44 protein-coding genes, 3 tRNA genes, 1 pseudogene and 1 riboswitch are annotated in these 46,819 nt (G+C 31.8%); of the genes and pseudogenes, 25 read left to right on the top strand and 23 right to left on the bottom strand.

All coding sequences use genetic code 11. The features are described 5' to 3' along the window. Positions 1 to 29: 29 nt before the first annotated feature. Positions 30 to 854 carry an alpha/beta hydrolase gene (locus B3M86_RS04600; protein ID WP_291075964.1) on the bottom strand — a complete coding sequence of 275 codons (825 nt, stop codon included), beginning with the start codon at positions 852 to 854 and terminating at the stop codon, positions 30 to 32. A 111-nt stretch (positions 855 to 965) separates the two neighbouring features. Further along, entirely contained in the window at positions 966 to 1,538 is a 573-nt protein-coding gene (locus B3M86_RS04595; RefSeq protein WP_291075966.1) for a nitroreductase family protein, read from the bottom strand. Between the two features lie 72 nt (positions 1,539 to 1,610). On the opposite strand from B3M86_RS04595, the gene B3M86_RS04590 reads away from it, so the two are divergent. From B3M86_RS04590 to B3M86_RS04570, 5 genes are all read left to right on the top strand, one after another. Then, positions 1,611 to 2,372: a hypothetical protein gene (locus B3M86_RS04590; protein ID WP_291047797.1), complete on the top strand. Its 762-nt coding sequence runs from the start codon at positions 1,611 to 1,613 to the stop codon at positions 2,370 to 2,372. Positions 2,373 to 2,387: 15 nt separating this feature from the next. Further along, positions 2,388 to 3,347 (top strand): aminodeoxychorismate synthase component I, encoded by a 960-nt coding sequence (locus B3M86_RS04585; RefSeq protein WP_219033805.1) that lies wholly within the window; start codon positions 2,388 to 2,390, stop codon positions 3,345 to 3,347. Next, complete coding sequence (locus tag B3M86_RS04580) at positions 3,331 to 3,930, top strand: aminotransferase class IV (protein ID WP_114998715.1); 600 nt, start codon at positions 3,331 to 3,333, stop codon at positions 3,928 to 3,930. The genes B3M86_RS04585 and B3M86_RS04580 overlap by 17 nt, the downstream gene beginning before the upstream one ends. 58 nt (positions 3,931 to 3,988) lie before the next feature. Continuing rightward, positions 3,989 to 4,092: riboswitch (SAM riboswitch) on the top strand. A 53-nt stretch (positions 4,093 to 4,145) separates the two neighbouring features. After that, complete coding sequence (locus B3M86_RS04575) at positions 4,146 to 6,533, top strand: TonB-dependent receptor plug domain-containing protein (RefSeq protein WP_221855632.1); 2,388 nt, start codon at positions 4,146 to 4,148, stop codon at positions 6,531 to 6,533. A 69-nt stretch (positions 6,534 to 6,602) separates the two neighbouring features. Next, positions 6,603 to 7,889, top strand: a complete 1,287-nt coding sequence (locus B3M86_RS04570; RefSeq protein WP_280049357.1) for an APC family permease — start codon at positions 6,603 to 6,605, stop codon at positions 7,887 to 7,889. Between the two features lie 54 nt (positions 7,890 to 7,943). On the opposite strand, the gene B3M86_RS04565 is transcribed toward B3M86_RS04570, so the two are convergent. The 3 genes from B3M86_RS04565 to B3M86_RS04555 form a co-directional block, all read right to left on the bottom strand. Continuing rightward, entirely contained in the window at positions 7,944 to 9,950 is a 2,007-nt protein-coding gene (locus B3M86_RS04565) for a flavohemoglobin expression-modulating QEGLA motif protein (RefSeq protein ID WP_291075970.1), read from the bottom strand. Beyond that, a complete protein-coding gene (gshB, locus tag B3M86_RS04560; protein WP_291075971.1) occupies positions 9,947 to 10,927 on the bottom strand; it encodes a glutathione synthase in 981 nt (326 codons plus the stop codon). The genes B3M86_RS04565 and gshB overlap by 4 nt, the downstream gene beginning before the upstream one ends. 188 nt (positions 10,928 to 11,115) lie before the next feature. Continuing rightward, positions 11,116 to 11,634, bottom strand: coding sequence for a TlpA family protein disulfide reductase (locus tag B3M86_RS04555; protein ID WP_114998723.1), 519 nt, complete (start codon positions 11,632 to 11,634; stop codon positions 11,116 to 11,118). Positions 11,635 to 11,746: 112 nt separating this feature from the next. Here B3M86_RS04555 and pth point away from each other — a divergent pair, with 112 nt between their 5' ends. The 3 genes from pth to B3M86_RS04540 are packed head-to-tail and all read left to right on the top strand — an operon-like array spanning position 11,747 to position 12,946. Then, positions 11,747 to 12,313 carry an aminoacyl-tRNA hydrolase gene (gene pth, locus B3M86_RS04550; protein ID WP_038336392.1) on the top strand — a complete coding sequence of 189 codons (567 nt, stop codon included), beginning with the start codon at positions 11,747 to 11,749 and terminating at the stop codon, positions 12,311 to 12,313. Further along, positions 12,303 to 12,716, top strand: a complete 414-nt coding sequence (locus B3M86_RS04545) for a rhodanese-like domain-containing protein (protein WP_291075972.1) — start codon at positions 12,303 to 12,305, stop codon at positions 12,714 to 12,716. The genes pth and B3M86_RS04545 overlap by 11 nt, the downstream gene beginning before the upstream one ends. After that, entirely contained in the window at positions 12,716 to 12,946 is a 231-nt protein-coding gene (locus tag B3M86_RS04540; RefSeq protein WP_038336390.1) for a DUF3820 family protein, read from the top strand. The genes B3M86_RS04545 and B3M86_RS04540 overlap by 1 nt, the downstream gene beginning before the upstream one ends. Here the strand turns inward: B3M86_RS04540 and B3M86_RS04535 are convergent. The 5 genes from B3M86_RS04535 to B3M86_RS04515 all read right to left on the bottom strand — a co-directional run bounded on the left by B3M86_RS04535 (position 12,943) and on the right by B3M86_RS04515 (position 16,448). Further along, positions 12,943 to 13,383, bottom strand: coding sequence for a GNAT family N-acetyltransferase (locus B3M86_RS04535; RefSeq protein ID WP_286495147.1), 441 nt, complete (start codon positions 13,381 to 13,383; stop codon positions 12,943 to 12,945). The genes B3M86_RS04540 and B3M86_RS04535 overlap by 4 nt on opposite strands. A gap of 541 nt (positions 13,384 to 13,924) precedes the next feature. Then, on the bottom strand, positions 13,925 to 14,491 hold the full coding sequence (gene nadD / locus B3M86_RS04530; protein ID WP_286495146.1) for a nicotinate (nicotinamide) nucleotide adenylyltransferase: 567 nt from the start codon (positions 14,489 to 14,491) through the stop codon (positions 13,925 to 13,927). Between the two features lie 75 nt (positions 14,492 to 14,566). Continuing rightward, entirely contained in the window at positions 14,567 to 15,151 is a 585-nt protein-coding gene (locus B3M86_RS04525; protein ID WP_038336384.1) for a Maf family nucleotide pyrophosphatase, read from the bottom strand. Between the two features lie 11 nt (positions 15,152 to 15,162). Next, entirely contained in the window at positions 15,163 to 15,687 is a 525-nt protein-coding gene (locus tag B3M86_RS04520) for a KdsC family phosphatase (protein WP_291075974.1), read from the bottom strand. Continuing rightward, entirely contained in the window at positions 15,684 to 16,448 is a 765-nt protein-coding gene (locus B3M86_RS04515; RefSeq protein ID WP_291053100.1) for a Rossmann-like and DUF2520 domain-containing protein, read from the bottom strand. The genes B3M86_RS04520 and B3M86_RS04515 overlap by 4 nt, the downstream gene beginning before the upstream one ends. A gap of 297 nt (positions 16,449 to 16,745) precedes the next feature. On the opposite strand from B3M86_RS04515, the gene B3M86_RS04510 reads away from it, so the two are divergent. After that, positions 16,746 to 19,127, top strand: coding sequence for a TonB-dependent receptor domain-containing protein (locus B3M86_RS04510; protein WP_291075976.1), 2,382 nt, complete (start codon positions 16,746 to 16,748; stop codon positions 19,125 to 19,127). A gap of 93 nt (positions 19,128 to 19,220) precedes the next feature. Here the strand turns inward: B3M86_RS04510 and B3M86_RS04505 are convergent, their stop codons facing one another. The 4 genes from B3M86_RS04505 to B3M86_RS04490 all read right to left on the bottom strand — a co-directional run bounded on the left by B3M86_RS04505 (position 19,221) and on the right by B3M86_RS04490 (position 24,850). Then, on the bottom strand, positions 19,221 to 20,390 hold the full coding sequence (locus tag B3M86_RS04505) for a dicarboxylate/amino acid:cation symporter (RefSeq protein WP_286486531.1): 1,170 nt from the start codon (positions 20,388 to 20,390) through the stop codon (positions 19,221 to 19,223). Positions 20,391 to 20,506: 116 nt separating this feature from the next. Further along, positions 20,507 to 22,354, bottom strand: a complete 1,848-nt coding sequence (locus B3M86_RS04500; protein WP_291075979.1) for a LysM peptidoglycan-binding domain-containing protein — start codon at positions 22,352 to 22,354, stop codon at positions 20,507 to 20,509. A 42-nt stretch (positions 22,355 to 22,396) separates the two neighbouring features. Continuing rightward, positions 22,397 to 23,995 carry a bacillithiol biosynthesis cysteine-adding enzyme BshC gene (gene bshC / locus B3M86_RS04495; RefSeq protein ID WP_114998742.1) on the bottom strand — a complete coding sequence of 533 codons (1,599 nt, stop codon included), beginning with the start codon at positions 23,993 to 23,995 and terminating at the stop codon, positions 22,397 to 22,399. After that, complete coding sequence (locus tag B3M86_RS04490; protein WP_260509597.1) at positions 23,996 to 24,850, bottom strand: glycerophosphodiester phosphodiesterase family protein; 855 nt, start codon at positions 24,848 to 24,850, stop codon at positions 23,996 to 23,998. 132 nt (positions 24,851 to 24,982) lie between these two features. Between B3M86_RS04490 and B3M86_RS04485 the strand changes: the two genes are divergently transcribed. Continuing rightward, positions 24,983 to 25,417 carry a hypothetical protein gene (locus B3M86_RS04485; RefSeq protein WP_219033795.1) on the top strand — a complete coding sequence of 145 codons (435 nt, stop codon included), beginning with the start codon at positions 24,983 to 24,985 and terminating at the stop codon, positions 25,415 to 25,417. Positions 25,418 to 25,536: 119 nt separating this feature from the next. Continuing rightward, positions 25,537 to 26,511, top strand: coding sequence for a hypothetical protein (locus B3M86_RS04480; protein WP_280035376.1), 975 nt, complete (start codon positions 25,537 to 25,539; stop codon positions 26,509 to 26,511). Between the two features lie 59 nt (positions 26,512 to 26,570). Here the strand turns inward: B3M86_RS04480 and B3M86_RS04475 are convergent, their stop codons facing one another. Both B3M86_RS04475 and B3M86_RS04470 read right to left on the bottom strand, forming a co-directional pair. Next, positions 26,571 to 27,665 (bottom strand): mannose-1-phosphate guanylyltransferase, encoded by a 1,095-nt coding sequence (locus B3M86_RS04475; protein WP_291075982.1) that lies wholly within the window; start codon positions 27,663 to 27,665, stop codon positions 26,571 to 26,573. Positions 27,666 to 27,674: 9 nt separating this feature from the next. Next, positions 27,675 to 28,265 carry a SprT-like domain-containing protein gene (locus B3M86_RS04470; RefSeq protein ID WP_180905771.1) on the bottom strand — a complete coding sequence of 197 codons (591 nt, stop codon included), beginning with the start codon at positions 28,263 to 28,265 and terminating at the stop codon, positions 27,675 to 27,677. A gap of 53 nt (positions 28,266 to 28,318) precedes the next feature. On the opposite strand from B3M86_RS04470, the gene B3M86_RS04465 reads away from it, so the two are divergent. The 6 genes from B3M86_RS04465 to B3M86_RS04440 all read left to right on the top strand — a co-directional run bounded on the left by B3M86_RS04465 (position 28,319) and on the right by B3M86_RS04440 (position 32,621). Continuing rightward, complete coding sequence (locus B3M86_RS04465) at positions 28,319 to 29,065, top strand: MlaE family ABC transporter permease (RefSeq protein WP_171622564.1); 747 nt, start codon at positions 28,319 to 28,321, stop codon at positions 29,063 to 29,065. Then, a complete protein-coding gene (locus tag B3M86_RS04460) occupies positions 29,065 to 29,835 on the top strand; it encodes an ABC transporter ATP-binding protein (RefSeq protein WP_280045469.1) in 771 nt (256 codons plus the stop codon). Before B3M86_RS04465 ends, B3M86_RS04460 begins: the two co-directional genes overlap by 1 nt. Positions 29,836 to 29,856: 21 nt before the next feature. After that, positions 29,857 to 30,456, top strand: a complete 600-nt coding sequence (locus B3M86_RS04455) for a porin family protein (RefSeq protein WP_286479239.1) — start codon at positions 29,857 to 29,859, stop codon at positions 30,454 to 30,456. A 74-nt stretch (positions 30,457 to 30,530) separates the two neighbouring features. Next, positions 30,531 to 31,238: a tetratricopeptide repeat protein gene (locus B3M86_RS04450; protein WP_221856203.1), complete on the top strand. Its 708-nt coding sequence runs from the start codon at positions 30,531 to 30,533 to the stop codon at positions 31,236 to 31,238. Positions 31,239 to 31,352: 114 nt separating this feature from the next. After that, positions 31,353 to 31,850 (top strand): 6,7-dimethyl-8-ribityllumazine synthase, encoded by a 498-nt coding sequence (gene ribH, locus B3M86_RS04445; RefSeq protein WP_286479237.1) that lies wholly within the window; start codon positions 31,353 to 31,355, stop codon positions 31,848 to 31,850. A gap of 30 nt (positions 31,851 to 31,880) precedes the next feature. Next, positions 31,881 to 32,621: an acyl-[acyl-carrier-protein] thioesterase gene (locus tag B3M86_RS04440; RefSeq protein WP_219033792.1), complete on the top strand. Its 741-nt coding sequence runs from the start codon at positions 31,881 to 31,883 to the stop codon at positions 32,619 to 32,621. Between the two features lie 214 nt (positions 32,622 to 32,835). Here B3M86_RS04440 and B3M86_RS04435 read toward each other — a convergent pair whose 3' ends face one another. Together B3M86_RS04435 and B3M86_RS04430 are read right to left on the bottom strand one after the other, a co-directional pair. Then, on the bottom strand, positions 32,836 to 33,294 hold the full coding sequence (locus B3M86_RS04435) for a copper resistance protein NlpE N-terminal domain-containing protein (RefSeq protein ID WP_180905775.1): 459 nt from the start codon (positions 33,292 to 33,294) through the stop codon (positions 32,836 to 32,838). Between the two features lie 100 nt (positions 33,295 to 33,394). Further along, positions 33,395 to 33,811 carry a nucleoside-diphosphate kinase gene (locus B3M86_RS04430; protein ID WP_038330990.1) on the bottom strand — a complete coding sequence of 139 codons (417 nt, stop codon included), beginning with the start codon at positions 33,809 to 33,811 and terminating at the stop codon, positions 33,395 to 33,397. A gap of 174 nt (positions 33,812 to 33,985) precedes the next feature. On the opposite strand from B3M86_RS04430, the gene B3M86_RS04425 reads away from it, so the two are divergent. After that, entirely contained in the window at positions 33,986 to 34,513 is a 528-nt protein-coding gene (locus B3M86_RS04425; RefSeq protein ID WP_219033790.1) for a hypothetical protein, read from the top strand. A gap of 15 nt (positions 34,514 to 34,528) precedes the next feature. Here the strand turns inward: B3M86_RS04425 and B3M86_RS04420 are convergent, their stop codons facing one another. From B3M86_RS04420 to alaS, 3 genes and pseudogenes are all read right to left on the bottom strand, one after another. Further along, on the bottom strand, positions 34,529 to 34,924 hold the full coding sequence (locus B3M86_RS04420; RefSeq protein WP_244958051.1) for a DUF805 domain-containing protein: 396 nt from the start codon (positions 34,922 to 34,924) through the stop codon (positions 34,529 to 34,531). 80 nt (positions 34,925 to 35,004) lie between these two features. Then, positions 35,005 to 35,916 (bottom strand): annotated as a pseudogene (locus B3M86_RS04415) (DMT family transporter). Positions 35,917 to 36,019: 103 nt separating this feature from the next. After that, positions 36,020 to 38,629 (bottom strand): alanine--tRNA ligase, encoded by a 2,610-nt coding sequence (gene alaS, locus B3M86_RS04410; RefSeq protein ID WP_291047676.1) that lies wholly within the window; start codon positions 38,627 to 38,629, stop codon positions 36,020 to 36,022. A 99-nt stretch (positions 38,630 to 38,728) separates the two neighbouring features. On the opposite strand from alaS, the gene B3M86_RS04405 reads away from it, so the two are divergent. Together B3M86_RS04405 and B3M86_RS04400 are read left to right on the top strand one after the other, a co-directional pair. After that, positions 38,729 to 39,679 carry a M23 family metallopeptidase gene (locus tag B3M86_RS04405; protein ID WP_038330999.1) on the top strand — a complete coding sequence of 317 codons (951 nt, stop codon included), beginning with the start codon at positions 38,729 to 38,731 and terminating at the stop codon, positions 39,677 to 39,679. Positions 39,680 to 39,688: 9 nt separating this feature from the next. After that, the gene (locus tag B3M86_RS04400; protein WP_038331000.1) at positions 39,689 to 40,057 is read left to right on the top strand and encodes a MerR family transcriptional regulator; all 369 of its coding nucleotides are present in this window, start codon (positions 39,689 to 39,691) and stop codon (positions 40,055 to 40,057) included. A 15-nt stretch (positions 40,058 to 40,072) separates the two neighbouring features. Here B3M86_RS04400 and B3M86_RS04395 read toward each other — a convergent pair whose 3' ends face one another. Beyond that, complete coding sequence (locus tag B3M86_RS04395) at positions 40,073 to 40,576, bottom strand: hypothetical protein (protein WP_038331001.1); 504 nt, start codon at positions 40,574 to 40,576, stop codon at positions 40,073 to 40,075. A gap of 270 nt (positions 40,577 to 40,846) precedes the next feature. Further along, positions 40,847 to 41,371, bottom strand: coding sequence for an NADPH-dependent FMN reductase (locus tag B3M86_RS04390; protein WP_115001941.1), 525 nt, complete (start codon positions 41,369 to 41,371; stop codon positions 40,847 to 40,849). Positions 41,372 to 41,473: 102 nt separating this feature from the next. Here B3M86_RS04390 and dnaE point away from each other — a divergent pair, with 102 nt between their 5' ends. The 5 genes from dnaE to B3M86_RS04365 all read left to right on the top strand — a co-directional run bounded on the left by dnaE (position 41,474) and on the right by B3M86_RS04365 (position 46,743). After that, positions 41,474 to 45,874, top strand: coding sequence for a DNA polymerase III subunit alpha (gene dnaE / locus B3M86_RS04385; RefSeq protein ID WP_291047679.1), 4,401 nt, complete (start codon positions 41,474 to 41,476; stop codon positions 45,872 to 45,874). A 111-nt stretch (positions 45,875 to 45,985) separates the two neighbouring features. Next, a complete protein-coding gene (trxA, locus tag B3M86_RS04380) occupies positions 45,986 to 46,303 on the top strand; it encodes a thioredoxin (RefSeq protein WP_038331009.1) in 318 nt (105 codons plus the stop codon). Positions 46,304 to 46,430: 127 nt separating this feature from the next. Beyond that, positions 46,431 to 46,504, top strand: a tRNA-Asp gene (locus tag B3M86_RS04375). 43 nt (positions 46,505 to 46,547) lie between these two features. After that, positions 46,548 to 46,621: transfer RNA gene (locus tag B3M86_RS04370), tRNA-Asp, on the top strand. A 48-nt stretch (positions 46,622 to 46,669) separates the two neighbouring features. Then, positions 46,670 to 46,743: transfer RNA gene (locus tag B3M86_RS04365), tRNA-Asp, on the top strand. Positions 46,744 to 46,819 lie beyond the last annotated feature (76 nt).

Here is a 46,819-nt window from a genome sequence, read left to right as displayed (position 1 = left end):
CATTTTTTCAGGACGTTACAAGATAAATTTTATTTACCAATACTCCAAATCAATGCTTTTTCTTTAGTTGCTCTGTAAATTGTAGCATGTTCTTCTTTAGGTTCTGGAGAATAATTCCATTGTAGATTTGGAAGTTTTTCTTGCGTCAAAATATTCTTCAAATCATCTGTATAAGGTAAAATATCACTTGCTCCAGATCCTGCAAACCATAACTTTTTTGGAGTTGAAGGAAATTTAGCTAAATCATTTTTTGAATTCAATAACATTTTATGATCGTTCCACCAAAGTGAAGGATCAATAGCGATATAATAATCAAACATTTCGGGTTGTTTCAGAAAAGTTTCCATAATAAATAATCCAGCCAACGATTCGCCAATAATTCCTTTTTGGGATTGAGTGCGATACTTTTTCGTGATTTCAGGAAATAATTCATCCTTGATAAAACTTCTAAATTCATTCGAACCTCCCACAACATCGGCTATTTTTTGATCTTCTTCGTTTTCGGTTGGCGGACTCAAATCTTTGCGACGTTGTATATTTTCTATACCAACTAAAATAACTGGTTTTATTTTTTTCGAAATAATCAAACTGTCCAATGTGTTTGCAATATGTGGAAAATCCTCTTTTGTTCCGCCATCAGGCATATACAAAACGGATAATGAATCCTGAGAAGTCGAATATTCTTTTGGAACCCAAACATTAATAATTCGTTTTTCATTTAGAATTTTAGAATTAATTGTGAATGTTTCATGTTTTGGAATTGGATCGTCGTAAACAACGGGATTAGAGTTTTTGCAAGATGTCAAAAAACTAATAGACATTACAATTAATAAGTAGTTAAAAATCGATTTCATATTAAAGTGTTTTATCAAATATACAAAAATCATAAAGAGTTGATTTTCTATTTAATAAAAAAGACCACTAAAAAATTAGTAGTCTTTCTCAAATTATTTTCTAAAGAGTTTTTAATACTCTAAAAATCTCACTTTATCTTCGATTGGTTGACGAACAGCTTCTGGAGAATCTCCTTCAATTTTTCCCATATAGAAAACTCCAACACATTTTTCGCCTTCTTCCATAGTTGTAAATTCATCAACATTGGCGATAATATTTGCTGGAGAAGACCAATATGCACCAATATTTAAAGCGCTTGCCATTAACCACATATTTTGAACTGCCATAGAAGTAGCAGCTAATTCTTCCCATTCAGGATTTTTTTCTGTGTTGATAAAATTGATTAATACAATTTTATTCGACTTATCACATTTCTCAATTAATGCATTTATTTTTCTGTCGCTTAATTGATCTGTTGGCGTTCCTTGCACATAAACACGCTTTACGTATTCGCGGAAACGGTCTTTTGCAGGCCCTTCTAAAACGACAAAACGCCAAGGTTCTGTTTTTTTATGAGATGGCGCCCAATTTGCTGCATCAAAAATTTGATTCAATTCTTCGCGCGTAATTTCTTCTTGATTGTATTGCGGAGGAAATATAGAGCGTCTATTTTTTATGATTGATAATAAATCGTTTGCATTCATGTTGTACCAATTATTAATTTTATTCTACTAATCAAGCAAATTTACATTAATTTCAATTAAACCAACGTTAAGATGAAAACATTAGACTACAACAAAATTGAATATTACAAAAACAATAAATTCCAATTTGATATCGGGAAATATTTCAATCAATCATTAGAACTTTTTCAAAATAATTGGCAGCCATTTGTTATTTATGCTCTTGTTGCAGCTATTATTTATATGTTTACTTCCTTCACTATAATCGGATTGCTTTTTGTGATGTATCCACTTATAATGGGATTTATGATTGGTGCAGAACGTGCCGAAAACAAAATGTCGTTAGAGCTAGGTGACTTTTTTGGAGGTTTCAAAAATATAGGAAGCTATTTCCTTTTAACACTTATCGTAATGGGAGTCGCAATAGTTGTAATGTTACCATACATTATTTTTTCTTTTTTACCACTTATGTTTAATGATCCCGAAAATGTAAACCCAGCATTAATGATTGGTTCATCGCTTTTTGGTATGTTATACATCTTAGTGGCGACAGTATTTTTATTGTTCTTACAAGCGTGTATTTATCTGGCTCCGTATCTTATTCATTATGGAAATATGAGCGCTATTGACGCAATGAAAACTTCTTATGCAATCGTAAAAAAGAATTTTTGGTGGATGGTTCTAATAGCTATTGTTGTTAGTCTGGTTGCTTCAATAGGAGCTATTGCTTGTTATGTAGGTGCGTTAGCAACTTATCCAATTGGCTATATGATGGTTTATTTTATGTTAAAAGATATGATTTTGACAGATGATGAAAAAACAGAAATTGATCTACTTGGTACAAACCAAGAATAATATTAATTTTATCGAATGTTAGCAAAGCATTCGATTTTTACGAAAATGAATGAATTGGGAGCTGCAAAAGTTCCCTTTTTTTTTATGATCGATTTTTTGAAAGAAAATGGAGAAGTAATTCCGTTGAAGGAATTACCTGATGAGATAAAATTTGAAGTAGATTCAACAAAAAAAGAATTTTTTCAGAAAGATTTTAAATTCAATAAATTCCCGATTTCTTTTGACGAATATTTGCCAAAATTCAATTATGTTCACGATAATCTTTTGTTTGGAAATTCATATTTAACGAATTTAACGCTTCCAACAAAAATTGAAACAGATTTGACTTTAGATGAAGTTTTTCAGTTTTCTGAAGCAAAATATAAATTGAAATATAAAAACGAATTTGTTTGTTTTTCTCCCGAACGTTTTGTGAAAATTGAAGATCAAAAAATCTTTTCAAATCCAATGAAAGGAACCATTGATGCCTCGATTCTAAATGCGAAGCAACTTATTTTGAATGATGAAAAAGAAGCTGCCGAACATGCAACAATTGTCGATTTAATCAGAAATGATTTGAGTCTTGTTTCCGAAAATGTTGAGGTGATAAATTATCGCTACATGGATGAGGTGAAGACAAATGATGCAACACTTTTGCAAGTAAGTTCTGAGATAAAAGGCGATTTGAATGATGATTATAGTCAAAATTTAGGAACGATTTTCGATCAACTTTTACCTGCTGGTTCTATTTGCGGTGCGCCCAAAAAGAAAACCGTTGAAATTATTTTAGAAGCCGAGAAGTATCATCGAAATTTTTATACAGGAGTTTTTGGTGTTTTTGATGGCGAAAATCTTGATAGTGCTGTGATGATTCGTTTCATCGAAAATAATCAAGGTGAATTATTTTTCAAGAGTGGAGGAGGAATAACAGCAAAAAGTAAGGCAAAAGCAGAGTACGAAGAATTAATACAAAAAGTGTATGTTCCAATTTATTGAATCGATTTGTTGTGTAAACAAACAACTTCGAAATTTAGAATTTCATCAAGCGAGATTTGATCGAACAAGAAATGATAATTTTACTGAAATCAATCCGATTTTATTGGACGAAATTATTAAGTTTCCGACAGATTTAACGGACGAAAAATATAAAGTTAGAATTGTTTATGATCGTGAAATTCAATCGGTAGAATTTCAATCGTATCAAATCAAACCCATTGAAAGTATTCAACTTTTTGAGATCGAAAATAAAATTGATTATTCCTACAAATATTTAGATCGTTGGTTTTTTGATGAATATTTAAAAGAGTCAAAAACAGATGATTTGGTCTTGGTAAAATCAAATTATATTACAGATTGTATTTATTCGAATATTGTTTTTTTTGACGGTTCTCAATGGATCACGCCACGAACTTTTCTGTTGAAAGGGACAATGCGAGAAGCTTTGTTACAATCAGGCGAAATCATTCAGAAAAATATAAAAGTTTCAGATTTAGTTAATTTTAAATCATTCAAACGAATCAATGCGATGATGAATTTAGACGAAAGCCAAGAATTGGATATTTCGTTGTTAATTCAATAACTCTATGAAATTGATAGAGTATTGTTTGCGTTTTCATTTTTTAACATTACCTTTGCATAACTTATCAAGAAAGGTGGAGGGATTGGCCCTGTGAAACCTTAGCAACCAGATGACTTATAATCTAAGGTGCTAAATCCAACCTATTAGAGGGAAAGATGAGTAAAAGTATTTCACTTTTATTTGTTGGTTTCTTGAAAGTTTTATGATAATTAAAAATGAAAAGAAACAAATTTTTACTTGCTTCATTCGCATTTATTTGCGCATCTACACTTTTTGCTCAAGAAGTTGAAAAGGAGGAAACAAATCTTAACGAAGTTATTTTAATCGGTGGTCGTACATCAGAAAGAACGGTGGTTAATTCGTCAGTTCCTGTCGATATTATCGATGTTGAGAAATTGAAAACGTCTTCTCCTCAATTGAGTGTGAATGATATTTTGAATGTGGTTATTCCTTCTTTTAATTCTGTTCGTCAATCATCTGCCGATGGAACGGAGCATATCGATCCTGTGACATTGCGTGGAATGGGACCAGATCAGGTTTTGGTTTTGATTAATGGAAAACGACGTCACACAACTTCGTTGGTGAATTACCAAAATACAGTTGGAAATGGTTCTGTAGGAACAGATTTAGGCGCAATTCCGATTTCAGCAATTGATAAAATTGAAGTTTTACGTGATGGTGCGGCTGCGCAATATGGTTCTGATGCAATTGCGGGAGTTGTAAATATTGTTTTGAAATCTAAACCAGGTGGTGACGCGTCTTTGACGTATGGTCAGACTTCTCGAAATGATGGAGAAACGTACAATTTTAACGGAAGTTATGGAACGAAACTAGGACAATCGGGTTCGATTGTTTTTTCGGCTGTTGTAAGTGAACGTAAAAAAACAAATCGCTCGAAAGATCATAATTTAGATATTTTTGGAGATAATTTCGCGTACGATTTTGCAGATGATCCAGATGTAGCAAGAGCTGTGGATGACGCTAAAATTGCTGCTTTAGGGCTTTCGAGAAAAGATTTTAGATTTCAAATTGGAGATGCGGCAATCAAGAATCAACAATTTTTTGTAAATGCTGAAACGGCGATTAATGATCGATTAGATTTTTATTCATTTGGAGGAGTTTCGTTGCGCCAAGGTAATGGATTTGGTTTTAGAAGATTGCCAAGTGAATTGTCTGAAGATGCGTTAAAAATTTATCCAAATGGTTTTCAAGCAACGTTAAAATCTAATGTAAATGATTATTCAAATTCTACAGGATTACGTTATTCATATGATGGATGGAAAGTTGACTTGAGCAATACTTTTGGATTAAATTCATTCAAGTATGATTTAGAAAATTCAATTAATCAATCATTAGGCTTAAATTCTCCAACCGATTTTTACGCTGGGAAACATCAATTTTTACAAAATACAGTCAATTTAGATTTTTCGAAACGAATCAATCAAAATGTTAGTTTAGCGTTTGGAGGAGAATATCGTTTTGAACAATATAAAATTGAAGCTGGAGATGAAGCGTCTTATTCAGGTTCTGGATCTGAATCTTTTGTAGGGTTTTCTCCATTGAATGTTGTAAAAGGTGATCGTCACTCAGTTGCGGCTTATGTAGATGGAGAATTGAAATTTGGAGATTTTACGGCTGATTTAGCTGGACGATTTGAAAATTACTCAGATTTTGGAAGTACAATCAACGGAAAATTAGCGATGCGATATGAATACGCAAAAGGATATTCGGTTCGTGGAGCGATTTCGACAGGATTTAGAGCACCTTCTTTACAACAAAAATATTTCAGTAATTCGTATACCGATTTATTCTTGAATGATAATGGTGATCAAGTTTTGGTAACAAAAGGAATTATTCGAAATGAGTCTGAATTGTCGAAAGAAATTGGTTTGGATAAATTAAAAGAAGAAAAATCAATCAATGCAAGTTTAGGTTTAACATTTCGTCCGACTTCAAAATTATTTATCACATTGGATGGATATTTTATAAAAGTTGATGACCGAATTGTCTTAACTTCTGATATCACAGATCCTGCTTTAGAAAAATATAATGTAGCGACAGCGCGTATTTTTACGAATGCAATTGATACAGAAACCAAAGGTTTGGATTTAGTAATTTCCTATGATACTCGTTTAGGTCGAGGAAAATTGAATGCAAGTTTATCAGGAAATATCAACGAAACAAAAATTGTCGGTTATCATTTTCCAACAGCTTTAACAATTCCAACGGAAGAATTTTTTGGTCCTGATCAAGTCAATATTATCGAATCATTAAGTCCAAAAACAAAAGCAACTTTAGGATTGAATTATGCAATTTCTGGATTCAATTTTATGGTGCGTAACACGTATTTCGGAAAAGTGACAAAAGATGGATATCCTTGGGGAAGTATCCAAGAACATACGGGAAAAGCGGTGACGGATGCTTCGATTGGTTATGATATTACAAAGAATTTCAACTTTACAATTGGTGCAAATAATTTGTTTGATGTTTTCCCAGACAAGCAAGTTTATGAGAATTCTTATTATGGAATTTTTCCGTATGCGCCAGTTCAAATGGGGATGACAGGAGCGTATTATTTTGCACGTGCAAGTTTTAAATTTTAATCAATAATAAAATATTCAAAGTGTCAATTTTAATGTAAATTCAAACATTCAATTGGCACTTTTTTGTGTATGGCACATTCAAAAATTGGTTGGAAAACCGCAGCAGCTTTAGTGATTTCGAATATGATCGGAACAGGTGTTTTTACCAGTTTGGGTTATCAAATTTCTGATTTAAAAAATACAACTTCTATCTTATTATTGTGGTCAATAGGAGGATTGTTAGCGTTGATTGGCGCATTTATTTATTCGGAATTAGCTTCAAAATTTAAACAATCAGGAGGAGATTATATTTATTTATCTCGGACATTTCATCCCGTTTTTGGTTATTTATCAAGTTGGATTTCTTTATTCGTTGGTTTCTCAGCGCCAATTTCTTTAGCGGCTTTGGCAATGGGAAAATACTTGAATGTTTTCGGGTTTGATTTAGGAAAAGAATTTGCAATAGCCATGATTTTGATTGTTGCCGTTTTTCAATCATTCAGTCTAAATTTGAGTAGTAACTTTCAGAATATTTTTACTATTCTAAAAGTTGTATTTATTGTTGTTTTAATTGCTTTAGGTTTTTATTTTGCTCCAGCAGTTGAGCCAAATGCGGTAGTTTTTGATTCGACTTGGAAAAATGAATTGTTACTTCCTGCATTTGCGACGTCTTTGGTTTATGTTACTTTTGCTTATACAGGTTGGAATTCGGCTTCATACATCGTAGAAGAAATTGAGCAACCAAAACAAAACTTACCAAAAGCACTATTTATAGGCGTTATTTTTGTCACGATTTCTTATGTTTTGCTAAATTATGTTTTCTTGAAACATGCATCAGCAGCAACTTTGGCTGGACAAGAAAATGTTGCAAATATTTCGTTCGGTAATCTGCTTGGAAATAATGTAAAATGGGTGAGTTGCTTTATTGCTTTACAATTGATTGCGACGATTAGCGGTTATTTGTGGATTGGTTCTCGTTTGACGCAAGCCACAGCGCGCGAAAATAAATTGTGGAATTTTATGGCGAAAGAGAACAAAAATAGAATTCCAGTTCGTGCAATTTGGGTGCATACAGCAATTAGTATTTTGCTAATTTTTTCAGGAGATTTTGAAGTGATTTTTACCTATACATCGTTTGTTTTACAAATATTAGCAACATTAGCAGTTTGTACAGCTTTCTTTATCAAACAAGATCAATTAACTATTATCAAAAGTAAATTCTTTTATGTCTTACCTGCTATATTTTTAGCATTTAGTTTATATATCTGTTATTTCGTTTTGATGCAAAAACCAAAAGAAAGTTTATTTGGTTTAGGTATTATTGCATTAGGAATTGTATTATTCTATTTTGATAAAAGAATTGAGAAAAAAGATTAAATATTAGTTCATAATAACACAAAACCCACTCAAATTTGAGTGGGTTTTTATTTTTTAATCTTTTATTCCGTTAAAAATATATTGTAAAATCGGGTTGATTTCTGGATTTTCAAGATGTTTTTTGAAAATTTTGGTATGATATTTCGGTTTATTAATCATTTTACGCTCAACTAATTCGTCAATTGTATCAATGTATTCAACTGAAGTTTTTCCAATCAATAAATTATCCAAAGAACGCCCTTGATCGACATAATTCAAAATCGTTTTCAAACCTTTCAAGTAAAGTGCATCTTTTGTAAAACCACCACCACGATAAACGCGAGTTGTCAGATAAAATGCGTCTTCTGGTTGCATTTTGTATTCTTCCATCAAAACCATAAACGTTTCATTGAACGATTTTCCGCTTGTTAACATATGAACTGCCATAACGCGTAAACCAAGTTCTCTTAATCGGCTATGATTAATAGAATCAGAATAATATTCACTTAAAATTGCTAAACCTTCTTGAGTTAATGTATTTACAGGTAAACCAATACTAAAGATTTTTAATGGTTGATCCAACGCATTCATGGTTGTCACCATGTGAACTCCAATTTCGTGCTCAATTAAACCATTTGTAAAACGTTTGTCAAACTTAACGCCACGTTTAATCACAACTTTTCTCTTGCTATTGATTACAAGTGCTTTTGATGCGATATCATCCGAAACTTCGATGTCAAATTTGAAACCATAATCATTTGTAGCATTTCTAAAAAGATTAACCACTTCTTCCTCTGTATAATTTCCTTGTTTATCCATTCTAAATTCAGGACAATAAAGGATAAAGTTCGCATTTTCGATATCTTTTTTGGATGGTTCGCCAAAGTAACGCAACGAATTGTATAAGAATTTATCCGTACCAAGATTGGCTAATAAATCGACCTTATCAAAATAAGCGTTAATCGTATTAACATACATATTTTGAATACTAATATCATTGATTTTTTCGACTTTAATATTCGATAATTTTCGTTTAAATTCGAATGGATCAATGTTAAGCGGATTGTATTTAAATTGTGGTTCGTATGTATATTTTGAAGCTAAAAATTTCTTCTTTTCAAATTCTAAATTGATCGGATTGATAACACTTAACAATTCAAAATTCTGAACCAATTGATACAATTGTTTATCAATTTTAACCAAGTCAGATTCTAATTCATTGTGCAAAATATTTACTTGCTTAGAACCTACTTTGTACGTCGTTTCTGTTTTTACAAACTCATAAGCATGGTTAAGAATTGCCGATTTGAAACCTTCTTTTATTTGGTTAATAATCTCCGGAAAAGATTCTCCAGTTAATTCATCACAATAAATTTTCGAAACTTCTGTCGCTAAAACCAACGTATTTTTGAATCGATTTGTAACAAATTCTAACAAATATCCTCGTCCATAAAATACATCGTTAATCGCCGAATAATTGTGAATATTTTCTAACTCAATATTTGCCAATTCATCGCGCCAACTTTCTACATAATTTCCGTAACGTTCGTTATCAACTCGTTCCGCACCAATGTTGAACACAGGAACCGGACGATCCCAGCGTTTCCAATTGTACGAATGAATATCATAAACCAAGCATGACTTAAATTTAGTTTCAAGCTTGTTGATTAAAGCTTCTAAAACTTCATAAAAAGCGTGATGTTTTGCAATACTTTTTTGTTTTTGAGAAACCGACAAAGGTTCTTTCCAAACCTGTTTTCCCCAAGCTTCTTCGTACACAGCAGTTTCTGGACCACGGTTCAAATCGTATTCAAATCGAGAATCGCAACCTTGAATTAAGATTGGAAAAGTCTCAACAAACTCAGCAGTATGTGGATCTTCTTCATACCAACGCTCATAATTACTCAATAAACATTTTTCGCGAATATCGTCACGCATTTGTCCACCATCGTGAATAGCTGCACAAACGTAAGGAATGTATTCGTCAATTTTTATTTTGAATGATTCGTCTTCTGCATAAGCTTCAAATACAATTTCGTTCTCAATATTATCTAAAATTTGCTGTATACTTATGGATTTCATGCTTTAAATTCTTTATATTTCTCCAATAACATCGATATGATTTGTTTCTGAATTTCGTTGTTATTGTTTACATTATTGTGAGGAACAATTCCTCCAGGACTTACTACATTTAGCTCAACCATTTTTCCGTTAATCAAATCGATACCACAAAAATAAATTCCATCTTCATTTAATTGTTTTCCTATTTTACGGCATAAATCTAACTCATGTTCACTCATTTCGTGTCTAATCGCAGAACCACCAGCCGAAATATTAGAACGGTGGTCACCTTCTGCAGGAACACGCATAATTGCACCAATCGGTTCACCATTAATCACAATAGCGCGAACATCACCTTTTTCTGCACCTTCTATATAATTTTGACAAATAATAGGCTGAGAATATCCGGTATGATTGATATAAAAATCGCAAATCGAGCTTAAGTTACCAATATTTTTTCGTTCGAAAAGTATAACACCTTTACCACCCATTCCGTCTAAAGGTTTGATGATAAATTTCTCGAAATTATTTTCTTCTACAAACGATTTTATCAAATCAATATCTTTTGTAATAAGTGTTTGAGGAACAATTGTTTCTAGACCATCATCAAAAGATGCGGCGTATATTTTATTATTTGCTTTACGTAATCCCGAAATTTTATTCACGAAGAAAACTTTATCTTCGATTAATTCTAACATATTCAACAAAAGCGGATCAATTGGTGGATCGGCTCTCATAAAAATTATATCAAATTCGGTCAAATCTTTTATACTACTTTCAAATTTCATGGTGTGATAAAACTCAACACAATCATTTGTTTCTGTAGTTATCATCTTTTTGCAGTTTCCTACAACTTTGCCTTTGGCAATAGAGATATCTTTTTTTGTTAAATAGGATACTTCAAATCCACGATCTACGCATTCTTTAATAATTCGCATAGTGGTGTCTTTTCCTGGTTCAACCTTGTCCCAAGGATACATTACGAAGCATATTTTCATATAAATAAAAAGGGTATTAAAATCAATGCAATAATAACTAAAAGTTTGATACAAAAAATGATCTATAAAAAATTATAGAATATTTATTTTTATTCTATGAAAGATATTGATTTCTAATGATTAATAAAAGAAAATGGTGATTGATTTTTTAATTTCAATCACCATTTGGTTGGTAAACTATAAACTATTTATTTCTTATTTCTTAAACGATCAATTGTTTCTTGAACTTTAGGATCATCAGCTTTTACGCTGTAATAATCTGCAATTTTTCCATTTTGATCAAGAACCAAATATCTTGGTATCCAATTTAAATCAATCCCTGTGCCAAAATTGCCTTTCCAGTTGTTTCCTAAGTAAAAGTGTTGACCTTCAATTTGATATTTTTTAATACCATTTTTCCAAGCTTCCTCATTCTTGTCCATTGAAAGGTAAACAAAGGTTACGTCAGGATTTTTTTCGTGCAAAGATTTCAAAGCAGGCATGTTTTTGATACAATCTCCACACCAAGTTGCCCATAAATCCAACAAGACAATTTTTCCTTTATAGTTTGAAAAAACTTTTTCTATGGTTGCCGAATTTCCTTCTAAATCAACTACGCTATCTTGCAAAGCTGTTGCGGGAAATTCAGTTTTCATCACTGACGGAATTTTTTGCGAAAATGCATTAATTCCAACAAATAATATTAAAACGCTAATTATTTTTCTCATGATAATTTTTTATCGATTTCATGTATTTACAAAATCTATACCAATTCAGTAGACTTTAAAGCAAAGGTAAATATTTATTTCTAATCATTGCAAAAAGATGTAATTTTGTTTCATGCAAAAATATCTGATTATTGGGCTTGGTAATATTGGTGCTCAATACGAAAATACTCGTCATAATATTGGTTTCAAGGTTGTTGAAGAAGTTGCTAAAAAAGTTGATGCTAAATTTTCACCATCAAATTTTGGTGAAGTAGCACAGTTTAAATATAAAGCGCGTCCAGTTACGTTGTTAAAACCAAATACATACATGAATTTGAGTGGAGATGCGGTTCGTTTTTGGATGAAAAAAGAAAATATTTCGTTAGAAAATATTTTTGTCATTACAGATGATTTGAACTTGCCTTTCGGAACAATTCGTATGCGTGGAAAAGGTAGCGATGGTGGACACAATGGTTTGAAGGATATTCAAAATAAAGTTGGCGGACAAAATTATGCGCGATTACGCTTTGGTGTAGGAAACGAATTTTCGGAAGGTAAACAAGTGGATTATGTGTTAGGCGATTGGTCGGCAGAAGAAAATGAAAAAATGAATGAACGATTGAATTTGGCTGCTGATGCAGTTTTGTCGTTTATTTTTCAAGGATTAGGTAATACAATGAATCAATATAATGGTAAATAAAATTTTAGGAGTTGCAATGATTGCAGGAACACTTTTTTTAGGTTCTTGTGCAAGCAATTCGTCAAGTTCAGAAGGAAAAGAAGCGAAAATAGAAGAAATAATTTCGACATTAGATAATGTAAATGAAATTAATTTCAAGAGTAAAAAGAATGTTTTGTTAGACGTTCGTACACCTGAAGAGTTTGCTGAAGGTCATGTTCCTGGAGCGGTAAATATAGATGTGAAAAATCCAAATTTCGAAGAAGAAATTCAGAAATTAGATACAAAAAAGAATTATTTCATTTATTGCAAATCTGGTGTTAGAGCAAAATTAGCAACAGAAAAAATGCAAGAAAAAGGTTTCAAAAATGCGAAGAATTTCAAAGATGGAATGTCAACGTACAAAGGAACTGTAACAAAATAATGGAAGGATTTCGTCCCGAAATATTAAAAGAAATTGTCACAACTAAAATGCCTTTCGGTAAATACGAAGGGCGATTGTTGTGCGATTTACCTGTTTCTTATTTGGAATGGTTTGTTGGTAAAGGTGGTTTTCCGAAAGGGAAATTAGGAATTCTTTTATCCACTGTTTATGAAATAAAATTAAATGGATTAGAAGATATTATCTACGAATTGAAACGTCAATTTGGTTAAACTTCCCATTCATAAAAATTTGCATCATCACGCAATTGAAATCCAGCACTTGGATATAATGAATTTCCAATATCATTCGTAACACTTGTTTCTAACAACATTGCACAAGCATCTGTTTTGCGACACAGATTTTTTGCTTCTTCTATCAATTCTCTTGAAAAACCTTGTCCGCGAAATTCTGGTGAAACAAATAAATCATTCAAAATCCAGAAACGTTTCATTCGAGTAGATGAAAATGAAGGAAATAATTGTACGAAACCAACTGCTTTTTCGTCTTTATTATAGGCTAAAAAGATAACCGATTCGTCATTTACAATTCTTGCTTCTAGAAATTTTTCCGCTGCTTTTACATCAGATTCCTTATCATAAAATTGACGATACGCATCAAATAAATGAACTAATTCTTCTAAATTATTTATAGTAGCTTGTTTTGTCATGGTGTTGAATTAAATTATTGTTGGAGTCAAAAATTATTGCATTTATTTTGAAGACTTTTTTATTTCCAAAATCAAAAATATAGAAGTAAGATCCCATCTCAGCACTAATAAAAGAATCTTGTAAAGATTGCAAATATTCAATATTCCCATTTAAATAATTTTCTAATATGAAGTCAAATTCTTTGAAATTTGTTAATTCAATATTAGAAGTTTCAAATTTTTTTCGATTATATTTTTCTGTTTTAATGTATGTTTTTTCTTTTGTTGAATAATTATAGGTAAGACTTTTAAATCCATTTACCTTTTTTTTAACTACATTATTATAAAATGAACGAATATAAATTATATTTTGATATTTACTTGATGCGTTTTTTTCAAATGAATTTGTATTGAGTTTATAAAAATTATAATATAATTTATCTTGAGTTTGACAAGATGATAAAAATATGAGTAATAAAATCGAAATGAATTTAGACATATAGTTTTATACCAAATTACTAAAATTAATCCAAATCATAATCTTCAAGTTTCCAAATTAAAATCATCCATACAAATTACTTCCATCCAAATATTCCCAAACTTTTGGAGGTAACATAGGTTTTATATTTTTTTCATCTTTTATTGCATTTCGAATAAATGTAGAAGAAATTTCCATCAAAGGCGCTTCAACCATTTCTACATTATCCAAATTTTCTTTTTGCGAATAACCAGGACGCGGATAAACATACAATTGATAATCGCGCATTAAAATCTCAGCGTTTTTCCATTTCGAAATTCCATCCAAATTATCAGAACCCATAATCAACGCAAAGTCATGCTCAGGAAATTTTTCGTTCAGATGAATTAAGGTATCAATCGTGTAAGAAGGTTTCGGTAACGTAAATTCGATGTTAGAAGCACGAAGATTAGGATAATCTTTAATCGCTAATTCTACCATTTCTAATCGATCATATTCATTTGCTAAAGAACTTTTTTTCTTCAATGGATTTTGAGGCGAAACCACAAACCAAACCTGATCTAAATCGGTGAATTGTTGAAAATGATTGGCAATAATTAAATGTCCGACATGAATAGGATTGAATGATCCAAAATATAAACCGACCTTCATAAAATTGATTTTTTAGAAAAACAAAAATACGATAATTGTAGAATAAAAAAATCCAGCCGGAGCTGGATTATATGTTTAGAATTTTACTAATTCTTTATATAGTTTGTGCGTTGGAAGTCCCATTACATTGAAATAACTTCCATTCATATTCTCCACACCAATGTAACCAATCCATTCCTGAACTCCATAAGCGCCCGCTTTATCGAAAGGTTTGTAATTATCAATGTAGAAATAAATTTCTTCATCTGTTAAATCTGCGAAAGTAACTTGCGTTTCGTCTGAAAAAGTAACTTCTTTTTCTAAAGAACGAATTGTAACTGATGTATAAACAGAATGTGTTTTTCCGCTTAATTTTTTAATCATTTCGTACGCTTCTTCTCTATTCGAAGCTTTTTCTAACGAATCATCATCCACCCAAACAGTTGTATCCGACGTAATAATCAAATCATTTGGTTGAATATCTGTATAAGCTTTGGCTTTTTTAGCGGAAAGATATTCGGTGATTTGTTCTTTCTTGAATTCGTTGCGATCAAATGTTTCGTCAATATCCAGTGAAATTGTCGAAAATTGTAATCCCAATCCAGCTAAAAGTTCTTTTCTTCTTGGCGATTGTGATGCCAAAATGATATTGGTATCTTTTAATTTTTCTGTTAATAACATTTCAAATTCTTTTATACAGAAGCAACTTCTTCTGCATTATACCATTTGTTTTGAACTTTCAAGATTTGTTCTAATAAATCGCGAACACAACCTTTTCCACCGTTTTCTGGTGAAATATATTCCGAAGCTTTGCGCACATCCATACACGCATCGTTAGGACAAGCTGATAATCCAACTAAATTCATCACGGCCAAATCTGGATAATCATCGCCCATATAAGCGATTTCATCAGGATCTAATCCATAAGAAAAAAGTAAATCTTCAAAAGCTTCTACTTTATCACGTTTGTTCACGTAAATATCTGTTAAGCCTAAATATTTTAAACGACTCACTACAGCTTCATCTCTTCCGCCTGTAATCACCGCAATTCGTATTCCTTGTTTGATGGCTAATTGCATTGCATAACCATCGCGCGTATTCATTGTTCTCACCATTTCGCCAGTTGGTAATAAAATTAAATTTCCATCTGTCAAAACTCCATCTACATCTAAAATAACGGTTTTAATGTTATTTAGTTTTTCTTTATAACTTATCATTTTTCGTAAACTCGTTTGATTGAATCTGTCAATATTTGGTAAATCTGTAATAATCTCGAATCATCTTGTAAGGCCTCTAAATGACGATCAATAATCACTTGATCTCCACGTTTTGCTGGACCAGTTTGCGCATCTTTTGGACTCATTTCGATTACTTTATTTGCTGTTTCCTGTATAAGAGGCAACAAAACATCGAACGGAACATTGTTTTGCTCACAAATATTTCCTGCGATATAATATAAATGATTGACAAAATTATTTGCCCAAACACCTGTCATATGCACTTGCATTCTACTTGCAAAATTAAGTTCGTGAACTTCGTTTGAAATTCGATTTCCTAAATCATTCAACGTCTTTAAATCCTCAGGATTTTCGGCTTCGATAAAAAACGGAATATTATCATAACGCATTGTTCTTTCTTTCGAAAAAGTTTGCAACGGATAAAAAACGCCTTTTCGGTAATCGCCTTTCAGAACAAACATTGGAGACGAACCAGAAGTATGTACAACCAAAACATCATCATACGGAATATAATGAGAAAACTCTTCGATTCCAGAATCTGCGCTCGCAATAATATAAATGTCTGCTTTTTCTATTTCAGAAATTTTATCGGTATACGAAATTCTATTTGCTTCTCCGATTTCTCTAGCGTGTTCTAATGTTCTATTGAAAATTTGTCGAACATTGCAAGTGTTTTCGATTAATGCACGAGTTAAGTGAAACGCAACATTTCCCGCACCTAATATGACAATTGAACTCAATGTTTTAGCAATTTTTTGATTAATATTAATTGAATGATAAATGTAAGTTTTTCAGTCGAGGAAAAAAATTTTAAAAAAAATTAAAAATTCTTGTAACATTATTGAAGTTGTTGCGTCTTATTAGTAAAATCATCCAACGATTAGGTTTACGTATTATGCAAAACATAGTACTTGAAAAATAAAAAAAGGTTAAATATTTTGTAACAAAACATTTTTTAAAACGTCTAATTAGGAAAAAGTACGGACAACTCTTATTATGTATTATGTAAAACATAGTACTATTAAAAAATATTAACTATGAGATTAAACAAATTTACTTTAGCTATTCTTTTCTCCGTTTGCTCTATTTACGGATTCTCGCAGGAACAACATCCTGTGAAAGGAAAGATTGAAAATGCAAAAAATGAAGCGGTTGGTATGGCTGCTATTCAGATTTATAAAGCAGATTCAAAAGAATTATTCGATGAAGTGTATGCAAATGAAGACGGAACATTTGAGATTCCAGATTTGGAAGACGGAAATTATCGTTTGGTGATTACAGAATTTGGTTATCAACAATCTGTAACAACTGCAGAGGTAAAAGGAGGTGAATTAAATTTAGGTAACATCATTTTACAAGTAGAAAAAGCGGAAACCGTAGAACTGAAAGGTGCATTTGTTCGTGCGCAAACTTCTCAATATCGTAATGAAATTGATAAACGTATTGTTGAAGTTGGGAACGATTTGGTATCTGCTGGATCTGATGCTGCTTCTGTTCTGAATAATATTCCGTCTGTAAATGTGGATCAACAAACAGGAGCATTGTCATTAAGAGGAAACGAGAATGTAAAAGTTTTTGTAGATGGTAAACCTTCTTCTCAGTCAGCAGCGCAATTGTTAAAGCAAATTCCTTCGAATCAAATTCAACGAATTGAAATTATTACCAATCCTTCAGCAAAATATGAAGCGGATGGAAATTCTGGAATCATCAATATTGTTTTGGTAAAAGGAACTAAAAAAGGTTATAATATTGGGTTGATTGCAGGTTATGAACAAGGAAAGAAAAGCCGTTTCAATACATCATTGAATACAAATGTGAATGTAGGAAAGTTCAATTTATTTGGAAATATTAATTACGCTGATCGTCCAGCAAAACAAAATGGTATTGGTCGTAATTATGATGATCAAATTGATCAATTATTTGATATTCAAAATACAAAAAATAGAAATTTATCGTATAAAGCAGGATTCGATTGGTTTATCAATGATAAAAATGCTTTAACGATTTATACAAATCAGTGGGATGGAGATCATGCTGCTTTAATCAATACAAATGTTTTAAAAACTAATTTTAATAAATTAAATAGAAATGATATTTGGTCAGATTCAAGAAGTTCTGATTATAGTTTGAATTACAAATTAGATTTTAATAAAAAAGATCACAATCTTGTTTTAGATGCATTTTATTCGATTAATAAAGAGGATGATGACAGAGATTACTTAAATACATTTCCAAAAGACGAGTTTTATCAAGAATATCGTTACGATAAAACGCAAACAACTCGTATTAATTTAGATTATACCAATCAAATTGAAAATGCAGGAAAATTAGAAGCAGGAATTCAATATCGTAAAGAGTCTAATGATAATGATATGGATTCTACGAAAGAATTAACAAATCCTCTTAATGGAAATATATATAATCCGTCAGTAGATTTTCAGTTCGATCGTTCGTTTTATTCTGCTTATACAAATTACAAACAGAAATTTAATAAGTTTGGAGCGCAAGTTGGATTACGTTTAGAGCGTGTTGAAGATAATGCAGATTGGTTTTATTCACCAAATGAAGCAGGAACTCTGAAAAAAGATTATACAGATTTATTTCCTTCGGCTTTCTTAACGTATGATTTGACTGAAAAAGCACAATTATCATTAAACTATAGCCGACGAATTAATCGACCAGGAATTTATCAATTAACTCCAGTTCCTCAATATTCAACAGCATTAATGTCGAGCGAAGGAAATCCAAATCTTCGTCCAGAATATACAGATTCTTATGAAATTGGTTATTTAAAACAATTAACAAAAGGTTCTATTTCTGCGAATTTATTTTACAGAAGTGTAAAAGACAATATCATTCAATCATTCAAAAAGGATGAAGATATCGAGTCTGCAATTATTCAGTACAATTTGAACTACGATAAAGTAAATAAATTTGGAGTTGAAGCAAGCTGGAATTATAAATTGGCTAAATGGATGAATGTTTATTTGGCAGGTGATTTTACTTCTTCTGAAATGCAAAATGACCACAAGAAAATTACAGCAAATGTATTTTCTGCTCGTATGAATAATACGTATAATTTATCTAAGAAATTAAGTTTACAACAATTTGGATTCTTTAGAGGTAAAACTAAATTTTTACAAGGAGAAATGTTAGAAATGTGGCGAATGGATTTAGGTTTACGTTACACGTTTATGGACGGAAAAGCTTCTTTGTCTGCTCGTGTTAATGATGTTTTCAAAACGATGCGTGCAAGAGTTCATATGGATGATCCATATTATGGATATGCAAACTTCAACTGGGAATCTCAAACAGCTTACTTAGGATTTACTTACAATTTTGGAGGAAAAGTTAAATCAAGAGCCGAAGCTCAGCAAAATAAAACAGAGCAAAACGGTGGTGGAATCGGTATACAATAAAAAAAAACATTCTTCATTTATTTAAATATTCTTAAAACTAAAAAGAGTTCCAATATTTTTGGAACTCTTTTTTTATTTGGGTTAATATTTTTTTTATTGAACTTCTTTTTTGAATAATTTATTCAACGTTACAGCAATAGCTCCATCTCCAGTTACATTTCCTGCTGTTCCAAAACTATCCATTGCGATATAAAGTGCAATCATCAATGCTTGATTTTCTGCATTAAATCCTAACATCGAAGCAATAATACCAATCGCTGCCATAATCGCTCCACCAGGAACTCCAGGTGCTGCAACCATCGCAATTCCAAGCATCATCATAAATCCTAAAAATTGAACAAAATCAATTTCCATACCTTGTATTAACATCAATGCTAAACAACAACAAACGATTTTTAACATCGAACCAGATAAATGAATTGTTGCACACAACGGCACAGCGAAATTGGCAATTTCATCTCGAACTCCAATTTTCTTTACTTGCGCAATTGTTACAGGAATTGTAGCCGCTGAAGATTGTGTTCCTAATGCTGTGAAATAGGCTGGTAACATCAATTTCATCATGCTAAATGGATTCTTTTTCGCAATAATTCCAGCAATTGTAAATTGAAGCACTAATAAGAAAACATGTAGCACGAAAATTACACCAATTATTTTCAAAAATACATTCATAATTGTTACCACTTGTCCTGAATATGACATGTTCAAGAAGATTCCGAAAATGAAAATTGGTAATAATGGAATGATTAAATTTTGAATTAAATACGTAATAATTTCTTCAAAATCATCTGCAAATTTCCCAAAAGTCGAATCTTTCAATCGTGATAATCCAATTCCGAAAAGAAATGAAAATACCAAAGCTGGCATTACATCAAATAACGGAGGAAATTCTATCGAAAAGTATGGTGTAAATTCTTTTGCTTTTTCGGCTAAATTAATTTGACCAGTTTGATGTTCTAATAATTGTGGAAAGATAGACATACTCGCTGAGTAACCTAATAATCCTGAAAAAATGGTTGATCCGTAAGCAATTAAAACGGTTGCTAATAATAATTTTCCGGCTGTTTGTCCTAATCTTCCAATTGATGGAACAATTAATCCAACAATGATTAATGGAATCAAAAAGTTAAGTAATTCGCTAAAAAAATCATTGAAAGTCATAAAAATACGACCAATAGCTTCTGGTATTATTCCGCCGAGTGAAATTCCGAGTACAATGGCAAGAATAACTTTTACGAGTAAATTGTCTTTAAGTTTGTGCATAGTCAAATTTAGAAAAAATCCGTTCAATACAAGGTTTTAATTCTAAATGTTGATAAAAAGAAAAAAGCGATGCTAAATTTTAGCATCGCTTTTTGGTATATAATTTTTTGATAAAATTATTTTTTAGGTAAACGAACAATTCGGCTCGCATCATTCGTATAAGCTTTGCTTCCGCTTATTTTTTTGTATGCAAACTTCGATGCCAAACGTGTGTTTTCTGTTGTAATATTGTTGGTAACATCACCTTTATTATTCATTCTGTCCACAATATCGTACGTTACATCGTAACCTAATTGCTCGTAACGCGTCGGAAATTCACAATAAACTTCCTTGAAATCTTTGATTACACTTTGCACTTCCGTATCTCTTGTATTGATTAATCGCGCAGTACTAAACACAAAACCAAATTCGCGGAATGCATCGATATTTTTTGCATTATCTGCATTATAAACATCATAAACCGAAACCGATTTTATTCCGTAAGCTTTGATATTATCTTTGTTAAATGTTTTTAATTTCTCTAAATATTGTTTTCCCAAATTATCATCATCACCAACTAAAACCGTAATAATTGGCGTATAATAATCTTCGCCATTCACTTTATCGTGTGGTTGAACAATTTTTGCAGCGCTATCTACAATGACAACATTTGCTTTCAACTGTTTTTCTAATTGTTTTTTCGTATAACTTGCTAACTCTTGATCGTCACGATTTGTTAATAAATAAACTTGTTCTCCAGCAAAGTTTTTCCCAATTTCTTCGATGATTTGATCTGCAATTACTTCATCTTTTGGATTAGAAATCAATAAATCATTGAAAGAATTTAACGAATCGTCATTTGCATAAGGCGAAATCACAGCGATACCAGAATTACTGAAGAAGTTGGCAACTTCTGTAATATCAGACGTGTTCAATGGGCCGATAACAGCATCCGTTTTACTAAAATCTGTTGTTGATAAAATATCTTGCAAGTTTCCGTTTTTCGTATCGATCACTTTCACATTTACATTTTTACCTTTTTTCGCCAAATGAGTCAACGCTAATTTAGCTCCAGTAAAAAATTGCATTGCTTGCGAATTTTTTAATTGCGGATTATTTGCAACATCAAAAGGTAGCATAATAGCAACATTAATTTCATTGTCATTAGCACGTTTCAACTTTCCTGCAGTTCCGTATTTGATGATTTTAGCATTTTTTTGCAATGGAATTTTAAGTGTCATTCCAGCTTTTAAACCATTGATTAAATCAGGATTTAAACGCAATAACTCATCTAAATTCGTGTTGTATTTTTCTAAAATTCCGTAAGCCGAATCTCCATTCTGAACAACATAGTTGATCGTGTTTTCTTCGATTACAACAGAACCAGATTTTTTAGGAATCGTTATCACCATTCCTTCTTTTACACCTGTTTGTAAAGCTGGATTTTCTGCATATAAATCGTCAACACTTACATTATACTGTTTTGCTAAAGTGTATAAAGTTTCTCCTTTTTTGATTAAATGCGTTCCTTTTGGAACAGAAAAAACTTTATTTGTCACATCTTTTGGAAGCTTGATTACGTCACCAATTTCTAAACCTCTTTCTTTGATTTGAGGGTTTAATGAGTTCAATGTTTCTTCCGAAATTTTATATTTTTTTGTCAAATTGTAAACCGTTTCTTTCGGCTCAATTGTAATATATTGATAATTATCGTCCGAAATTTTTACGTTTGACGTAGTCGTTTGTGTATTGGTTTCAGTTGGTTTGGTTGTCGTAGTTCCTTTACCTGGAATCACAATCAAATCACCTGGATGAATCCCATTTTTTTCAATTTTAGGATTGGCTTTATACAATTCTTCTTGCGAAACACCATATTGCTTCGAAATTCCGTAAACGGTTTCTTTTGCTTGAACTGTATGCGTTTTTTGTTGAGCATAAAGTGCTGATGCACCAACAAATAACAATAAAGCTAATATTTTTTTCATTTAGATGAATTTTCGTGGTCAAATATACAAATTATGTTTTGTTTAGAGTTCCTCTTTCAATGTATTTATGATGAACTCAAATTCAAAAGGTCGAAGACTATCTTCAATAAAATCAATGAAATACTGAATATTAATGTAATCAAAATCAGCAAAATTTTTCACACGTTCTTGCAAACCATTTTGTTGAGAAAGATCATTTAATAATTGCTCGATTCTCTTCAATAAATCTTCATTTTTTTTCACTTCTGCATGCACCAAACGTTGTTTTATTTTCTCAAAACCTTTCAACTGTTTTGTGCGCTGCGCTTGTATCATATCGGCAAAAGAAGATTCTGTTAACGAACTCAAATGTTCCAAACGTTCAAAAATGCTTTTTAATTCTTCTTCCAATTCAGGAAGTTTTGGAGCAATTTCTGATGAATTTATCGAACGTTTTTTTGTGATTGCTAAACTATTCGAAAATAAATCTTCGTTTGATAGATCTAATTTTTGTTGTTTTTCGTATTGTTTTTCAGTTCGGATTAACAATGAATTTCTCAAAACTAAAAGTGGAAAATCAACTTCAAATTGATTGAACATTTCTTTCAGTTGTAACCAATAAGCCATTTCGCCACCGCCGCCAACATAGGCAACATTTGGTAAAATTGTTTCTTGGTACAATGGTCTCAAAATCACATTTGGGCTAAATTTATCTGGATTTTGATGTAAATCGGCAATAATTTCTTCTTTCGAAAATTTGATTGAAGTGTTATTGACAAAATACGTTCCATTTTGTTCAACAATACGTTCGCGCGAATTATTTTGATTGATATAAAACAAATTTATCTCACGAGGATTCACTTGAATAGAATACCCCAATTGTTCTAATTTCTCATTTTGAGGTATTACTTTTTTGAACGATATTGACTGAATTAATTCTTCTTCAAAAGTTGGAATCATCAATTTTTTCAATTCTTTATCATCTCCATCAATCATCAACAATCCAAGATCTTTGAATAATAAATGAACCAATTTTCGTGTTGCGTCTGTCAAATTATCATTCGATAAATAAGATGCTTCAATCAAATTTTGCAATTCAGTTTTCTTTTTTCCATTTGGAATTAATGACAAAAATGAATCAAAAACTTTTTGTAAACCGTTTGTTGATAAACGACCAACTGGTCCACCAAATTCTTTTTCCCAATGAATAATTCGATCTCCAAATTTGAAATGATTAATTTCTTCGAAATCGTGATCTTCTGTCGCCATCCAAAACATCGGAACAAAATTGATTTCACTTTGTTCATTATTCAATTCTTCGCATGCTTTGATAACTTGCAAAATTTTATAAAAAAAGAAAATTGGACCTGTAAATAAATTTAATTGATGTCCAGTCGTAATTGTTACTGTATTCTTTTCTCTTAATTTTTGTAGATTATTTTGTTGCTTTTCCGATAAATCTAAATGACCTAATTGTTTCGAAATTTGTTCAACAAGAATTGCTCTATTTTTATAATGTCCAAGCTTATTTTTCGCTTGTTTTATATAGTTTTCTTTGGTTGGAAATAGGTTGTAGAAGTTTTTCAAATCCTCGTCTTGATTGATATAATTTAGCATCAATTTTGAAAAATAATTTGAATCCTTAAGTGATATTGTTTCCATTTAATTTTTATTAATCGTTTGATGTACATCCATTGCTCTGTCTGTTGCAAAAATGTCGACACCATCTTTTTCTAAATCGCGGTAAAGTTGTCCATTTCTCGCCGAAACACTTTTGTCTAAGTTTCCTAACGTCCCAAAAATGACCAAAATATCCTTGTCATGAATTTTGTTTAAAAATGATTTGTCATTGCGTCGAGTTCCTGTAAAGGCAACCATTTTGTCAGTCGGAATTCCGCTGTTCATCATTTCATTAAATTCGCGTTCGTTTCGCATCGAAACAGACAATAGCATATCTGGCGCAAGTTGATGCAACTTTTTCGCTTGACCAACTGTATACGTCACCAAAACAACCTGTTTTTGCATGTTTACATGTTCTATTGTCTTCACAATATCACGATAATCAACACCTTTTTTGATGTCAACCATAAAATAAATCGGTTTACTTTTCCCCCAATTTAGCGCTTCTGCAAAAGTCGGAATTTTGTATGACGTTTGTTGTCCAAAATCATCTACCAAAAAGTATTCCTTAATGGTTTTTAAGTCAACTTGATTGACATCTTGTCGCCCTGTGCTTGTTCGTTGCAACGAATTATCGTGCATTAAAATAAGTTGATTATCCTTTGTTTCGGCAACATCAATCTCAAAAATTTGTATTCCTTTTTGATAAAGATGTTCAAAAGTTTCGACACAATTTTCGGGAAAACCATGTATTCCACTTCCTCCACGATGCGCGCTGACAAAATTTTTGTTTTTGGTCGAATATTTGAAGGATATTTCTTCGGATGAAGTATTTTGATGTGTTTTGGATTGATTTTTCTTCGGATTACAACTAAAAATAGTCAGTAAACTGAACATTAAAATTCTGAAATAATATCGTTTAAAATAGCTGAAATTCATTTTTTTAAATAAAAAATTAAATTAATTCATTCTAAAATTACGAATGAAGCTGTAAATTTAAACTGAAAATAATCAACAAAATAAATTATTATGGGACTTAGAACTTTTTTGAAAAGAATTTTAGGAAAAACGGAAACCGCGATTGATGTTGCGGGAGATAAATTTGACGATGTTTCGGCAACTGTGAAAAAAGCAGGAACATTGATTGCAGATGATGCATCGGATTTTGCGCGTAAAACAATCAATAATATAAAAGATGCTTCTGGTGATCTGAAAGAACAATCGAAAGAAGCCGCTAGAGATTTTAAAGAAAGATCGAAGCAAGATTATAACGAAGTAAAAGATATTGCGGAAAAGCAAATGAAAGAAACAAGTGCTTTTGTGAAAGAGAAAGTTTCGGATTTGAAAGAAACTTTTAAAGAAGAAAAAACAGAATTGGAAGAAAAAGCTGATGAATTAAAAACAAAAGCCGAAAATAAATTAGACGAAGCTTCTGAAGACATTAAAAAAGAGACATACGATTAAAAAGTCTTTATTTATTAAGTTTTATTACAATTTGTAAATGTTAAATTTAACATTAGTTATTAATTATTATAAAATTGGTTTAATTTTTGATTCAATAATTTTTCCTCGAAATAATTAAAATGACTGAATACAAAGATCTCGAGCCCTCTACAAACCCTAAACATAAAAATGAATTCGTAAAGAATATTATTATTGCTGTTTTAGCAGTATCCTTGTTATTAGCTATTGGGTATATTGTATATTCTAAAGAAGCAAATGCAAAATCTTCGATAGAAATGCAAAGTGATATCAATGATTTGGAACGATCTAGAGAAATTCTGAAACAAGAATTACGTATAATTAGATCAGATTTTGATGATGCTAAAACTCGTGTTGTAAAAAAAGATTCTTCTTTAAGTTATCAAGATCGATTGATTTTGGAGAAACAAAAAGAGATTCAATCAATCTTAAATAAAGAAGGAATTACAAGTGGAGAATTGCAACGTGCTAAACGTTTGATAACCTCTTTACAAGCAGATATTAAAGTTTATAAAGAAGAAATTGTTCGCTTGAAAGACGAAAATAAAAAGCTGACAAACAAGAATACAGAGTTAACTTCGGAAAATTCTCATTTGAATGAGCAGAAAAAAACTGTTGAATCAAATTTGAGTACTGAAAAAGAAAATCATCAGAATTTAATCAAAGAAACAAATTCTACTTTATCGATTTCAAATTATACGATTAAAGGTTTGCGAGTAAAATCAAGCGGAAAAGAAGTGGAAACAACGCGAGCAAGAAGAATTGATAAGGTTAGAGTATCCTTTGATTTGGATAAAAACTTGAATGCGACTTCAGAAACCAAAGAATTGTATGTATCTATTTATAAACCAAGCGGCGAGATAGGAAAATTTAAAGGGGCTGATGCTGGTGAAACAACTTTACGTTCTGGATCTTCTGTAGAATATTCTGATCGTGTAAAAGTTAATTACAATAATATGTCTGGTTCAAGAGTTAATTTTGACTGGGTTGATTATGATTTTCCAAAAGGTGAATATAAAATTGATATTTACCAAAATGGATACAAAGTTGGTCAAAATGTGATTACACTTCGATAAAGATTAAAATTATAAATACATAAAAAAAACTCTTCAAGATTCTTGAAGAGTTTTTTTTATTAACAATATTTTTCTCCGTTTTTCTGTAATTTCAAATCGCTCACATAAGTTTTTATAAACTGTACATTGCTTCGAGGACAAATGAGTAATCCTTTCTCCGAATTAATAACCACATAACTGTCTAATCCATCAATAATAATAGCTTTGTCTTGTGTAGAATAAATAAAATTATTTTTAGCGTTGTAACCAGAAAAATGTTTGCATAATAATGTATTGTGATTTTCGTCCTGATCTTCACCTGTGTATTTATACTTTTCGTTGATTGCAGACCAAGTTCCAATATCACTCCAGCCAAAAGTTGTTGGAATGACATAAACATTATCTGCTTGTTCTAAAATTCCTTTGTTGATAGAAGTTACATCTAACGTTGTGTAAACAGGTTTTAAAGTTTCTGTATTTTGTAAAGAACGTTCAAGATTAAAATATTTTTTCAAAGTTTCTTTCATCGAAGGTAAATGTTGTTGAAAAGCTTTTACAATACTATCTACAGACCAAATAAGGATTCCTGTATTCCAAATAAATTCACCACTCGTTATAAAAGATTCAGCAAATTCTAAATCAGGTTTATCGATATAAGATTTTACTTTTTTTATAGGTGTTGTATTTTCGATGAACTGAATATAACTGTAATTAACATCTGGTCGCGTTGGAGCTACTCCCAAAGTAATCAATCGATCGTTATCAGCATCTTCGAAAGCAAGATTTACTTTTTCTACAAATTCATCTTCATCAAAAATAAAATGATCTGAAGGAGAAATAATCAATTTTGCATTTGGATTAAATTGTTGGATTGTCATTGCGGCCAATAAATTACAAGCTGCGGTATTCATGACTCTTGGTTCGATGATAAAATTTTTATCCTCAAAATCTGGTAATTGTTCTTTTACAATCTCTTTATAATCTTGAATAGTTACAATGAAAATATTTTCTTGCGGAACGATTTTTTTAAGGCGATTATACGTTAATTGAATAAAAGTTTTTCCTATTCCTAATAAATCATGAAATTGTTTTGGTTTCTTAATTGTACTCAAAGGCCATAATCTCACTCCTGTACCACTGGCAAGGATAACAGCGTAGTTATCTTTATTATTCATGATTGTCTTTTAAAGTTTATTTACAGTTGCAGTTGCGTTTATCAAATATTTTTTCTTGGTTTTCAACTCTAAACAAAGATACCTTAATTTTCGTTTAGATTCTTTTTTAAAGATTCTTTTTCCAATCGAAAATATTGTGCCATCCTCCAAATCTTCAAGATAAATTTGAGCAGGATTTTTATCATCTATAATATATTTTGAGATATTAATATCCGCTCCTAAACTTGCCTTTGGATGTTTGGCATGATGAAGAATATACGGTTGCAATTCTTCGGGATAAATGTGAAGAGATTCTAATAATAAATGCCCAAAAATGGTTTTCCATTCTTTTCCATGCGGATTTATTTTACGAGAATCAAACTGAACAAAAGTTTTGAGATGCGCCACTTCATGTGTAAAAACAAAAAAGAAAGCATACTGATTTAAGTCGCCATTCACTGTAATTTGATGACGATTATTTTCGACTAATTTGCGATAATCTCCCAATTTAGTTTCACGTCTTCTTGTAATTTTTAACGTTATAAAATGATTTTCTAACCACTTTTTTACATACAAGTCTGCATTATGAGGGAGATAAGAAGTTAAATGTTCTAAATTCACATTGTGCAAGATAAATAAAAAGCCTTTCCAATAAAAATATTAATTTTGTCGTAATGAAACTAATCGAAAATTTAGGGTCATACTTTATGCTTATGGGTAAAGTATTTAGCAAACCTCAAAAATTGAGCGTTTTCTGGAAATTGACCGTTAGAGAAATATATGATTTAGGTGTCAACTCTTTAGGGATTGTAACCTTTATCTCAACATTTATGGGTGCAGTTGTAGCAATACAAATGGCACAAAACTTTCAAGGAGCTTCTATTCCTGTTCCAGATGCCTACATTGGTTATGCAACCAAAGTGGTTTTGGTATTAGAGTTTGCTCCAACCATTATGTCGCTAATTTTAGTTGGTAAAGTAGGTTCGTACATCGCTTCGAGTATTGGAACCATGCGTGTTACCGAACAAATTGATGCGTTAGATGTTATGGGAATCAATTCTGCAAACTTCTTGATTTTACCAAAAATTATCGCCTGTGTATTTTTCAATCCTTTATTGGTTATGATTTCTATTGGATTTGGATTATTAGGAGGTTACTACATTGGTGTTTTTACAAAACTATGGTCAGCGGCCGATTTTATTACAGGTTTACAAATGAATATGGCAACAAAATTGTTTGTCTATACATTCCTTAAAACAATGGTATTCGCGTTTGTTATCGCAACAATTCCGGCATATTATGGTTATAAAGTAAAAGGAGGTTCGTTAGAAGTTGGTCGTTCTGCAACAACAGCTGTTGTATGGACATCAGTAGCAATTATTGTGATCAATTTAATATTAACACAAACAATTTTGAGCTAATGATTGAAGTAAAAGATATCAGAAAATCATTTGATGCAGTAGAAGTACTGAAAGGTTTTTCTGTCACTTTCGAGAAAGGAAAAGTTAGTTTAATTATTGGTCAAAGTGGTTCTGGAAAAACAGTTTTCTTGAAAAATTTGATTGGATTATTAACACCAACTTCAGGTCAAATTTTGTACGAAGGAGATAATATGATCGAGTTTGATTACAAAGAAAAACAACGTTTACGTTCAGAAATTGGAGTAGTTTTCCAAGGTTCGGCTTTGTATGATACGATGAATATTGTTGAAAATGTAAAATTTCCATTGCAAATGTTTTCGGATATGTCAAATGCTGATGCCGAAAAACGTGCACGTGAAGTGTTAGATCGTGTAGAAATAGCTCGTACAGCGCTAAAAAAATATCCGTCAGAAATATCTGGAGGAATGCAAAAACGTGTGGCAATTGCGCGTGCGATTGTAAATAATCCAAAATATTTGTTTGCTGATGAGCCAAACTCTGGTCTTGATCCGAAAACGGCTTTAGTTATCGACCAATTAATTTATGATATCACAAAAGAATATAACACAACAACCGTTGTAAATACACATGATATGAACTCAGTAATGGAAATTGGAGATCATATTGTTTTCTTAAAAAATGGTTTCTTGGAATGGGAAGGGACAAAAGAGGAGATTTTGGTGGCTGATAATCCAAATGTTATTGATTTTGTATATTCGTCAAATCTTTTCAAGAAATTAAGAGAAGCCTTATTAAAAGAGCAACAATAAATCAATAAAAATAAAAATTCTATGAAAAAATTAATTTTAACTGCAATTGTAGGTTTAGCTGCAAATTTTGCTACAGCACAAAATATCGATTTTGGTATCAAAGGTGGAGCTGTTTTCAATACAGATAAAGGAAAAGTTTGGCAAGATGCTGGAAATATTTTCAAGAGAGATGGAAAAGCTTCTGCTGGATTTCAAGCGGGTGCTTTAGCGCGCGTTTCTTTAGCAGGAATTTACATTCAGCCAGAGTTATTGTATACGCAATTCAAAAATGAATATGATGTTGATGGACAAAATCTTGATGTAACTAAAAAACGTTTAGATATTCCTGTAAATGTTGGAAAAAGATTTTTAGGAATCGGACACGTTCAAGCTGGTCCAGTTTTCTCTTACTATTTTGATGATAAATTATCTGTAAAAGATTTTACAACTGCAAAACAAGACGAATTCAATGTCGGAATGCAAATTGGTGCAGGTGTAGAAGTTTCTAAATTATTATTCGATTTACGTTACGAATTCGGTTTAGGAAAAGTTGGATCTGACATTTTGAACGGATCAAATGGACAATATAGAACAGAAAATCGTCCACAAATGTTGAACTTATCAGTAGCATATTTATTCTAAAAGGTTGTTTGTAAATAAATTTATTGGATATATTTGTTCCAAATTGTATTTTTGCAACCTCGTAAATTATTAAAATGGCAAAAAATAATAAAAAAGAAGAATTCGCAACAGAGCAATTCGTAGAAAAATTAGATAGAACAGCTTTCAACGTAGAGTTCTTTGTTGAAAAATATGCTAAAGCAATTGGTATTGGTTTAGGAGTAATTATTGTAGCTGTTTTAGGTTATTTTGCTTACTTAAAATTAGTCGTAGAACCTAAATCGGATGACGCTTTCAAAGAAATGGTACAAGCAGAACGTCTTTTCGATCAAGATTCTATTAACGTCGCTCTTAATGGTAGCGCAGGAAGTTTCCAAGGTTTACAACAAATTGTTGATGAATATGGAAATACTGATGCTGGTAATTTAGCACGTTTCAAAGCGGCAAGTTCTTATTATAAATTAGGAGATTACGCGTCTGCTGTTAAATTATTAGAAGATTTTGACACAGATGACAATGTGATGTTAGCGCAAAAATATGGTATGTTAGGAAATGCATTAGTTGCTTCTAACAAATTAGAAGAAGGTTTACCTTACTATGTAAAAGCTGCTGAAGCGACAGAAGTTGAAACTTTACAATCAACTTACTACACAAAAGCAGGTGAAATTGCAATGGAATTAGGTAAAAATGCTGATGCTTTAAAATATTTTCAAGCTTTAGAGGATAAATATCCAAATGCAAATAATGGTGAAACCGCGAAGTTTATTGAGCGTTTAAAATACGCTTCTGAAACTGCGAAATAATTCACTTCAAAAGATAATTACAAGCCGAACAAGTTGTTCGGCTTTTTTTATTGATTCAAATCAAAGTTTATCCTAAATCATTTTTGTAATTTTACCATTCAAATTTTAAACAAAATGGCAACAGAAAATAAAAATTTATCTCAATATAATAAAGCAGAATTACCAAATGTAGCGGGCTCTAAGTTTGCAATTATTACATCTGAATGGAATAATCATATCACATTTAATTTGCGCGATGGAGCAAAAGATACATTGATTGATTTGGGTGCAAATCCTGATGATGTTACTTTATACGAAGTTCCGGGTAGTTTCGAGTTGATTTATGGAGCGGATAAAGTGGCACAAACTCATCCAGATTTGGACGGAATTATCGTTGTTGGATGTGTGATTCGTGGTGCTACAGCGCATTTTGATTATGTTTGTCAAGGTGTGACACAAGGTATAAAAGATTTGAATATCAAACACAATATGCCAATTATTTTTTGTGTTTTAACAGACGAAAATGAACAGCAATCAATTGATCGTTCTGGCGGAAAACATGGAAATAAAGGAGTTGAAGCTGGTGTAGCTGCGGTTATGATGGCGGATATGAAAAAGAAATTAGGTAAATAATTTTAGAATGATAGATTCAAAACTTTATCGATGCCAATAGCAGAAGATTTTAAATCAATTTATACGAAAAATTGGGAGATTTATTTTTCTCAATGTGATCCGACAGGTAAGATGAAATTGTCTGAAATGGCAAATCTTTTTCAATTAACTGCTTCAGAACACGCGATAAAAGGAGGTTTAGGTTTCTTTGATTTACAAGAATTTAATCAATCTTGGGTAATGAATCGACTTCGAATTGAGATTGATGAATTACCTTCTTGGACAGATTTTGTTGATGTAAAAACTTGGATTGAAGTATTGAAAGGTGCAAAATCTATTCGTGATTTTACAATCGAGAAAAATGGAAAAAAATTAATTGGAGCTTCAAGTTTGTGGGCGGTTTTCAATACAGAAAAACGTCGTCCTGATATTCTTCAAATTGATTCATCTCACATTGAACGTTTTCCTGATCTGAAACCAACGGAAGTCGAGAATTCGATTTTAAACATCGATTTTGAACCAACAGAAGTTATTCAATATAAAGTTCAGTTTTCTGATTTAGATATCGTAAAACACGCAAATAATACCAAATATTTGGATTGGTGTTTGAATACTATTGATCCTGAAATAATATTCAAACATCGTATCAAAGCGATTGATATGAATTTCTTGAAAGAATTAAGTTTACATGACAAAATAGAAATTCAGAAATTAGAAACTAAGAATTTAATTCAGTTTAAAGTTGTTAATCAAGAAAAAGTAAACTTCGTTTGTCGATTGGAGTTGAGGTAAAATACTTTGTATAATGCGATGTAGAAATGAGTTCAACATGACTTATGGATAATAAGTCAGAATGCAACGTAAGTGGAATGAAGAATCTCAGATTCCTCCTTTCGTCGGAATGACATTTACTTTATCAGAGTTTTGAAAACAATTATTCTGAGTTTATCAAAGAATCTAAAATTATTACAATAAAAAAAGGTTTCATATCGAAACCTTTTTTTATCTATTTTTCTTTTGTCAAAACAAATTTAGCAGAATCGGCCGATTCTATTTTCTTCTGATTTTTATTTAACTGAGTAATTTTTCCCTCTTCAACCAAAAAAGCATTCGGAACATTGGCAATTTCAGGAAAAACAATTGTATTTCCATCTTCTTTAAACTGAAAAGTTCCAGTTGTCATAATTGCCATTTTATCTAACCCCAGACGTTTTGTAGAATAGACATATCCTTTGTTTGGTAATAATTTTATTTCCATTTCAACCTCTTTGCAATCTTTCTCATAACAAGGCAAAATTCCTTTGTAAGCTCCTTCGTATTGAATAGATTCTTCGGCAGTTTTTGCTTCAACTTTTACTGAATCTTCTACATTTTCTACATCATTTTTTACAGGTTCTGTTTCGCTTTTACAACTTGACACAACAAAAGCTGCGATTGTAAATGTGGCTAAAATTATTTTTTTCATTTTTTAGAATTTGATTTAAAGGTAAGTAAATTTTGAGCCAAAAAAAATCCTTCCGAATATTTTCAGAAGGATTTGTATAATGTTTTGTAATCTTATTCGATTAGAAAATTTCTTTCGCAGCAAAGTGGAAAGCAGCTTCAATAGCAGCATTTTCGTCAGAATCAGAACCGTGAACAGCGTTAGCATCGATAGATTCAGCATATTTAGCTCGGATTGTACCTTCTGCAGCCTCAGCTGGGTTAGTAGCACCGATTAAAGTACGGAAATCAGCAACTGCGTTGTCTTTTTCTAAAACTGCAGCAACGATTGGTCCAGAAGTCATGAATTCTACTAAATCCTTGAAGAAAGGACGCTCTGCGTGGATAGCGTAAAATGCTTCAGCATCTTGTTTTGCTAATTGAGTCATTTTAGCCGCTTTAATTTTGAAACCAGCGTCAGTAATGTCTTTTAAAATATCTCCGATGTGTCCTTTTGCAACTGCATCAGGCTTAATCATTGTAAATGTAATGTTTGCCATTTTATTGAATTGTATTTATTACTTATTTTTTGAGGTGCAAAATTACAAAAATGATTCGAATGTTTTTGTTTTATAATTAAAATTTCTTATTTTAATAAAAATAGTTAATTGTTATTCATTTAAGATTGTTTCAATTCGATAATATTTCTTATTTTTAAGAGAAATCTAAAACTTATGAATACAAATGATCTTTCCACATTTCATCATAAAACAAAACTCAAAAAGGTTGGTGATAAATATTTTCTACCTTTCGAAATGTGGAATTATTTAGATTTTGGGCTGATGTTTGCACTTGTTTTATTCTTTATTTATGCATCAAGTGAAATGAATATTGTTTTTATTTCAATGATTTTAATTTTTGGAATCCGAATAATAACGACAATTAAAGACAGATTTTTTGTAGAAATTAAAACATCAAAATCGTTGAGTGAGAATATTAATTTAATCAAAGAATTAGCACAGCGTCAACATAATTTTACGCAATCATTGGACGAAGAAGGTTTGTTTCTTTTTGAATATTCGGAACGAAATATTTTTTACAAATACAATTACCGAAGAAGAGATTATATCGAAACAGTTGTGATTTACTGTGAAGACAATTCGATTTGGGTGAACTCTTTTAATCAACGTTATTTCGGAATTTTTAGACGATATAATCTAAAACAATGGATAAAATTGATCCAATTAAAAAGCGAGAATTAATCTCGCTTTTTAATTTTAATATCTTTCGATTAAATCGTTTCCTATTTCGTTGATAGAATCATCAGTTTCTTTTGGGTTTGGTCCCCATTGATTAGAACCTGGTTGACTATCCATAATAAAAAATATTAATAAAATAAGATTTCCTCCAGGTATAAAAGTTAATAAATAGAACCATCCACTTTTTCCTGTGTCATGCAATCTTCTACTTATTAAAGCTAATCTTGGTATAAGAGTTATAAAAAAAAATAAAACTATTATTCCTCCAATAGTATATGAAACTATGTCTGATATATTTATAAATTTAAATAAACAAATGAAAGATATTATAAAAAATATAGTATTAATTAAAGTTGTATACCAAAATTCGCTTCTGCGGGCTCTTCCCGAGAAATTGGCGTAATTGTCAAACATTACTCGTTTGTATATTTCAATCATAGATTAAGTTGTTAAATTATGTTAAAAATATTAAAATAAATTTTATTACGCAACTCTTAATCTGCTTTTAAACGTTTAGTTTTGAACATTTCTGGCTTATAGTTAATAATAAAAACACCAAGAATAATTAGAATAGTAGCGACAATAAACTTTGATGAAATCTGCTCGTCAAGAACTAACCAACCCAAAATAATTGCAATAATCGTATTGAAATAAGAAAGAATAGAAACTTGTATAGGGGAAATTTTGGTCAATGCATAATGAAAAGAGAAAAACGTAATCACAGAACCAAAAACAGCTAAATAAAGCATGGCAGAAATACTTTTTGTACTCCAATTCTCGAAATTATAATTTTTAGTAAAAGCGAATGCAAAAATAATTTGAACAATTCCAGCAAATATAAATTGGTAAAAAAGATTGAGAGAAATATTTTTAGATTGAATATTCATTTTCTTGGTGAAAATAGTTCCTGTTGCCCAACCTGTAATCGCACAAAAAAGTAAAATAATTCCGGTTCTATATTCTGGATTTGCTAATTCTTTAATTCCATCCCAAAAAATAAATATTACGCCGCAAAAACAAAGTAAAACACCTAATAATCCGCGGTAACTAAATTTTTGTAAACCAATAAAAATACTTCCTGAAAAGACTAAAATAGGAGAGGTTGCGCTGATTAATGCAGCTAAACTACTCGATAAATTTTCTTCGGCAACAGTAGTTAATCCATTTGCAGCGATTAACATCAAACTTGAAAATATAAGTTGATAAGACAAATTTTTCCAGCCAATCTATTTTAATTCCTTTTTAGATAGTAAAATAATTAGCATAATTAGTCCTGCCAAAAATTGACGAATTTCAACAACAAACCAACCAGGAATAGTTTCTACAGCTATACGAATTCCGAGGAAAGTTGTTCCCCAAACAATTGCAACTATACTAACGGCAATCAATAATTTGATCTCTTTCAAGATAAAAAAGTTAAAAGTGTTAATTCTAAAATAGAATTATAAAAATAAAAAAAAAGCGACTTGATAAACCAAGTCGCTTTTAAAGTATTATAATAGAGATTTATTATTTAACAAAATCCTCTGCTTGTTTTAGTGCAGCATCTAATCCAGAAACCTCTTTACCACCTGCTGTAGCTAAGAAAGCTTGTCCACCTCCGCCGCCATTGATGTGCTTCGCGATTTCTTTTACAATTTGTCCTGCGTTATAACCTTTTTCATCTACAAGGTTTTTTGCGATAGAAATTGTAATCGATGGTTTTACGGCATCATTCGTACCAACAACGATAAATGCATTTTCGATTTCTTTTGTTAAATCAATTGCATTTTGTTTTGCGGCATTTGTATCTAAATTCGTTTTAACCGCTAAGAAATTAACACCATTAATCTCTTTAATCGCAGCTTTCCAAGTCGCTTTCTCAGCAGCAGCTTGTTGCGCAACAAAAGACTCTAATTGCTTTTTCAATTCTGCATTTTCATCTAATAAATGTTGAACCGCTTTTACCGCATCATTTTTCGTTTTAAGTGCAGCTAAAACATCATTGTAATTTTTCTCAGCATCTTTGTATGCTTCGATTGCTTTGTTTGATGTAATTGCTTCGATACGACGAATACCAGCAGCAGTAGAAGATTCAGATAAAATTCTGAACAAACGAATATCTGCTGTGTTTTTTACGTGCGTACCACCACATAATTCGATTGAAGATCCGAAACGAATGACACGAACTTTATCACCATATTTTTCACCAAATAGAGCCATAGCTCCATCAGCAATAGCTTCGTTGATATCACAATCTCTTTTTTCGATTAATGGTAAAGCTTCTGCAATTTTATCGTTTACTTTTTGCTCAACAATAGCCAATTCTTCATCTGTCATTTTAGAGAAATGAGAAAAGTCAAAACGTAAATAATCGTCTCCAACATACGAACCTTTTTGTTCTACGTGCGTTCCTAAAACTTCGCGTAAAGCTTCGTGCATTAAGTGTGTTGCAGAGTGATTTTTAGTTGTCTCATTACGTTTTTCTGTGTCAACTTTCGCATTGAATGTAGCGTTTACATTTTCTGGTAAAGTTTCAACGAAATGAATTACTAAGTTATTTTCTTTTTTCGTGTCAACAACTTCAATTGTTTCATTCAAAGTAGAAATTGATCCTGTATCACCAATTTGTCCTCCAGATTCTGCATAGAATGGCGTTTGATTGAATACTAATTGGAAAAATTCTCCTTTTTTATTTTTTACTTTTCTGTAACGTGTAATTTTTACTTCAGCTTCTGTGTTATCATAAGCGATAGAGGTTTCGTTTCCTTTATCATCTAAAATAACCCAGTCATCCGTTAATAAAGCAGTTGCTTTTTTCGAACGTTCTTTTTGTTTCGCCATTTCAGCTTCAAAACCAGCTTCGTCAATTGTGAAACCGTGATCTTCTGCTACAATACGAGATAAATCTGCAGGGAAACCAAACGTGTCATATAATTCGAAAATCACATCACCAGGAACAATTTTAGAATCTCCTAATTGCTCAATGATTTGATTTAATCGATTTAATCCTTGTTCAATTGTACGTAAGAAAGATGCTTCTTCTTCACGAATAACGCCAGTTACAATTGTTTCTTGTTTTACTAATTCTGGGAAGAAATCGCCCATTTCAGCTTTCAAGATTGGATATAATTTATAGATAAAAGGCTCTTTAAGACCTAAGAAACGATATCCGTAAGAAATAGCACGACGTAAAATACGACGAATTACATATCCAGCTCCTGTGTTTGATGGTAATTGTCCGTCTGCAATTGCAAAAGAAACTGCACGTAAATGGTCAACTACAACACGAATCGCGATATCTGTTTTTTCTGCTGCGCCATATTTTACACCAGAAATTTCTTCTAATTTTTGAATTGTTGGTTGAAAAACATCTGTATCATAATTTGATGATTTTCCTTGTAAAACCATTGCTAAACGCTCAAATCCCATTCCTGTATCGATGTGTCGCGCTGGTAAAGATTCTAAAGAACCATCAGCTTTACGTTGGTATTGCATAAATACCAAGTTCCAAATTTCGATAACTTGTGGATGATCCATATTAACCAATGTTTTACCATCAACAGCTAAACGATCAGCTTCTGGACGAATATCAACATGAATTTCAGAACATGGTCCACATGGTCCGATATCACCCATTTCCCAGAAATTATCTTTTTTATTTCCGTAAAGAATTCTGTCTTCAGCAATATGTTGTTTCCAAAGTTCTAATGCTTCTTCATCTAATGATGTTCCGTCACCTTTATCACCTTCAAAAACTGTTACATAAATTTGATCTTTAGAGATTCCGTATTTTTCTGTTAGTAATTCCCACGCCCAAGCGATTGCTTCTTTTTTGAAATAATCACCAAAAGACCAGTTTCCTAACATTTCGAACATCGTGTGGTGGTAAGTATCTTTTCCTACATCATCCAAATCATTATGTTTACCAGAAACACGAAGACATTTTTGTGTATCCGCGATACGATTACTTTTTGGAGTTCCGTTTCCTAAAAAATATTCTTTGAATTGTGCCATCCCCGAATTATTGAACATTAATGTCGGATCGTCTTTCAAAACAATCGGCGCAGAGTCTACTATTAAGTGGCCTTTTGTCTCAAAAAAATGCAGAAATTCTTTTCTTATATCTTTGGATTTCATTTAATTAAATTATTTTTATCATTTGATTAACAAGTTTACTCGTACAATATTCGTTACTTTGCAAACGTTTTACAAAGATAATAAAAGGTTGGTTAAGTAATGGAAAATAAAAACTATAAGTATAATTCTGTGAAATTTTTAATGAGTTGGGCGAAGAAAAGAGTCCAAAAAACTCCTAAAACAGCATTATACGTATTACTATTTTTATGTCTATCGACAATATCTGCTGGAATGATTGGTTATCATTTTAATGATTCTGAATACGCATCGAGAGCAGGGAAATTCAAAGACGACAAAAGCAAATTATTGGCTGAGTTGGAAAGAATGGAAAATGAAAATCAGCAATTACATAAAAAATTCAAAGAAGTTGAAGAGGCTTTGACAGAAATCGAAGAAAAAGATCGCAATATTTATCGTACAATTTATGATATGCGTGTCAATGAAAATATCGATTCTGTAAACAAAGAAATTGATAATTATACAGCAGAAGATATCGAAAAATTGATTGATAAAATCGAAATTGAATCAAAATCGTTGGACGAAGTATTTCGTTCTGCTGGTGTAAAAGATGCCAATTTATCATCAATGCCAGTTCTAAAACCTGTTGCAGATAAATATGTAAGTAGATTAGCTTCTGGTTATGGATCTCGTTTTCACCCAATTTTGAAAGTGAATAAAATGCACAAAGGTTTAGATTTTGCAGCTTCTACAGGAACACCAATTTATGCAACTGGAGATGGTTCTGTAAAAGTTTCTGAATTTAATTCGGGTTACGGAAATATGGTGGTCTTGAAACACGGAAATGGTTACGAAAGTTTGTATGCTCACATGTCTCGTGCGAAAGTTCGTAGTGGACAAAAAGTGAAAAGAGGCGATGTAATTGGTTATGTTGGGACGACTGGATTGTCGACAGGAGCGCATTTGCATTACGAAATTCACAAGAATGGAGAACCTGTAGATCCAATTATGTATTTCTACAATGATGTAGATCCAGACGATTTCATTAAAATTTATCAAAACTCTAAAAAATTGTCATTATCTTTGGATTAAACGCTGATAATGAACGTAGACCTGCCTGATAAACTATATTACTCGATTGGCGAAGTCGCCAAAGCCTTTGATGTAAATGCATCGTTGATTCGATTTTGGGAGAAAGAATTTGAAATTATTCAACCCAAAAAGAACAAAAAAGGAAATCGATTATTTACCAAAAATGATATTGATTGTTTCAAGAATATCTATTATTTGGTAAAAATAAAAGGCTATACGTTAGAAGGTGCAAAACAAGCGATTGGTAAAAAAGGAATTGCGACAACAACAGATGAAATAGATGTTGTGAAGCGATTAGAAAATATAAAAGATGAACTCATCAAACTTAAAATGAGTTTTGAGTCGGAAGAAATTTTAGAAAAAGATGAACTGAATTAAGTTCATCTTTTTTGGTTATAAAACTTTTGTTTCAATAAATTTAAAGCCAATTGCAAGTATAAAACTTATAATGATTAGAATCCAGTTTGGTTTTAGTTTAGTTTTTAATTCAAATAGTTTCGAAAAAATTTCAATCACTCTTTCTTTGTCAATAATTAAGATAACAAAGACTAAAACTTGATAAAAAATAGAAGAATTTAGCGCAACAATTTCATAGAAATAATCTTGTAGAATAATATTGATTAAAATTGTAGTTAATAACAAGCATGCAAAAATTCTTGTCCTTCTAAAAAGTAATGTGATTGCACCAATCACTTCAAAAATTCCGATGATTATTGGATACCCTTTGGTAAAACTATAAAAATTCCACATCAATCGATGACCTTCAGAAAGATGATTATTAATGCTGTTATCCATATTTGTGAATTGAGTAGGTTTTACAATTCCATACACAAACATTGATATTGAAACCGTAAATATTGCTGACCAATAAAGTATATAGATTAGTTTTTGTTTCATTTATTTTTTAAAATTATTTAGAATAATCATTACAATTTTTATAATTAATACAATAATAGTGATTGGAAGTAAGAAGAGTAAAATGGAGTATAAACTCCAAAAATCATTTAAAATTTTAAAATATTGTAAAAAAAATAAGCTAATCAAGTAAAGCCAGAATAAAAAAACTAAAATGAGAAGGTTATTTATTTTGAATATTTTTCGTTCAACGAAATAAAAAGTCAAAATAATCAAAAGTGGTATTGCAATAGTATAAACGTAAAACATATTTTAGGTTAATAGTTGGTTATAAGCTACGATGAACTCTTCCAATTGTTGTAAAGTTACTTTATCAATAATTTTTCCTTCCGAATTTACTTTTCCTTTAACACCTTGAATGAGTAAAGTTGTTTCATTATTGAAGTTTGTCATCAACGTTTTCATTATCAATTGCAATTCTTCATGTCCTTTTTCTCCATTTGCAGACGCAGTGATAATTCCTAAAGGTTTTCCATCAAAAATAGTTGTAGAAACGCACCATTCTAATACATTTTTTAATCCACTCGGAATACTAAAAATATATTCGGGCGTACAAATAATTATTCCATCAGCTTTTTCTATTTCAGTTCTAAAACCAAGTATTTCTTGCGGCGTATTTTCGATAGAACGTTCTGGATCAAAATGAGGAAGAGTTTTTAATTCATCAAAAACAGTACATTTGAAATATTGAGATGTAGAAGAAATAAAATTTTCTATGATTTTTTGATTAGATGAATTTTCGCTTGTGCTTCCATTAATGATGAAAATATTTTTCATTTTCGTTGATTTGAACATCTAAAATAGATAATTATTCTTAACTTATCTTAAGAAAATCTTCTGCTAAGATTTCGTAAATTTACAGATTCAAACGAAAACTCAATGTACTTAATATACGATACAGAGACAACTGGTCTTCCGAAAGATTGGAATGCGCCGATTTCTGACTCCGACAACTGGCCGCGTTGTATACAAATCGCTTGGCAATTGCACGATGAAATGGGGCAAATTATTGAACATCAAGATTATTTGGTGCGTCCAGATGGTTTTGATATTCCGTATGATTCTGAACGTATTCACGGAATTTCAACTGATTTAGCAACCGAAAAAGGTGTTCCATTAAAAGAAGTTTTAGATAAATTCAACGAAGCTTTAGGTAAAGCTAAATTTATTGTTGGACAAAATTTAGGTTTCGATATTAACATTATGGGAGCCGAATTTTATCGTCTGAATTATGAAAATAATTTAGCCGAAAAACCTGTTTTGGATACCTGTACCGAGGTGACTGCTGAGTTATTGAAACTTCCTGGAGGTCGTGGAGGTCGTTACAAATTACCAACGTTAACGGAATTGCATCAATATCTTTTTGGTGTTCCGTTTGGCGAAGCGCATAACGCAACTGCCGATGTGGAGGCAACTACGCGTTGTTTTTTCGAGTTGATTCGTAAAGGTATTTTTACAAAAAACGAGTTAGAAGTTGAAGATGAATATTTTGTTCGATTTAATGCAATTAATGAAACAAATATTCAGCCAGTTGGACTAAATCACGTAAATCTTAAAAAAGCTTCACAAGAAATTGCGAAAATTAAAGCCAAAGAAGATGGAGGAGATGAGGTTATTGATATTTCGGAAGAAGTTTTAGCACAATTCGAGAAAGCAAAATTTGCACATTTACATAATCACACACAATTTTCAATTCTTCAATCGACTATTTCTGTAAACGATTTGGTGAGTGCTGCGGCAAAAAATAAAATGACTGCAGTTGCAATTACCGATCATGGAAATATGATGGGAGCTTTTCATTTTAATGCAGAAGTACAAAATCATAATAAAGCTGCAAAAGTAAAGAATGAAGAGTTAATTGCTGACGGAGCAGAACCAACGGAAGTTATCTTAAAACCTATTATTGGTTCCGAATTCTTTGTTTGTGAAAATCATTTAGACAAAACAAAAAAGGATAATGGCTATCAAATTGTAATTTTTGCAAAGAACAAAAATGGTTATCATCATTTAGCAAAAATGGCATCGAAGGCTTATACTGATGGGTTTTACTACGTGCCTCGAATTGATAAAGCGATTATTGAAGAATATAAAGAAGATTTAATTGTTTTGTCTGGAAACTTACAAGGTGAAGTTCCAAACAAAATTTTGAATCTTGGTGAAAAGCAAGCCGAAGAAGCTTTACTTTGGTGGAAAGAGCAGTTTGGTGATGATTTTTACATCGAATTGATGCGCCACGGACAAGAAGATGAAGATCGTGTTAATCAGACTTTGCTTGCGTTTGCGCGTAAACACAATGTAAAAGTTGTTGCGACAAATAATACGTATTATATCAATCAAGACGATTCGAATGCACACGATATTTTGTTGTGTGTGCGCGATGCAGAAAAACAATCAACGCCAATTGGTCGTGGTCGTGGATTCCGTTTTGGTTTGCCAAATCAAGAATATTATTTTAAGTCGGAAGCAGAAATGAAACAATTGTTTCAAGACATTCCCGAAGCAATTATTAATATTCAAGAAATTGTTGATAAAATAGAAGAATACACGCTTTATCGAGATGTATTACTTCCAAAATTTGATATTCCCGAAGAATTTCATCACGCAGAAGATGATGAAGATGGAGGGAAAAGAGGTGAGAATGCTTATTTAAAACATTTAACCTACGAAGGTGCAAAAATTCGTTATCCAGAATTGACAGACGAAATTAAAGAACGTTTGGATTTCGAATTAGCCACAATTGAAAAAACAGGTTATCCTGGTTATTTCTTGATTGTACAAGATTTTATTGCTGCGGCGCGTAAAATGGGCGTATCGGTTGGTCCAGGTCGTGGTTCGGCGGCAGGATCAGCAGTTGCTTATTGTTTATGGATTACCAATTTAGATCCAATTCAGTACGATTTACTTTTTGAGCGATTCCTAAATCCTGATCGTGTATCTATGCCCGATATCGATATCGACTTTGATGACGAAGGTCGATCGTTGGTAATGGATTATGTGATTGATAAATATGGAGCAAATCAAGTAGCGCAAATCATCACTTATGGTACAATGGCGGCGAAATCTTCGATTAAAGATACGGCGCGTGTATTGGATTTACCATTGTTTGATGCGAACCGTGTTGCAGGTTTGATTCCGAATATGAAGTTATCTAAAATCTTCAATTTAGATGAAGCTGCATTAAAAGGAGCCTTAAAACCAGAAGAGTTTGATGCTGTAAGCGAATTAAAACGTTTATCGAATGGAGACGATTTAGCTGCGGAAACTATTCAGCAAGCAAAAATCTTAGAAGGTTCTGTTCGTAACACGGGAATTCACGCGTGTGGGGTAATTATTACGCCAGATGATATTACGAATTTCGTACCTGTAACAACAGCTAAAGATTCAGATTTATATGTAACGCAGTTTGATAACTCGGTTGCAGAAAGTGCCGGATTATTGAAGATGGACTTTTTGGGGTTGAAAACCTTAACCTTGATTAAAGATACCATCAAATTAGTAAAAGCGAGAACAGGAATCGAAATCAATCCGGATGAAATTCCGATTGACGACGAAAAAACATATGAGCTTTTCCAGCGTGGCGAAACGGTTGGGGTTTTCCAATACGAGTCACCCGGAATGCAAAAATACATGAAGGATTTACGTCCGACAGTTTTCGCGGATTTAATTGCCATGAATGCCCTTTATCGTCCTGGGCCTATCGAATATATTCCGTCGTTTGTTCGCCGTAAAAATGGTGAAGAACCAATTCAGTACGATTTGGATGCGATGGAAGAATATTTATCAGAAACCTACGGAATTACGGTTTATCAGGAGCAAGTAATGTTGCTTTCGCAAAAATTAGCAGGTTTCTCGAAAGGTGATGCCGACGTTTTGCGTAAAGCAATGGGGAAAAAGCAAAAAGCTGTCTTGGATAAAATGAAACCAAAATTTGTTGCGCAAGCTTCAGAAAAAGGGCATGATCCTAAGATTTTAGAAAAAGTTTGGACAGACTGGGAAGCCTTTGCATCCTATGCCTTCAATAAATCGCACTCGACGTGTTATGCATGGGTAGCGTATCAAACAGCTTATCTGAAAGCACATTATCCAGCAGAATATATGGCGGCTGTTCTTTCAAATAATATGAATGATATCAAGCAAGTGACCTTCTTTATGGAAGAGTGTAAGCGAATGGGATTGGCGGTTCTTGGACCAGATATCAACGAATCCATTACAAAATTTAATGTAAACGAAAATTACGAGATTCGTTTTGGAATGGGAGCTGTAAAAGGTGTTGGGCAAGCCGCAGTAAACTCGATAATTTCTGAACGTGAAGCAAATGGTCCGTTCAAAGATATATACGACTTTGTTAAACGTGTCGAATTGCGAACAGTGAACAAAAAAACAATCGAAAACTTAGTTTTAGCTGGAGGTTTTGATTCGTTTGAATTTCATCGTGGACGTTATTTTTATATCGAAAATACGACAACTAATTTGGAAAAACTAATCAAATACGGAGCAAATTTTCAAGAGCAAAAAAACTCTGCTCAAACCTCTTTATTTGGCGATTTTGGTGGTGATTCTGTTGTAGAAGATGTGGTTCCGATGTTGCCAGATTGTGAGAAATGGAATATGTTACAACGTTTGTCGAAAGAGAAAGAAGTTGTTGGAATTTATATTTCTTCGCATCCTTTGGATGATTTCAAACATGAGTTGAAAATGGCTTCAAATTGTAGTATTTCTGATATCAATGCGAATGAAGATAATTTTGTCAACAAAGAAGTTTCAATTTGTGGAATGATGTCAAATATTCAACATAGAATTGCCAAAAATGGAAACGAATTTGGTATTTTTACGTTTAGTGATTACACCGATTCGATGGATATCATGGTTTTTGGTAGCGATTATATGAAATATAGACACTTTATGCAGGAAAATATGTTCTTGAATTTGAAATTGAATATCTCGAAAAAAGAATTCAAAGACAAAGAAGGAAATGTAACGCAAGGTCGTGTGTATAAAAACATCACAAATATTTTGTTGTTGAATGAAATTGTTGAAAAACAAGCCGAAAAAATGACGGTGAAGATTGAAGTTCCAGAATTTTCGGAAGAAACATTTAGCAAATTATCAGATATTATGTTCAAATATCAAGGAGATAAATTATTAAAAATTCAATTAATTGATCCAAAAGATTATTTGAATAATTTAGATTTACCAGCAAGTAAAATCAAAATTAACATTTGTCGAGATTTGTTGAAAGAATTAGATGAATTGCAGGAAATTACATTCAAACTGAATTAATTATTCGTTTCATCTATTGAATAATTGATAGATAATATGAACGAAATTTTTCAAGAATAAAATTTTATGTAGATTTGTAAACTTAAGATTAGATAAAAAAAATATAAGATTATGGCATTAGAAGTAACAGACGCATCATTTGCATCAGATATTATAGAGTCAGGAAAACCAGCAATGGTTGATTTTTGGGCTGTTTGGTGTGGTCCTTGTAGAATGGTTGGTCCAGTTGTGGAAGAGCTTGCTACAGAATATCAAGGAAAAGCAGTTATTGGTAAAGTTGATGTAGACACAAACCAAGAAGTTGCAGCAAAATATGGAATTCGCAACATTCCTACAATTTTATTCTTCAAAGACGGAGAAGTAGTAGACAAAGTTGTTGGAGTTGTTCCAAAAGAGCAATTAGTAGAAAAATTAAACGCGATTTTATAATAAATTAAATCGCTGATTTTGAAATAAAAGAATCTCGGATGCAAAATTTCCGAGATTTTTTTTGAAAAAAGTTTAGGTTTTATCAGAAAACCGCCTATATTTGCAATCCGAAATCGATACAGATTTTGATCCGGTAGTTCAGTTGGTTAGAATACTTGCCTGTCACGCAAGTGGTCGCGGGTTCGAGTCCCGTCCGGATCGCAAAAAGTTCGTTCTTTTACACAATATATTTTTTATAATTTCTGATCCGGTAGTTCAGTTGGTTAGAATACTTGCCTGTCACGCAAGTGGTCGCGGGTTCGAGTCCCGTCCGGATCGCAATTTTTTATAAAAATTCATAAAAAATATATCAATTTATAATTTTCTGATCCGGTAGTTCAGTTGGTTAGAATACTTGCCTGTCACGCAAGTGGTCGCGGGTTCGAGTCCCGTCCGGATCGCATCTATTTCTTTTTCTATTTTAGTGCGATCGAAAATTATAAATAAAAAAACAGACTGATCCGGTAGTTCAGTTGG

The organism is Empedobacter sp. UBA6305, assembly GCF_002440405.1.
Classification (GTDB): Bacteria; Bacteroidota; Bacteroidia; order Flavobacteriales; family Weeksellaceae; genus Empedobacter; species Empedobacter falsenii_B.
The sequence above is the reverse complement of the archived record's forward strand: the minus strand, read 5'-3'. Positions and strand labels throughout refer to the sequence as shown.

Coding starts and splice junctions, on each gene's coding strand:
- B3M86_RS04600 (WP_291075964.1), bottom strand. CDS start 854: ATGAAATCGATTTTTAACTACTTATTAATTGTAATGTCTATTAGTTTT.
- B3M86_RS04595 (WP_291075966.1), bottom strand. CDS start 1,538: ATGAATGCAAACGATTTATTATCAATCATAAAAAATAGACGCTCTATA.
- B3M86_RS04590 (WP_291047797.1), top strand. CDS start 1,611: ATGAAAACATTAGACTACAACAAAATTGAATATTACAAAAACAATAAA.
- B3M86_RS04585 (WP_219033805.1), top strand. CDS start 2,388: ATGTTAGCAAAGCATTCGATTTTTACGAAAATGAATGAATTGGGAGCT.
- B3M86_RS04580 (WP_114998715.1), top strand. CDS start 3,331: ATGTTCCAATTTATTGAATCGATTTGTTGTGTAAACAAACAACTTCGA.
- B3M86_RS04575 (WP_221855632.1), top strand. CDS start 4,146: ATGAAAAGAAACAAATTTTTACTTGCTTCATTCGCATTTATTTGCGCA.
- B3M86_RS04570 (WP_280049357.1), top strand. CDS start 6,603: ATGGCACATTCAAAAATTGGTTGGAAAACCGCAGCAGCTTTAGTGATT.
- B3M86_RS04565 (WP_291075970.1), bottom strand. CDS start 9,950: ATGAAATCCATAAGTATACAGCAAATTTTAGATAATATTGAGAACGAA.
- gshB (WP_291075971.1), bottom strand. CDS start 10,927: ATGAAAATATGCTTCGTAATGTATCCTTGGGACAAGGTTGAACCAGGA.
- B3M86_RS04555 (WP_114998723.1), bottom strand. CDS start 11,634: ATGAGAAAAATAATTAGCGTTTTAATATTATTTGTTGGAATTAATGCA.
- pth (WP_038336392.1), top strand. CDS start 11,747: ATGCAAAAATATCTGATTATTGGGCTTGGTAATATTGGTGCTCAATAC.
- B3M86_RS04545 (WP_291075972.1), top strand. CDS start 12,303: ATGGTAAATAAAATTTTAGGAGTTGCAATGATTGCAGGAACACTTTTT.
- B3M86_RS04540 (WP_038336390.1), top strand. CDS start 12,716: ATGGAAGGATTTCGTCCCGAAATATTAAAAGAAATTGTCACAACTAAA.
- B3M86_RS04535 (WP_286495147.1), bottom strand. CDS start 13,383: ATGACAAAACAAGCTACTATAAATAATTTAGAAGAATTAGTTCATTTA.
- nadD (WP_286495146.1), bottom strand. CDS start 14,491: ATGAAGGTCGGTTTATATTTTGGATCATTCAATCCTATTCATGTCGGA.
- B3M86_RS04525 (WP_038336384.1), bottom strand. CDS start 15,151: ATGTTATTAACAGAAAAATTAAAAGATACCAATATCATTTTGGCATCA.
- B3M86_RS04520 (WP_291075974.1), bottom strand. CDS start 15,687: ATGATAAGTTATAAAGAAAAACTAAATAACATTAAAACCGTTATTTTA.
- B3M86_RS04510 (WP_291075976.1), top strand. CDS start 16,746: ATGAGATTAAACAAATTTACTTTAGCTATTCTTTTCTCCGTTTGCTCT.
- B3M86_RS04505 (WP_286486531.1), bottom strand. CDS start 20,390: ATGCACAAACTTAAAGACAATTTACTCGTAAAAGTTATTCTTGCCATT.
- B3M86_RS04500 (WP_291075979.1), bottom strand. CDS start 22,354: ATGAAAAAAATATTAGCTTTATTGTTATTTGTTGGTGCATCAGCACTT.
- bshC (WP_114998742.1), bottom strand. CDS start 23,995: ATGGAAACAATATCACTTAAGGATTCAAATTATTTTTCAAAATTGATG.
- B3M86_RS04490 (WP_260509597.1), bottom strand. CDS start 24,850: ATGTTCAGTTTACTGACTATTTTTAGTTGTAATCCGAAGAAAAATCAA.
- B3M86_RS04485 (WP_219033795.1), top strand. CDS start 24,983: ATGGGACTTAGAACTTTTTTGAAAAGAATTTTAGGAAAAACGGAAACC.
- B3M86_RS04480 (WP_280035376.1), top strand. CDS start 25,537: ATGACTGAATACAAAGATCTCGAGCCCTCTACAAACCCTAAACATAAA.
- B3M86_RS04475 (WP_291075982.1), bottom strand. CDS start 27,665: ATGAATAATAAAGATAACTACGCTGTTATCCTTGCCAGTGGTACAGGA.
- B3M86_RS04465 (WP_171622564.1), top strand. CDS start 28,319: ATGAAACTAATCGAAAATTTAGGGTCATACTTTATGCTTATGGGTAAA.
- B3M86_RS04460 (WP_280045469.1), top strand. CDS start 29,065: ATGATTGAAGTAAAAGATATCAGAAAATCATTTGATGCAGTAGAAGTA.
- B3M86_RS04455 (WP_286479239.1), top strand. CDS start 29,857: ATGAAAAAATTAATTTTAACTGCAATTGTAGGTTTAGCTGCAAATTTT.
- B3M86_RS04450 (WP_221856203.1), top strand. CDS start 30,531: ATGGCAAAAAATAATAAAAAAGAAGAATTCGCAACAGAGCAATTCGTA.
- ribH (WP_286479237.1), top strand. CDS start 31,353: ATGGCAACAGAAAATAAAAATTTATCTCAATATAATAAAGCAGAATTA.
- B3M86_RS04440 (WP_219033792.1), top strand. CDS start 31,881: ATGCCAATAGCAGAAGATTTTAAATCAATTTATACGAAAAATTGGGAG.
- B3M86_RS04435 (WP_180905775.1), bottom strand. CDS start 33,294: ATGAAAAAAATAATTTTAGCCACATTTACAATCGCAGCTTTTGTTGTG.
- B3M86_RS04430 (WP_038330990.1), bottom strand. CDS start 33,811: ATGGCAAACATTACATTTACAATGATTAAGCCTGATGCAGTTGCAAAA.
- B3M86_RS04425 (WP_219033790.1), top strand. CDS start 33,986: ATGAATACAAATGATCTTTCCACATTTCATCATAAAACAAAACTCAAA.
- B3M86_RS04420 (WP_244958051.1), bottom strand. CDS start 34,924: ATGTTTGACAATTACGCCAATTTCTCGGGAAGAGCCCGCAGAAGCGAA.
- alaS (WP_291047676.1), bottom strand. CDS start 38,629: ATGAAATCCAAAGATATAAGAAAAGAATTTCTGCATTTTTTTGAGACA.
- B3M86_RS04405 (WP_038330999.1), top strand. CDS start 38,729: ATGGAAAATAAAAACTATAAGTATAATTCTGTGAAATTTTTAATGAGT.
- B3M86_RS04400 (WP_038331000.1), top strand. CDS start 39,689: ATGAACGTAGACCTGCCTGATAAACTATATTACTCGATTGGCGAAGTC.
- B3M86_RS04395 (WP_038331001.1), bottom strand. CDS start 40,576: ATGAAACAAAAACTAATCTATATACTTTATTGGTCAGCAATATTTACG.
- B3M86_RS04390 (WP_115001941.1), bottom strand. CDS start 41,371: ATGAAAAATATTTTCATCATTAATGGAAGCACAAGCGAAAATTCATCT.
- dnaE (WP_291047679.1), top strand. CDS start 41,474: ATGTACTTAATATACGATACAGAGACAACTGGTCTTCCGAAAGATTGG.
- trxA (WP_038331009.1), top strand. CDS start 45,986: ATGGCATTAGAAGTAACAGACGCATCATTTGCATCAGATATTATAGAG.